General features: G+C 52.3%; 52 protein-coding genes and 1 pseudogene (1 of these 53 cut by a window edge). 30 read left to right on the top strand and 23 right to left on the bottom strand.

Annotated elements, in window-relative coordinates; all coding sequences use genetic code 11:
* The 3 genes from F459_RS0117820 to F459_RS0117810 all read right to left on the bottom strand — a co-directional run.
* Positions 1-125, bottom strand: the 5' end (the start) of a protein-coding gene (locus tag F459_RS0117820; protein WP_020614072.1) for a DUF3795 domain-containing protein. Its footprint begins 304 nt before the window's first position; the window shows 125 of its 429 coding nt (coding positions 1-125); the start codon lies at positions 123-125; the stop codon falls past the left edge of the window.
* Between the two features lie 78 nt (positions 126-203).
* Positions 204-926: an RNA polymerase sigma factor gene (locus F459_RS0117815; protein WP_020614071.1), complete on the bottom strand. Its 723-nt coding sequence runs from the start codon at positions 924-926 to the stop codon at positions 204-206.
* Between the two features lie 14 nt (positions 927-940).
* A complete protein-coding gene (locus F459_RS0117810; RefSeq protein ID WP_020614070.1) occupies positions 941-2,104 on the bottom strand; it encodes an alpha/beta hydrolase in 1,164 nt (387 codons plus the stop codon).
* A 232-nt stretch (positions 2,105-2,336) separates the two neighbouring features.
* Here F459_RS0117810 and F459_RS0117805 point away from each other — a divergent pair, with 232 nt between their 5' ends.
* The 4 genes from F459_RS0117805 (at position 2,337) to F459_RS0117790 (ending at position 5,517) form a co-directional block, all read left to right on the top strand.
* Positions 2,337-3,110 (top strand): ABC transporter permease, encoded by a 774-nt coding sequence (locus F459_RS0117805; protein WP_020614069.1) that lies wholly within the window; start codon positions 2,337-2,339, stop codon positions 3,108-3,110.
* Entirely contained in the window at positions 3,110-3,877 is a 768-nt protein-coding gene (locus F459_RS0117800) for an ABC transporter ATP-binding protein (RefSeq protein WP_020614068.1), read from the top strand. Before F459_RS0117805 ends, F459_RS0117800 begins: the two co-directional genes overlap by 1 nt.
* Positions 3,877-4,830, top strand: a complete 954-nt coding sequence (locus F459_RS0117795) for an ABC transporter substrate-binding protein (RefSeq protein ID WP_020614067.1) — start codon at positions 3,877-3,879, stop codon at positions 4,828-4,830. Before F459_RS0117800 ends, F459_RS0117795 begins: the two co-directional genes overlap by 1 nt.
* Before the next feature lie 138 nt (positions 4,831-4,968).
* Positions 4,969-5,517 carry a hypothetical protein gene (locus tag F459_RS0117790; protein ID WP_020614066.1) on the top strand — a complete coding sequence of 183 codons (549 nt, stop codon included), beginning with the start codon at positions 4,969-4,971 and terminating at the stop codon, positions 5,515-5,517.
* Here the strand turns inward: F459_RS0117790 and F459_RS0117785 are convergent.
* Positions 5,448-6,260, bottom strand: a complete 813-nt coding sequence (locus F459_RS0117785) for a Rossmann-like domain-containing protein (RefSeq protein ID WP_020614065.1) — start codon at positions 6,258-6,260, stop codon at positions 5,448-5,450. The genes F459_RS0117790 and F459_RS0117785 overlap by 70 nt on opposite strands.
* An 87-nt stretch (positions 6,261-6,347) precedes the next feature.
* Between F459_RS0117785 and F459_RS24585 the strand changes: the two genes are divergently transcribed.
* Positions 6,348-6,476 carry a hypothetical protein gene (locus F459_RS24585; RefSeq protein WP_281167893.1) on the top strand — a complete coding sequence of 43 codons (129 nt, stop codon included), beginning with the start codon at positions 6,348-6,350 and terminating at the stop codon, positions 6,474-6,476.
* A 25-nt stretch (positions 6,477-6,501) separates the two neighbouring features.
* Positions 6,502-7,866: an argininosuccinate lyase gene (argH, locus tag F459_RS0117775; RefSeq protein ID WP_020614063.1), complete on the top strand. Its 1,365-nt coding sequence runs from the start codon at positions 6,502-6,504 to the stop codon at positions 7,864-7,866.
* A gap of 25 nt (positions 7,867-7,891) precedes the next feature.
* Here the strand turns inward: argH and F459_RS0117770 are convergent, their stop codons facing one another.
* Complete coding sequence (locus F459_RS0117770; protein ID WP_020614062.1) at positions 7,892-9,562, bottom strand: Na/Pi cotransporter family protein; 1,671 nt, start codon at positions 9,560-9,562, stop codon at positions 7,892-7,894.
* A gap of 129 nt (positions 9,563-9,691) precedes the next feature.
* On the opposite strand from F459_RS0117770, the gene lysS reads away from it, so the two are divergent.
* Entirely contained in the window at positions 9,692-11,269 is a 1,578-nt protein-coding gene (gene lysS, locus F459_RS0117765; RefSeq protein WP_020614061.1) for a lysine--tRNA ligase, read from the top strand.
* Positions 11,270-11,286: 17 nt separating this feature from the next.
* On the opposite strand, the gene era is transcribed toward lysS, so the two are convergent.
* Positions 11,287-12,171: a GTPase Era gene (era, locus tag F459_RS0117760; RefSeq protein ID WP_020614060.1), complete on the bottom strand. Its 885-nt coding sequence runs from the start codon at positions 12,169-12,171 to the stop codon at positions 11,287-11,289.
* A 139-nt stretch (positions 12,172-12,310) separates the two neighbouring features.
* Here era and F459_RS0117755 point away from each other — a divergent pair, with 139 nt between their 5' ends.
* Positions 12,311-12,922, top strand: coding sequence for an ATP-dependent Clp protease proteolytic subunit (locus F459_RS0117755; protein WP_013256242.1), 612 nt, complete (start codon positions 12,311-12,313; stop codon positions 12,920-12,922).
* A 14-nt stretch (positions 12,923-12,936) separates the two neighbouring features.
* On the opposite strand, the gene F459_RS0117750 is transcribed toward F459_RS0117755, so the two are convergent.
* Positions 12,937-14,061, bottom strand: coding sequence for an N-acetyltransferase (locus F459_RS0117750; protein WP_020614059.1), 1,125 nt, complete (start codon positions 14,059-14,061; stop codon positions 12,937-12,939).
* A gap of 31 nt (positions 14,062-14,092) precedes the next feature.
* Complete coding sequence (locus tag F459_RS0117745; protein ID WP_020614058.1) at positions 14,093-16,024, bottom strand: AMP-dependent synthetase/ligase; 1,932 nt, start codon at positions 16,022-16,024, stop codon at positions 14,093-14,095.
* A 121-nt stretch (positions 16,025-16,145) separates the two neighbouring features.
* Here F459_RS0117745 and F459_RS0117740 point away from each other — a divergent pair, with 121 nt between their 5' ends.
* Complete coding sequence (locus tag F459_RS0117740; RefSeq protein ID WP_020614057.1) at positions 16,146-17,237, top strand: endonuclease/exonuclease/phosphatase family protein; 1,092 nt, start codon at positions 16,146-16,148, stop codon at positions 17,235-17,237.
* A gap of 7 nt (positions 17,238-17,244) precedes the next feature.
* Here the strand turns inward: F459_RS0117740 and rmuC are convergent, their stop codons facing one another.
* The gene (gene rmuC, locus F459_RS0117735; RefSeq protein ID WP_020614056.1) at positions 17,245-18,102 is read right to left on the bottom strand and encodes a DNA recombination protein RmuC; all 858 of its coding nucleotides are present in this window, start codon (positions 18,100-18,102) and stop codon (positions 17,245-17,247) included.
* Complete coding sequence (locus F459_RS0117730; RefSeq protein WP_020614055.1) at positions 18,092-18,751, bottom strand: redox-sensing transcriptional repressor Rex; 660 nt, start codon at positions 18,749-18,751, stop codon at positions 18,092-18,094. Before F459_RS0117730 ends, rmuC begins: the two co-directional genes overlap by 11 nt.
* 301 nt (positions 18,752-19,052) lie before the next feature.
* On the opposite strand from F459_RS0117730, the gene F459_RS0117725 reads away from it, so the two are divergent.
* The 6 genes from F459_RS0117725 to F459_RS0117700 all read left to right on the top strand — a co-directional run bounded on the left by F459_RS0117725 (position 19,053) and on the right by F459_RS0117700 (position 25,592).
* Positions 19,053-19,562: an NADH-quinone oxidoreductase subunit NuoE family protein gene (locus F459_RS0117725; protein WP_154651730.1), complete on the top strand. Its 510-nt coding sequence runs from the start codon at positions 19,053-19,055 to the stop codon at positions 19,560-19,562.
* Positions 19,562-20,113 carry an ATP-binding protein gene (locus F459_RS0117720; RefSeq protein WP_020614054.1) on the top strand — a complete coding sequence of 184 codons (552 nt, stop codon included), beginning with the start codon at positions 19,562-19,564 and terminating at the stop codon, positions 20,111-20,113. Before F459_RS0117725 ends, F459_RS0117720 begins: the two co-directional genes overlap by 1 nt.
* A gap of 14 nt (positions 20,114-20,127) precedes the next feature.
* Complete coding sequence (locus tag F459_RS0117715) at positions 20,128-20,520, top strand: (2Fe-2S) ferredoxin domain-containing protein (RefSeq protein WP_020614053.1); 393 nt, start codon at positions 20,128-20,130, stop codon at positions 20,518-20,520.
* 13 nt (positions 20,521-20,533) lie between these two features.
* Positions 20,534-22,321 carry an NADH-quinone oxidoreductase subunit NuoF gene (nuoF, locus tag F459_RS0117710; protein ID WP_020614052.1) on the top strand — a complete coding sequence of 596 codons (1,788 nt, stop codon included), beginning with the start codon at positions 20,534-20,536 and terminating at the stop codon, positions 22,319-22,321.
* 15 nt (positions 22,322-22,336) lie between these two features.
* Positions 22,337-24,088 (top strand): NADH-dependent [FeFe] hydrogenase, group A6, encoded by a 1,752-nt coding sequence (locus F459_RS0117705; RefSeq protein ID WP_020614051.1) that lies wholly within the window; start codon positions 22,337-22,339, stop codon positions 24,086-24,088.
* Positions 24,089-24,269: 181 nt separating this feature from the next.
* A complete protein-coding gene (locus F459_RS0117700; RefSeq protein ID WP_020614050.1) occupies positions 24,270-25,592 on the top strand; it encodes a PhoH family protein in 1,323 nt (440 codons plus the stop codon).
* Here F459_RS0117700 and pdxT read toward each other — a convergent pair.
* A complete protein-coding gene (pdxT, locus tag F459_RS0117695; protein ID WP_020614049.1) occupies positions 25,507-26,199 on the bottom strand; it encodes a pyridoxal 5'-phosphate synthase glutaminase subunit PdxT in 693 nt (230 codons plus the stop codon). The genes F459_RS0117700 and pdxT overlap by 86 nt on opposite strands.
* Positions 26,196-27,065, bottom strand: coding sequence for a pyridoxal 5'-phosphate synthase lyase subunit PdxS (pdxS, locus tag F459_RS0117690; protein ID WP_020614048.1), 870 nt, complete (start codon positions 27,063-27,065; stop codon positions 26,196-26,198). Before pdxS ends, pdxT begins: the two co-directional genes overlap by 4 nt.
* 146 nt (positions 27,066-27,211) lie before the next feature.
* Here pdxS and F459_RS0117685 point away from each other — a divergent pair, with 146 nt between their 5' ends.
* From F459_RS0117685 to F459_RS0117640, 9 genes are all read left to right on the top strand, one after another.
* Positions 27,212-28,504, top strand: a complete 1,293-nt coding sequence (locus F459_RS0117685; RefSeq protein WP_020614047.1) for an aminotransferase-like domain-containing protein — start codon at positions 27,212-27,214, stop codon at positions 28,502-28,504.
* Positions 28,504-29,301 (top strand): MBL fold metallo-hydrolase, encoded by a 798-nt coding sequence (locus F459_RS0117680; RefSeq protein WP_020614046.1) that lies wholly within the window; start codon positions 28,504-28,506, stop codon positions 29,299-29,301. The genes F459_RS0117685 and F459_RS0117680 overlap by 1 nt, the downstream gene beginning before the upstream one ends.
* Before the next feature lie 154 nt (positions 29,302-29,455).
* Entirely contained in the window at positions 29,456-29,725 is a 270-nt protein-coding gene (locus tag F459_RS23990; protein WP_013256226.1) for a zinc-ribbon domain-containing protein, read from the top strand.
* A 7-nt stretch (positions 29,726-29,732) separates the two neighbouring features.
* On the top strand, positions 29,733-32,021 hold the full coding sequence (locus F459_RS0117670; protein ID WP_033302019.1) for a polysaccharide deacetylase family protein: 2,289 nt from the start codon (positions 29,733-29,735) through the stop codon (positions 32,019-32,021).
* A 121-nt stretch (positions 32,022-32,142) separates the two neighbouring features.
* Positions 32,143-32,571, top strand: coding sequence for a flagellar export chaperone FliS (fliS, locus tag F459_RS0117660; RefSeq protein ID WP_020614043.1), 429 nt, complete (start codon positions 32,143-32,145; stop codon positions 32,569-32,571).
* A gap of 28 nt (positions 32,572-32,599) precedes the next feature.
* Entirely contained in the window at positions 32,600-33,052 is a 453-nt protein-coding gene (locus tag F459_RS0117655; RefSeq protein WP_020614042.1) for a hypothetical protein, read from the top strand.
* The gene (gene polA, locus F459_RS0117650; protein ID WP_020614041.1) at positions 33,049-35,784 is read left to right on the top strand and encodes a DNA polymerase I; all 2,736 of its coding nucleotides are present in this window, start codon (positions 33,049-33,051) and stop codon (positions 35,782-35,784) included. The genes F459_RS0117655 and polA overlap by 4 nt, the downstream gene beginning before the upstream one ends.
* Positions 35,784-36,371, top strand: a complete 588-nt coding sequence (coaE, locus tag F459_RS0117645) for a dephospho-CoA kinase (RefSeq protein WP_020614040.1) — start codon at positions 35,784-35,786, stop codon at positions 36,369-36,371. Before polA ends, coaE begins: the two co-directional genes overlap by 1 nt.
* Before the next feature lie 17 nt (positions 36,372-36,388).
* Positions 36,389-37,105: an SPOR domain-containing protein gene (locus F459_RS0117640; protein WP_020614039.1), complete on the top strand. Its 717-nt coding sequence runs from the start codon at positions 36,389-36,391 to the stop codon at positions 37,103-37,105.
* A 71-nt stretch (positions 37,106-37,176) separates the two neighbouring features.
* Here the strand turns inward: F459_RS0117640 and F459_RS0117635 are convergent, their stop codons facing one another.
* Entirely contained in the window at positions 37,177-38,490 is a 1,314-nt protein-coding gene (locus F459_RS0117635) for an MFS transporter (RefSeq protein ID WP_020614038.1), read from the bottom strand.
* Between the two features lie 109 nt (positions 38,491-38,599).
* Here F459_RS0117635 and F459_RS0117630 point away from each other — a divergent pair, with 109 nt between their 5' ends.
* On the top strand, positions 38,600-39,694 hold the full coding sequence (locus F459_RS0117630; RefSeq protein ID WP_020614037.1) for a KamA family radical SAM protein: 1,095 nt from the start codon (positions 38,600-38,602) through the stop codon (positions 39,692-39,694).
* 7 nt (positions 39,695-39,701) lie between these two features.
* On the opposite strand, the gene F459_RS0117625 is transcribed toward F459_RS0117630, so the two are convergent.
* Positions 39,702-40,733, bottom strand: coding sequence for an OmpA family protein (locus F459_RS0117625; protein WP_020614036.1), 1,032 nt, complete (start codon positions 40,731-40,733; stop codon positions 39,702-39,704).
* Between the two features lie 111 nt (positions 40,734-40,844).
* Between F459_RS0117625 and F459_RS0117620 the strand changes: the two genes are divergently transcribed.
* Together F459_RS0117620 and F459_RS0117615 are read left to right on the top strand one after the other, a co-directional pair.
* Positions 40,845-42,650, top strand: a complete 1,806-nt coding sequence (locus F459_RS0117620; protein ID WP_020614035.1) for a PAS domain S-box protein — start codon at positions 40,845-40,847, stop codon at positions 42,648-42,650.
* Positions 42,643-43,797: a mechanosensitive ion channel family protein gene (locus F459_RS0117615; RefSeq protein WP_020614034.1), complete on the top strand. Its 1,155-nt coding sequence runs from the start codon at positions 42,643-42,645 to the stop codon at positions 43,795-43,797. The genes F459_RS0117620 and F459_RS0117615 overlap by 8 nt, the downstream gene beginning before the upstream one ends.
* On the opposite strand, the gene F459_RS0117610 is transcribed toward F459_RS0117615, so the two are convergent.
* The 4 genes from F459_RS0117610 to F459_RS0117595 form a co-directional block, all read right to left on the bottom strand.
* Positions 43,754-44,170: an RrF2 family transcriptional regulator gene (locus F459_RS0117610; protein ID WP_026295090.1), complete on the bottom strand. Its 417-nt coding sequence runs from the start codon at positions 44,168-44,170 to the stop codon at positions 43,754-43,756. The two genes, F459_RS0117615 and F459_RS0117610, sit on opposite strands and share 44 nt — an antisense overlap.
* 47 nt (positions 44,171-44,217) lie before the next feature.
* Positions 44,218-45,471, bottom strand: coding sequence for a methyltransferase (locus F459_RS0117605; protein ID WP_020614032.1), 1,254 nt, complete (start codon positions 45,469-45,471; stop codon positions 44,218-44,220).
* Positions 45,449-46,012, bottom strand: a complete 564-nt coding sequence (gene efp, locus F459_RS0117600; RefSeq protein ID WP_020614031.1) for an elongation factor P — start codon at positions 46,010-46,012, stop codon at positions 45,449-45,451. The genes F459_RS0117605 and efp overlap by 23 nt, the downstream gene beginning before the upstream one ends.
* A gap of 61 nt (positions 46,013-46,073) precedes the next feature.
* Complete coding sequence (locus tag F459_RS0117595; protein WP_026295089.1) at positions 46,074-47,048, bottom strand: EF-P lysine aminoacylase GenX; 975 nt, start codon at positions 47,046-47,048, stop codon at positions 46,074-46,076.
* A gap of 287 nt (positions 47,049-47,335) precedes the next feature.
* Here F459_RS0117595 and F459_RS0117590 point away from each other — a divergent pair, with 287 nt between their 5' ends.
* The 3 genes from F459_RS0117590 to F459_RS0117580 are packed head-to-tail and all read left to right on the top strand — an operon-like array spanning position 47,336 to position 53,874.
* Positions 47,336-49,534, top strand: coding sequence for a Tex family protein (locus tag F459_RS0117590; protein WP_020614029.1), 2,199 nt, complete (start codon positions 47,336-47,338; stop codon positions 49,532-49,534).
* A gap of 18 nt (positions 49,535-49,552) precedes the next feature.
* Positions 49,553-52,522, top strand: a complete 2,970-nt coding sequence (locus F459_RS0117585) for an insulinase family protein (protein WP_020614028.1) — start codon at positions 49,553-49,555, stop codon at positions 52,520-52,522.
* Positions 52,519-53,874 carry an MATE family efflux transporter gene (locus F459_RS0117580; RefSeq protein WP_020614027.1) on the top strand — a complete coding sequence of 452 codons (1,356 nt, stop codon included), beginning with the start codon at positions 52,519-52,521 and terminating at the stop codon, positions 53,872-53,874. The genes F459_RS0117585 and F459_RS0117580 overlap by 4 nt, the downstream gene beginning before the upstream one ends.
* Before the next feature lie 14 nt (positions 53,875-53,888).
* Here the strand turns inward: F459_RS0117580 and gpmA are convergent, their stop codons facing one another.
* The 5 genes and pseudogenes from gpmA to F459_RS24180 all read right to left on the bottom strand — a co-directional run.
* On the bottom strand, positions 53,889-54,638 hold the full coding sequence (gene gpmA, locus F459_RS0117575) for a 2,3-diphosphoglycerate-dependent phosphoglycerate mutase (RefSeq protein ID WP_020614026.1): 750 nt from the start codon (positions 54,636-54,638) through the stop codon (positions 53,889-53,891).
* A gap of 242 nt (positions 54,639-54,880) precedes the next feature.
* Positions 54,881-56,224 carry a [Fe-Fe] hydrogenase large subunit C-terminal domain-containing protein gene (locus tag F459_RS0117570; RefSeq protein WP_020614025.1) on the bottom strand — a complete coding sequence of 448 codons (1,344 nt, stop codon included), beginning with the start codon at positions 56,222-56,224 and terminating at the stop codon, positions 54,881-54,883.
* Between the two features lie 6 nt (positions 56,225-56,230).
* Positions 56,231-56,647, bottom strand: a complete 417-nt coding sequence (locus F459_RS0117565) for an ATP-binding protein (RefSeq protein WP_020614024.1) — start codon at positions 56,645-56,647, stop codon at positions 56,231-56,233.
* Positions 56,648-56,666: 19 nt separating this feature from the next.
* Positions 56,667-57,011, bottom strand: coding sequence for a DRTGG domain-containing protein (locus tag F459_RS0117560; protein ID WP_020614023.1), 345 nt, complete (start codon positions 57,009-57,011; stop codon positions 56,667-56,669).
* A 77-nt stretch (positions 57,012-57,088) separates the two neighbouring features.
* Positions 57,089-57,340: pseudogene (locus F459_RS24180) on the bottom strand (hypothetical protein); the annotation flags it as partial.

The following is a 57,340-nucleotide window of genomic DNA, read 5'->3' as shown; positions in this document are numbered from 1 at the left end:
AGTTCGCTCGGTGTTTTTCCTGCCGCTGTGGCCATTCGTTCGAGAAACGCCGGGGTGCAGTTTTGATAAAAGAAATCACAGTTCACGCAATCCACCCCGCATGGGGCGATGAAATTCAAGTTCATATATATCTCCTTGTCGCTTTTTGACAGATCTTCAATATATATGTGATGAAGTTTATGCACCTGTGACAGGGCATTGAATCAAGTTTTCGCTGTGAACTCTTTGCCTGCAAATTTGAGCCAGTAATTTCGTCGTTCGGTAAAACTTTCCACACGCTTTATAAAAACAAATTTATTAACAAGCAGCTGCACCTTTTTATGTTCCCGTTCAAGATCCTGTGCCTGAATGGGAGCCTTCATTTTGCAGCGGCAGGTTCCTTTGGGGTTGTAGAGGAAGCAGTGTCCGTTGAGAAAGCGGTTGATCTTTCGGGAAGAGCGCGAAAAACTCTGCCTGATGCTCTCTTCCCGTTTTCCAAAAACCCTTGAGAGATCCTGATAGGAGAGCGGAGAGAGTGCCCTCATCAGATAGATCAGACGCGATTCATTGTCGAGACAGTGGATAATACCGGTAATGCAGTCGTGGCATTGCAGCTTTATCCATGCCATCCTATCCTCCGTGGCCAGCTCATCCATTTCCGTCATGCCTTTGGATTCTTGTTCGACGAAAAAGCCGGAAAGGAACCTGGTCGTGAAGCTTTTTTCATCGTCGATGAAGCGCCAGATGGTTCGCCTGGCAAGGGTGTATATCCAGGTTGAAAGCTTTGCCTCTCCCCTGAAAGAGGGAAGACTCTTGATGATCTCATACCAAATTTCCTGAGCAGCATCCTTGGCCTTGTGCTCGTCGCTGACCATACGGCGGCAAAGCGATGTGATGAGAGGTCCGTATTCTTGTATCATGCTCGAGGTCAGGAGCTCACCGCTCATACTGATACTGTATTTCAGGTTTTTCTCATCGTCCACTCCAGAATATAATCCAGAACAAGGGGAAGATTGCCGATCTGGCAATGTTGGGCTCCTCCTTCTTTGACGGTAAAGAGACGTCCTTCGACCGAAGCTGCATTGTTCAGGGCCCTCAGCTGTTTGGGATAAAGATCGACGGGGACGGCATGGTCCTCTTCTCCCGCAAGGATCAGCACGTCCTGGGTAATGAGCCTGTTAATCGGTTTGGTTGAGTAACGCATGATTGCCTCGAAATAGGCGTGGGGGCTCTTCGATCCGGTGATATGGCATCCCTGGTTGAAGACCCACGCGGCCTTGTAGTTTGTTTCCAACTTTTTCAAAAGTCGCCTGTCGAAGCTCCGGGGAAAACATAGCATAACCCGTAAAAGAGCGTAGGCCAAAATGCTGCTGTGATACGGGTCGTTCTTTTTTTTCGCCATGCAGCGTCCCCAATCGTAAAAATGGTCTAAGGCTACCACCCTGGTGATTCGCTTTTCAAAGGCTGCGGCCCGGAGGGCGAGACAGCCGCCCAGGGAAATTCCCACAACCGTGACATCGTCGAGTCCCAAATGGTCGATGATTGCCGAAACGGGATAATGCCAATCGGGCGTTAGTGTTAATTCGTAGCGATGAAGGCTCTCACCCTGGCCAGGGCCGTCGAACAGCACGATTTCGTATCCTCTGTTTGCGAGGTAGCTTGCCATGGGATAGAGTTCCTCTTTATATGAGTCGTATCCCCCGTGGATGAGTATGGTTCCCTTTGCACGACCTTCCGGCCGCAGCCGTAACAACGGCAGAAACGCAGACTCATAGGGAACCTCTATACGCTCGATATCCTGATCTTTCATGGCTTCGGAAAAAAGGTTCAGAAAGGAGTGGTAGGCATCCGCTTTTTGGGCAGTACCTGCTTCGGCAAAAAAATCAACGGCCCGATAATAGATGGCGGCATGCAACAGCCGTTTTTCATGTTCGGCTGTTTTCGCCAAGTGGAGGAAACGGCTCTGCCATGTGCCGAAGCCCTCAATATCGCCGGCGATACTTTCGATCTCCTCTTGAGATGCGAAACCCGTGGTGACCCAGCGGTTCAGCTGGAAATTGAAGCCTCCGACCTCGTCGATATAGAGCTTGTAGCCGGTTTTAAAAGAAAGTTGCTTGTATTTCATTAATCAATCCTTTTTTGTGGTATATCACTATAAGTGTAGATTCGGTCTTGTTGTGTGACAACTGTGATGCGCCTTCTTATGCCCACCTCCCTTGCAGGTACACCTCTTTTGTGGTACGGTGGCTATCGTCATAACAGGCAGGAAGGGTGATACTGACTTGCCGGTTTCTCCGATATTATCTGATCCGTAGGATTGATCCCGGGGGATTGTCTGACGGAAAAGAGGTCTTTCGATGAAAGAACATGAAACACGCTTTGGAAGGGCTGCCAAACGGCTTCTTTTGCCCGCTATGGTTCTTTGCGCCTATCTCCTTGTTAGCCTCACTGGATGGGTCAACCCTTATTTGATACCTCCTCCAGGGCAAATCGGACAGGCCTTTGTATCCATGCTGCTGGATGGAAGCCTGATGACGCATATACTGGTCTCACTTCGTCGGGTCTTCCTTGGTTTTTTTCTGGCCGTCGGCATTGCTCTCCCCCTTGCGTTGTTATGTTACTTCTTCCCGCTTCTTTCGGAATACTGCTCGGGCCTCCTTCATTTTCTCCGCAACACTCCGCCTTTGGCGATGGTCCCGCTGCTTATCCTCTGGTTTGGTATCGGTGAGGGCTCCAAGCTGGCTCTTATCGTCCTTGCCAGTTTTTTTCCAATCTTTCTCAATACCCTGAACGGATTGCAGCAGGTCGATCATCGCCTGCTGGAAATGGGAGAAACCCTTGAGCTCAGCAGAAAAGAGCAAACGCTTCACATCCTGTTTCCCGAGGCACTCCCCTCTATGTTGACCGGATTGCGGCTCGGCTTCGGTTACAGCTGGAGGGCCCTGATCGGGGCTGAGATGATAGCCGCTTCCAGTGGGCTCGGCTATCTGATCCTTGATGCCGAGCTCCTCGCCCGAACCGATAAGGTATTCATCGGTATTCTCTCCATCGGATCTCTGGGACTCCTCATGGATTATTGTTCGATGAAAGGGGTGGAGAAAGCCTTTCCCTGGATCAGGAGGCAGGTCTGATGGAAGGAGTGCTCCTGTCGAACATTTCCAAACGCTTTCAGGTGGACGGGCGGACGATAGACGCCCTGAAGCGGGTCAACCTCTCGGTCCCCAAGGGGGCTTTTGTCTCGATCGTCGGCTACAGCGGCTGCGGAAAAACGACCCTTCTCAACGTGATCATGGGGCTGCAGCACTCCGATGAAGGCAGTCTCTTCTTCGACGGTATGGATGGACGTACTGCCATGGTTTTTCAGGAACCGCGCCTGGTGGCGGCACTTTCGGTGGAGAAAAACATGGCCTTGGCACTGAAACATGAGAAAGATCCGGCCAGAAAAGAGATGATCCTCGACCATACCCTGGAAGTGCTGGGGCTCACCGCCTTCCGCAAGGCCCTGCCCTGCCAGCTGTCGGGCGGGATGGCACAGCGGGTAGCCCTCGGCAGGGCCCTTTGTCGTGAACCCGAGCTGTTGCTGATGGATGAGCCCTTTGGTGCCCTCGATGCCCTGAATAGAAAAAGGTTGCAGGAGGAACTGGTCAGGATATACCTCGATCGGGAAATCACCATCCTTTTCGTCACCCACGATGTAGCGGAAGCGGTTCTCCTGGGACGGAAGGTTTGCGTCATGGATCAGGGAGAGGTGCGACTGGAAATTCCGGTGCCGCTTCCCTATCCCCGGAATCCCGGATCGGCGGAGTTCATCTCCCTGCGGGAGAAGGTACTCGAAGCAATATTGCGGGAGGATGGATCTGTTCTTCCGCATCAAACAACTGAATCAAGGAGCGTGTAATGAAAAAACTGTATGCGATTGTTACGCTGATGGCCCTGCTTGCCACGGCCCTTTATGCCGGAGGGAGCAGTGAGGATAGTTTGAAGACGATCAATGTCTCCTATGTGAAATCCCCTTTTAATCTTCCTCTCATCCTCATGAAAGAGAAGGGGATGCTCGAAGAGGCCTTTGCGAATGAGGGAGTGAAGGTCGTCTATCACGAGATCACCTCCGGAGCAAAACAGGCAGAGGCCATGGCCGCCGATTCTCTTGATATCGGGGGAGTGATGAACACCACCTCGGTTCTGCTTGCCCGAAGCGCAGGTAACGATGTTCGTATCATCGCTGGCTTCAGCCGTCCGGTGGATGTTTTCGCCATCGTGGCCATGGACCCCGGCATCACTTCCATTGCCGATCTGAAAGGGAAAAAGGTCGGAGGACCGAAAGGCACGGTGCTTCATCAGCTCCTGGCCGCTGCTTTGGATGCAAAGGGATACGGCATGAATGATGTCGAGCTTCTTGAAATGGGGCTGCCACAGGCCTCCACAGCCATGCTTTCGGGGCAGATTGATGCAGCCCTTTTGGCGGGAAGCCTGCTTATTCAGGCCCAAAAAAGCGGGGCCCACGTCATTACCACCGCAAAGGGCTACGTCACCCCAAAGCTTGTGATCGCTGCGCGGGGAAAATTCCTCGACGAACATCCCGAAGCGGTAGAGCGATACCTGGATGTTCACCGTTCGGCAATGGCATGGATGGAGGCCAATCTCGATGAGGCCCTGGAAGTCGGCGCCCGCGAACAGGGTATCTCCGTTGAAGATGCTGCCAAGCTTTATCACTGGACCCAGTATATTACCGCGCTTACCGAAGAAGATGTGAAGACCATGGAGGATGACGTGACGTTTATGGTTGAGAACGGAATGCTGAGGGAAGCGGTGGATCCCCGAAGCTGCATCAGCGATACCGCCTTTGAGTAGTCGATTCCGGCCGGGATCTGCCCGGCCGTGCCCCCCTTCCGACAAGCGATAAAAACGCTCATGGAGGGGCTCAACCAATGCTTTGGGTGCCTTTGCCTCGATCATTACTCTGTGCTACATTTGTTTCGGAGGGTGGCGATGGTTCAGGTGCGTCCCGATGTTTTCTCGGGTATGAAGATAGGGTCTTCCCGTTTGGTTTCTTCCGTTCGCCGAAGCCTGATTTTCTTATTTCTTGTAATGATCCTCCTGTCCCCTGCGGCTCAGGAAAATCTTACCTCGGAGACCCATCGTCCCGATGCCGGTGTCGCGTTGCTGGCCCGGGGGCCATTCACGGCAAAGGGACTGCCCTTCATCTCAACCAACGTTATTTCCTATCGGGGAGGGGTCTATCTATTCGATAAGGGAGAGGTGACGATTTTTTTCCCCGACCGGGAGGTGCTTCTTTCCGATGCCTGGGCCAATGCCTCTTGTCCGATGACCGGGGCCTTACTGCACGAAGGTGATGTCGGACGGACCTATCTTCTCGATACCGCTGAAGGAGAAACCTTTTTTCTCTTTCGCGATTGTGACGAGAAGCTTGAATGTTCCTTTATGCGTACCTTTCTCACCCGTTTTGCCTATTTTTCTTCTGTGTCGAGAGATCCCGGTCGGCTTGAGCTGCCTGCCGTGGTGGATTTCGGCGGGTGAACCTGGCTGAGCACCTTTTTAGCGTGGCGATTGATGGCCGGTGTACCTTTTCCATGGCGTACGGCCGCTAATACCCCTTCCGGATTGACGACGGATATGCCTCCCAGATAGTCCACGGGTAAAAAACGAAAGGCTTCGGGCATGATCGGGGTGGTGGGCCCCAGCATGGCGCAGCGGGCACCAGAGCGAAGCCGTCCCAGGATCGATTCGGTACTCCCGTTGATGATGCTGGTACTGGTAAGGATCAGCGCTTCCGCTTCGCTCTCCATGTAGCGGAAAAAATGTTCGGCATTTCCCATGCCTTTTCCCTCGTCGATTACTTCAAGGTGGGCCCCCGCCTTTTCCATTTGGGCGACGACCGGGCCGAAGTAGCCCACCATGGCGCATCGGGTTCCTTTTGCGATACCGAGCTTTGCAAAAAGGGTTCCGTCGTCTTCGGGCAGTTCGGCCGAGGCGGGGTTGTTGACGGCGTTGATGAGGGCGATCGCGGCCGATCGTTCCACGAGTTTTTCCGAGTCGAGGAGCTTTAACAGTTCCCTGACCGGTTTACCTTCATAATCCATGGGGTCCTTGACTACGGTGCATCCCTCTTTCTTGTCCAGGTAGGAAAAAGAAACGCCGCAGCTTCCGTCGCTGGTGGTTACAGCGGTATAACCGAGTCCGATGGATATGGTGTCTATGAAAAGGCCTTCGGATCGCTCCAGCGTGGCATCTTTCAGGTTGCGATAGAGTTCTGATTGCATGGATCTATCCTATCGCCGTAATCTCCTCCCTGTCAACGTGAAGGCCGAGCGTTGACAGGGCTTCTTTCTGTGAGTATGGTTTTTGCTGTGAATTCTTTCCGCGCCAGGCAGGCGGAGGGTGCCGAAGGCAGTCCGGCAAAGCCGGACGGGAGCCGTAAGGCGGACCCCGGAGCACAGCCGGCCGGACCGCTCCTGCGGTCCGGGGCGCCCGGATGAGAAACCATCAAAGAAGGAGCTGGAAATGGCAAAGTTGTGGCAGAAGGGGTACGAGCTTGATACTCTGATCGAAGCGTTCACCGTCGGACGTGATTGGGAGCTTGACGGACGGCTTGTGGCCGCCGACTGCACGGCAAGCGCCGCCCATGCGACCATGCTCGAGTCTGTGGGGCTCCTAAAGCGGAAAGAGCTGGAGCTGTTGCTCGAAGGGCTGAAGGCTATCGTCCTGGCCGATGAGAAGGGAGAGTTTCCGATCCGGCGTGAGGATGAGGATTGCCATACCGCCATTGAGAATTTTCTGGTTGCATCCTGCGGGGATGCCGGAAAGAAGATCCACACCGGGCGGAGCAGAAACGACCAGGTACTTACGGCCCTGCGGGTTTACGGTAGAGAGGCTGCCGGTAAGGTGCTTGAGGCGGGGATTGATCTGCAGCAGGGGCTCCTAAAATGTGCCGAAGAGCATCGGGATGTTCCCATGCCGGGACGGACCCACATGCAGGTGGCCATGCCCTCTTCTGTAGGACTGTGGGCTGCGGCCTGGGCCGAGGAGATCGGCGACGATCTTGCCCTCCTTGAGTTTACCATCGCTATGTACGATCAAAGCCCCCTGGGCTCTGCGGCAAGCTACGGTGTGCCGCTGCCCCTGGACCGGGAGATGAGTGCAAGGCTCCTGGGATTTTCCAAGCTCCAGAATAATGTCTTATATGCCAACAATAGCCGGGGAAAGTTTGAATCGATGATCCTCGATGCCCTCGACCAGCTGATGCAGACCTTCAGCAAGATGAGTCAGGACCTCATCCTCTTTTCCCTTCCGGAGTTCGGCTATTTTTCTCTGCCGAAAGAGCTTTGTTCCGGATCGAGTATTATGCCGCAGAAGAAAAATCCCGACGGACTTGAACTGATGCGGGCAAAGGCCGCTTCAATGAGCGCCTGGGCCTCCCAGGTGAAGGGCATTATTCGTTCCCTTCCCAGCGGCTATAACCGCGATTTTCAGGAGACCAAGGAACCCTTTATCCTCGGCCTCGAGCTTGCCCTTCAGGCCGCCCTGGTGATGGATCGGACCATCTCCCGTCTCGAGGTAAACCGGCAGCGGCTTTTCGACGCCTTCACCCCCGAGATTTTCGCCACCGATGCGGCGCTGGAGCTGGTTGCCGGGGGTATGAGTTTTCGGGATGCCTATCGAAAGGTGGGAACGGAGCTGGATCAGGTAAGCGGCCGGGACCCGGTGGAGAGTATTCGTAACCGCACCGCCGCGGGAACTGCCGGAAATTTGCGGCTGGACTTGAGTCAGGAGGGGGTCGACGGAGCACGGGAGCGGCTGGCTTCACGGCGCGGCCGCTGGGCAGAGGCCCGTAAGGCCCTGCTGGGAATCGATTTTTCTGTCGTTTAGTATTTGTATTTAGTAACAGTAGCGCTTAGTAGACCTGGCGCAGGCTCTCGGCGACATTCAGGCAGTGATCCCCGATCCGTTCGACGTGACGAACGACATCGATATAGAGGAGCTCCGCTTTGACTTCCGCCCCGTGCTGAAGCCGCTTTGTAGCGTTCTTTTTCAGGGTGTTTCGCCGCTTGTTGATTTTCGTCTCTATCTTTTGCGCCACCTCAAGGTCTTGCCGGGAAAGGTGCGCGTTGAGGTGACTTGTTATGAATTCAAGGAATTCATGGACCAGATCTGCATAGGGGCGCAGATCTTCGACGGCCTCTTTGTCGATTTTCAGCTTCTTTTTGTATCGGCGTTCGGCAAGGACGATAAGGTTATAGCAGCCGTCGCCTATGCTTTCCAGTTCGTTGGTGATTCTCATCATGCTGTAGACATTGGCTGCGCTTACCTTGTTCATGCTGTCCAGGCTGCATGAAGAGAGAAATCGTGTTATCTCTTCCTGCATCTGATCGGTAAAATCTTCCATGCCTTTCAGTCGTTCGACTTCGCCGCCCATTTTTTTATCTGGATGATCGAAGACCTCCCAAAACCGGTCGAACATCTCGCTGACGATGCTCGTCATTTTTGCAAGCTCTTTCTTTATCGTTAGAAGGTAAAGCTCCGGCGTGTCCTGAAGGGACGCCGATATGTACTTGAGGCGATAATTTCCCGATACATTCCCCTTCTCTTCCGGAACGAGGGTTGTTACGACAAGAGCGATCTGTTTGATGAAAAAGCTGCAGATGATGGTATTGGTGATGTTGAACATGGTATGAAACATTGCAAGATGGCTCGGGATGAGATTTGCGCTGCCGGGGGCAAAGACATCTCCGGGGACCATCATATTTATCATGGCAAGGAAGGGACGGAAGAATATCATCATCCAGAAGACACCGAAAACATTGAAAAGGGTATGGGCCCGGCTTGCCCTCCGTGCGTTTACGCTTGTGCCTATGGATGCAAGATAGGCGGTGACGGTGGTTCCTATATTCTCTCCGAGGACGATGGCTGCGGCGGTTTGGAAGTCGATCCATCCTGCATATGCCATGGTAAGGGTGATGGCCATGGCGGCAGAGGAGGATTGCACCACGATGGTTAGAAGCGTGCCCACCATGACGAAGAGAAGGAAGGGACCGAGACCGCTGCCGGTAAGGTTACTCAGAAATTGAAGAATTTCGGGATGGTTTTTTATGTCCGGAACGGAATCCTTTAGAAAGGATAGACCGAGGAAGAGAATGCCGAAGCCGATGATAGCCTCTCCGACCTCTTCTTTTTCCAGTTTTTTGATGATGATAAGGGGTAGGCCGATACCGATAGCCGGCAGGGCCATTGCCGATATTTTTACCTTAAAGCCGAGGATCGCCACGATCCATCCGGTAACGGTGGTTCCTATGTTCGCACCCATAATGACACCGATGGCCTGGGTGAGCTGCAACAGCCCCGCATTTACAAAGCTGACGACCATGACGGTGGTTGCGGATGAGGACTGGATGATGGCCGTAATGGCGAATCCTGTAAAAATGGCCGCAAAACGATTGACGGTCATAAAATTAAGGATAGCCTGGAGTCGTTCTCCCGCCGCTTTCTGGATGCCGTCGCTCATGGTTCTCATTCCGAAGAGGAAAAGACCGAGGCTTCCAACTATCTGGAGGATGGTATAGATCATTGGTACTCCTGACAGAAATGTAACGAAAAAATAACAGAAACGAAAGAGAATTGGAAGGTATCTGTCCGGCACTCCGGCCTTTTGGGACCGCTTGCACGCCTTGGGGTTATCTGCCTATAATAACCTCCTATGAGTACGAATGCTTTCCACTGGGCGGATGTTACCGCCGAGAAGATTATCCGTGAGCGGGGCGATAAAGAGGTTTATACCTGTGCTTCGGGGATTACCCCCTCGGGAACGGTTCATATCGGTAATTTCAGAGAGATCATCTCGGTTGAACTGGTTGTCAGGGCGCTGAGAGAGCGGGGCAAGAAGGTTCGTTTTATCTACAGTTGGGACGATTACGATGTCTTTCGTAAGGTTCCTAAAAATATGCCGAAACCGGAACTGCTTGAGACCTATCTGCGTAAGCCGATCACCATTGTTCCCGATACCTCGGGACGCTATGCAAGCTATGCTGATGCCAACGAGAAGGAGCTCGAGGCCCTGCTTCCCGGTGTAGGGGTCGAACCTGAGTACATCTATCAGGCCTCCAGATACCGTTCTTCCTACTATGCGAAGGGGATCAGGCAGGCCCTTGAAAAGCGTGATACCATACGCGCGATTTTGAATGAGCACAGGACCAGCCCCCTTCCCGATGAGTGGTGGCCTGTTTCCGTATTTTCCACCTTTACCGACAAGGACACCACCACCGTTCTCGACTGGGACGGCGAGTGGGGCCTGCGCTATCGTTGCAATGAGACGGGTAAGGAAGAGTCCCTCGATCTTCGTACGACCGCTGCGGTGAAGTTGCCCTGGCGGGTCGACTGGCCCATGCGCTGGGCCCTGGAGGGGGTGGATTTCGAACCTGCAGGAAAGGACCACCATTCGGAAGGCGGTTCCTTCGATACCGCCCGTAAGGTTGTTGAGCAGGTCTACGGGGGGAAGGCCCCTGTTTCCTTTCAGTACGACTTTATCAGGATAAAGGGGCGGGGGGGCAAGATCTCTTCCTCCAGCGGTGAGGTCATCGCCCTTCCCGATGTCCTTGAGGTCTACCAACCCGAGATCGTGCGCTATCTCTTTGCCGGAACCAGGCCGAACACCGAGTTCGCCATCAGTTTCGACCTCGATGTGCTGAAGATTTATGAAGACTACGATAAATGCGAGCGGGTCTATTTCGGGGTCCAGGAGATCAGTGCCAAAAAGGCGGATAAGGAGAAGCGCATCTACGAGCTTTCCCAGGTATCTGCCCTTCCCGAGGTGATGCCCTATCAGGTACCCCTTCGCCACCTTTGCAATCTTCTTCAGGCCAATGAGGGGGACATAGAGGCGGTGCTCGATCTCTATCCGGACCTAAAGCCGCTCCAGCGCAAAAGGCTTGAGGTACGCTGTCGCTGTGCCTGGAATTGGATCACCACCTTCAGTCCCGAGGATTTTCGCTTCTCTCTGCGAAAGGCCGGCGATGAACTGCCGAATTTCAGCGATTTGGAGAAAAAGGCGTTGTCCCTGCTTCGCAATCAGGTCGATACCCTGGCGGATCACGACGAAAAGAGCCTTGCCGAGGCGATCTATGCCGTGGCGGAAGCAGCAGGCCTTGATGCAAAGGAGCTCTTTACCCTTTGCTACCATGTGCTCATCGGTAAGGAAAAGGGACCGCGGCTTGCCTCCTTCATCCTGACCCTAGGGAGGGATAAGGTTCTTGCCATTCTTGATCGAGTACTTTCGTAGTCGCTGCTACACAACCGCTAATTGCCGGTCATGCGTTTCAAAAGCTGATCCCGACTACGCCACTTGGGATCACTTTTGACCCGCAGGTCGAGGTGGATGCGATAGGGGAAGAGGCGGGCGATCTCAGCCTGGGATGCTTTCCGTATGGCGGCGATGCCGCTTCCGCCCTTTCCTACGACGATTCCCTTCTGGCTCTCCCTTTCGACATAAATAACGGCTCTGATCCAGAGTTTTTCACCCTTCCCGTCGCTTTCCATGTCTTCGACGGCAACGTAGACGGCATGGGGCAGTTCCTGCCGCAGCCTCCCGATTACCTGTTCTCTAATGATCTCGGTGACACGGAATTCCGGATCCTGATCGGTGTAGAACTCCTCGGGATAGAGGAGTTCTCCTTCGGGAGAGAGGTCAAAGAGGGTGTTCAGGAGCTCTTCGGTTCCCTCGCCTGTTTCGGCGGATATGGTGAAAATCGGCCGACCGGGAAACGCTGCGGCGGCTGCTTGTTCGGCAGCAAGGATAGAGGCTTCGGGAAGATCACTTTTGTTGACCGCAACCACGACTTTTTCGGCCAGGGGAGCGAGAAGCCCTGCTATCTCCCGTTCTTCCTGTCCCGCCGACCTTGTGGCATCGATGATATAGAGAACTAATTCACACTCTACCAGGGCTGCTTCGGTCGCCGTTTTTAGGTAACGATTCAGTTTCTTATCCGAGATGTGGTAGCCCGGGGTATCGGCGAACACCAACTGTCCCCGTTCTTCGGTAAGGATTCCCCTGACGGTACTCCTTGTAGTTTGGGGAGAGGCTGCCACGATGGAAATTTTTCTACCGCAAAGGCGATTGACCAGGGTCGATTTCCCCACCGAGGGGCGACCGATAAGGGTTATCCATGCTGATTTCATTGCCATGGAGTCTATCCCATGACCGGCATTTTCTCAAGGCTATGCCGGTTATGGAACGAAGCTATGGAACGAAGTGCGTTGCCTTTCGCTTTGCTTGTTGGTATACTCAAAAGATAAGCAAGCAAAGAGTAAGAGGGGAACAGATATGAGAGATTCCATCTTCCGGATCGAAGAGGAAGAGAACGATACCAATGATGCCAAAAAGGGCGGTCCCGACCCGCTGATGGAAAAGATGATGGAGACGAGAACCATCATTTTGTCCGGAGAGATCAACAAGGAGCTTGCCGAACGGGTAGTGCGCCAGTTGATCTTGCTGGAAGCTCAAAGCGATGATCCCATCAAGGTTTTTATCGACAGCCCCGGAGGCGATGCCGATGCAGGCTTTGCCATCTTTGATATGATGCGTTTCATTAAGCCCGATGTGTACACCATCGGCATGGGCTTGGTTGCCAGTGCCGCAGCCATTATTCTTTTGGCAGCCCCTGTAGAGCACCGCATCGGTCTGCCCAACAGCCATTATCTGATTCATCAGCCCCTTTCCGGGATTCGCGGTGTTGCCACCGAGATAGAGATTCATGCCCGGGAGCTTCAAAAACTGCGGATCAGGATCAACCAACTCATCAGTGAGGAGACGGGCAGGGACCTCGATAAGGTCGAAAAAGAGACCGATCGTGATTACTGGCTCAATGGAACAGAGGCCGTTGATTACGGTTTGATTTCCAGAGTGGCAAAAACCCGTGACGAACTCGGAGTGTAGAGGGCATCTCATAATTAGGTGAGAAGCTTTCTATAGATTCTCCGCGCCTTATGCTGGCGGCGTTCGAACATGCTCCAAAGCTCCTGGACCCTATGGTTGTCCTCAAGTTCTGCAGTGGTTTCTGCCCATTTGATGCCTCGTTCCATGCTGGTTTTCAGAATTTCGTAGATCAGCAGGGCGGGAATTCCCATGGATTGATATTCCGGCAGTACCCCGACAAGATAGAGGTCCAGGGTTTCCTCGTGCTTGAGCGCACGCAGGATGTGAATGAAGCCGAAAGGAAAAAGCCTGCCCTTTGCCTTTTGGAAGGCCCTGCTCATGGAGTGCATTGCCACGCCGAAACCTACCACATCGCCCTTTTCATTTTTCACAACCTTTACGTATTGGGGAAGGACGAAGGAAAAGTATTGCTGTATCAGGACTTCGATTTCTTCCTGTGCGATATCTGCTACCGATGATAGGGGCCTGTACGCTTCATTGATAATCCTGAAGACTTCATGGGCGTAGGGAAGGACCTCCTTTCTGTTTCGGAAGTTCACGAGGGTCAGTTTGCTTCGCTTTTTTATCAGTTCGTTGAGGCGGCGAAGCTTATCGGGAATTTCTTTCGGAACGGTAATACGAAACTCGATGTAGCCGGTCTTTTTTTCATAGCCCAGCTTCTGCAGATGCTCGATGTAGTAGGGAGGATTCCAGGGCCCGGCTATGGTTGGCAGCTCTTCGAAACCTTCAGCCAAAAAGCCGAGATGCTCGAGATGGTGGAAGCCCAGAGGACCGGTGAGGGCTGTTGCCCCTTTCGCTCTGGCCCAGTCGGCGGCCCTTTCAAGAAGTGCTCCGGAAACTTCGATATCGTCGATAAAGTCGAACATATGGAAGTTCGCCTCATGTTCTCCCTTTGCCTCATTGAGACGGGTGTTGATGAGGACGGTGATTCTTCCGACGGCCCTTCCATCGCGGTAGGCGATCCAGCTTTCATGGGGTGAAAATTTCAGCGACGGGTTCTTCGCGGGATCGAGCACCTTAAGCTCATCCTGCAGAAGCGGTGGGACCCAGAGGGGCTCTTTTTTAAATAGGGAGAAAGGAAAGAGGGCGTAAGCTTTTCTATCTGCAGAAGTTCTAACCGCTTTCAACTCAATATCCATAGGGACTCCTTACGTGGTGGGTCTGTTATCTTCAACGAAGGTCAAAGAGCTTTTGTAAGGTCTCTATGTTTCGTTGGTTAAAAAGGTCCTCGTCTTGGTACATTGCCTCTATCCGATCACGATAGTGGTCGGTCACCTTGTAGCGGACCATTTTCATGGTGCTGTTGATAAGGCCCTCTTTTTCGTCAAATTGCTTGCCGATGAGCTCAAAAAAAGCGGGGGCCCAGGCCGAGGGTACCTTTTTCCCTCCTCTCCCGGCTTCTTTGAAGCGGAAGAATTCCTCCCTGATGAGTTCGAGGGCCTTGTGGGCCTCCTGTACCCCTTCCCTATAAAAAAGTTGTCGGCAGTGCTCTTCGTTCAGTGTAACAAGAGCAGTGGTAAACTTCCGCTGTTCATTGTAGACCATGATGTGGTTGAAGGCGTCGCTTGCATTGCTTATCGCCTCTTCGATCTCCTCCGGGGGATATTTTTCCCCGTCGCTGCTGATCAGGAGCGCCTTTTGCCGGCCCACCACCACCAGAAATCCGTCTTCGTCATAGGCGGCAAGATCCCCGGTCCAGAGCCAACCATCCCTGAGGGCCTCTGCCGAAGCCTCGGGATTACGGTAGTATCCCTTCATGACGTTGTCGCCCTTGATGACGATTTCGCCGATCTCCCCGACCTTTGCCTCCTCGGTTTCGCTTTTCATGATCTTACAGGTTACCGAAGGCATGATGCTTCCGCTGGTGCCGTACTTGTGCTTGTGGGGAGTATTTGCACTGATGATGGGGGCGGCCTCGGTCAGACCGTAGCCTTGAAAGATGGGAACACCCAGAGCCGCGAAAAACTGTTGCTGTTTTACCTCTAAAAGGGCGCCGCCTCCGACACAGAAACCGATGCGGTTGCCGAAGATTGCCTTGACCTTGTTGAAGACCAGGGCCTTTGCCATGCGGTGTATCGGCGTGTAGCGTAACCTTGTCGACATGGATGGCTTGTGAAAGCCGTCCCCCTCAAGGGCTATCCCCGCTGTAATGCCGCTGTGAAACAGCTTTTCCACGAGGCTGCCCTGCTGAGCGATGCCGTGAATGATCTTTTTCATGAAATTCCCGGAAAGGGCCGGGACCGTAAGGAGAAAGGTCGGGTTTGTTTCGGTCAGATTCACTGGGATGTTTCGCAGTATACTCATGGATCCGCCGCGGGCATCCACAAAATGGAGGGTGATTCCCCGGGCAAGAGCGGCATAGATCGCCACGGTGTGGGCGAAGGAGTGGTCGAGGGGGAGGATCACCAGGGTTTCACATTCGGCATCGGGAAGCTTGAAATGGTTTACCGCATCGTTTGCATTGGTCCAGTAATTGAGATGGGTGAGCATGATCCCTTTGGGGTTTCCCGTGGTCCCGCTGGTATAGCAGATATTGACCGTATCATCTTCTGCGATGAGCGCTTCCGACTGCTCGACCAGTTCCGGTTCCGCTTCAAGTAGAAGCCGTCCCTCTTTGATGATGCTGCTCCAGCTTATCCATCCCGGGCCTTTGGTGATGCCCAGCCCCTCCATTCGATTATGCTCGTCGTCATCGGGATCGTCGAGGAGGATTAAGAGTGGCTTTGTCTCTACCTGCTTCCAGGTATCGAGAAGTTTTCCAAGGGTGATACGGCTGAGAACCACATACCGACACGAGGAGTGGTTCAGTCTGAAGGGAACTTCTTCGGAGAGGAGCTTAATGGAAAGGGGGACCGACACGAGGCCCGCCTTGATCATTGCGAACTCTGAAATAACCCATTCGGGGCGTCCTTCGGCGAGGAGGGCAACCCGATCGCCTCTCTTCCCCTTTTGATGTAAAAACCAGGCTGCGGCGGTCCGGGAGAGGGTATCCGCGCTGTGAAAGGATATCGGACTCCACCCTTCGTCTGTTTTGGTTGTGAGATAGGGACGGTCACCATACCGTTTTTCGGCCTGGTGTAGCAGCGTAACAATTGTTCGCATGGTGCCTCCTTCTTACGTTTCTGGTTGCATATTATAAACCAGTAATAGCCGTATCGAAAGTTTTCCCCTGAAAAAAGGAAAATTTTGAATAGTATGAACCGCTTAACGAGTCTTAACAATTATGAAAGAGGGAAAAATCACTATTTTTTCTTTCGGGTTTATCGTTTTCGCAATGGCCGTTTTTCTTTCCTCCTGTACGGGATGTTCCTGGCCCACGGAGTCCCGGCGTGATGACCGTATCTCTCTCATGAGCTGGAATGTGCAAAATGTATTCGATGCTCGGGACGACGGGACGGAATATCCGGAGTTCGATCCTGCTTCGGGCTGGGGCCTCGGGGATTACCGGGGACGACTGGCTTCGCTTTCGGAGGTGATCAGGCTGGCCGTGCCGGGAGGTGCGGATGTGGTCATGCTTATGGAGATCGAGCATGGGGGTGTTCTTGATGATCTGGCAAACGATTACTTGCAGGGGCTTGGATACGACTATTGGGCCGCTTCCCAGGGGGCTGATTCGGCGGTACAGCTTGGGATTTTGAGCCGTTTCCCTATTCGCAAGGCCCGCTCCAGGTCGATCCATCTGCCTTCTTCTCCCTCGCTTCGGCCGATCTTTGAAGTCGAGCTTGAGATGGAAGAGGGGGAGCCCCTTTTTCTCTTCGTTTGCCACTGGAAATCAAAGTCCGGTGGTGCAGAGGATACTGAGCCCCTTCGTATTGCCTCGGCCTCCTTGGTCCGAAAGCGCATACAGGAGCTTGAGGGGCGTCAGGTGATTGTCGTGGGCGACCTCAACGAGGCGTGGAATGAGTGGGACCTTGTCGGCGGTGCATACCAGACGGCCTTGCTTCCTGTTTCGGCGAAAAGGCAATCCGGGGAGCTTGAGAACAGTGGCGTATTCTTCGATGAAGCTGAGGGCTTATGGATTAGTGGAGATCGGGAAGATGCGGGAGCCGATGGTTGCGGGCTTCCTCTGTATACTCCCTGGCCAAGCTGCGATTGCAACGGAAGCTACTACTATCGGGGGGGATGGGAAGGTATCGATCATATGCTTTTTTCCGCGGCGCTGGTCGACGGTAGGGGGATCGATCTGGACTCTTTCAGCGTTGCGGCCGATGTTCCCTGGTGTGATGAGAATGGGATTCCGGTTTCCTATCGTATGCGGGATGGCTATGGTTATTCAGATCATCTTCCGATTGTGGCAACCCTTCGTTCCGAATGATCGTGTGCTACTCCTTTTCGGAGGCGTCAGTGCTGTCATCGCCAAGGCGATGACTGGTTGTCGATAGTCTTGCCAGGGCTGTACGGGAATCGTCGAAGCTGGCTTGAAGGTTTTTCAGATGCGTGGAAGAGGTTGAAAAGAGGCGCTCCAGGCGCTCGGTTTCCGACTTGATTCTTTGGATATGGGAACGAAGTTCTTTGGCTTTCTGCGGGAGGGAGAGCCCTTTCAGACCGTAGGCCACTGTCTGGAGATAGAGAAAGAGTGCCGAAGGGCCGACAGGTACCACGTGGAAGGATAGGAGTTCTTCCGAGAGCGATGGGTCTTCAACAAAACAGCGATAATAGATATGTTCCGATGGAAGATAAAGGAGGGCAAATTGAAGAGTCCCTTCCTCCGGGCGGATATATTTTTCCGAGATTTCCCGCGCGTAGGCGGTAAATACCTTTCGTTCTGCGGGCGGAATCCTCCGATCTTCTCCTGTGGTATCATCCTTCAGCAGTCCGGCAACCCGTTCCAGGGGGAATTTTGAATCGATGGGAACCAAAAAGGAGCCTGCGCGGATGACGGCATCAACCCTTCCCCCATCGGAAAAACGGTATTGTCGTTTCCATGCGGCAGCAGGAAGCCAGTTGCCAAGCAACTGTTCCAGGAGGGTTTCTCCGATCCCTCCTCTTGTTCGGGGCAACAAAAAGATGCGACCGATATCGTCCAGCCTGCGGGCCATCTCTTCCAGGCGGTTGAAGCTTTCCCGCAGTAAGGTCTGATCGACGGTTTGAGAAGGCCGTCTTCTGAAAAAAATGATAAGAAGGAGAAGAAAAAGGAGAAAAATGCCGATAAGGGCAATCGAGAGTAGATCAATCGGCACAGTTGCCGTCTTCCTCTTCCCCGGCTTCTTTCGCGTTTACCTGGTAAAATAGGTGTTCGATCTCCAACGCGATATTTACATTGTGGATGATGCAGTTGCTGTGGCACTCTTCATTGTGACACTTCAATTCTACCGGTGCAAAGTTGAGCACACCCCGGATACCGGCTTCCACCATTTGGGTAAGCACCTTCGAGGCCTCGGTGTCGGGCACGGCGATGACTCCCACCCTGATATGATGTTCCCTAATGAACTCTTCGAGTGTCTCCATTCCGTAGACCGGAATAGAAGAGGGAGGTCGTACTTCCTCGGGACGGATATCGAAGCCTGCAACAAATTCTATACCGTCGGTAGAAAAACCGCTGTACTGCATCAGTGCCGTTCCGATCCTGCCGCAACCGACGACAATGACATGCTGAGGCTGGTCTCTGCCGAGAAGATTGTCCAGCCGCTCGATGAGCATATCGATGTTGTAGCCCCCCCGCTTGTTACCCGGGAGGTTAAGGGTTGAAAAATCTTTTCGTACCAGTGCGGGGGTTACGCCGATCGCGTCTCCGAGGTTGTTTGAGAAGACTCGCTCAAAACCGAGGGCTTTTAATTTGTACAAAAGTCTTTTGTATTTGGTAAGTCTGAGAATAATATCCTTATTCATACTTTACCGTTCCCTTTGTTTTGGTTTTTAAGAAAAATTACGTGCTTTCTGTGAAACATATAACATATAATAGAAAATGTGCTATATTTCATTTTTTTGCAAGCCCTAATTGTTGTTCTTTGTTGCAAACTCGAACATTTAAAAAACGCATTTCACAAAAATTACTTAATATTACTGTTTATTATTCTTTGGTGCAATCATTTTTCAATGTTTTTTCACAATATAAATAAAAGAAGTGGTTATTATCTTGCCTTTTGTCTGATTTTTGCTCTAATATGCTCAGGGAAACTGTGTTGGGCAGATGTTAAATTTTTTTGGAGGTTCCATGTCTGTGCAGAGTGAAGTTGAGATGAAATTCTCTGATTCGTTGGTTGCCTTCATTGAGGAGTGGAAAAATAAGCCGGGAAACTTGATCATGATCCTGCATAAGGTTCAGGAAGAGTTCGGCTATATTCCTCGTGAAGCGGCAAAACGGGTTGCCTCAATGTTGGATGTCCCACTGGCAAAAATCTACGGTGTGGTCACGTTTTATCATTTCTTTAAGCTGACAAAACCCGGAAAACACAATATTCAGGTGTGTATGGGGACTGCGTGTTATCTGAAGGGGGGGGAGGACATCATTCAGGAACTCGAGAATATTCTCGGGATTGGTGTCAATCAGGTTACTCCCGACGGACAGTTTTCGCTTGAAGCTGTGCGCTGTGTCGGTTGTTGCGGCCTTGCTCCCGTGATGGTGATCGGTGATGAGGTGTTCGGAAAACTGACCAAGGAGCAACTCCCGGAGATACTGGCGAAATTTCAGGAGAGCTGATGCACGAGTCCGTCTGTGATCTTCTGCTTGATCTTGTCCAGAACTCCATCGAGGCAAAGGCATCGCTCATTGAGTTGAGCTTCGATGAGGATGAGAGACAGATAGCCGTAACACTTCGTGACAACGGCTGCGGGATGAGCAAACAGGAGCTGGAACGGGCGAAAGACCCGTTTTACTCGGACGGAACAAAACACCGACAAAGGAAAGTAGGTTTGGGTATTCCCTTCTTACTGCAAATGGTCGAACAGGTCGATGGAACGGTCGAGATTGTTTCGGAAAAAGGAAAAGGGACCTGCATCTCTTTTGTTCTTCCGAAGGATAACATTGATCTGCCTCCGATCGGGGCGTTGCCTGCTTTTCTTCTCCCTGCTCTTACCTGGAGCAGCGAGTATGAAATGGTGTTTCGACGTAGCTTGAAATCCGGTGATAATCTTCATCGGTACGAAATTACCAGGAGCGAGCTTGCGGATGCGCTTGGAGATTTCCGGAGCGCTTCTTCCCTGTCGCTTCTCCGAACCTTCCTAATAAGTCAGGAAGATGATAGAGACTAATGAGGAGGCCAGAGATGGCAAAAATGACCCTGGAAGAACTCAGGAAGTTGAGAGATTCCAAGAAAAAAGAACTCAATAAACGAGATGTTGCTGATAAAAACATACAGATCATTGTCGGAATGGGGACGTGTGGAATCGCGGCCGGTGCGAAGGAGACACTCGATGCCTTCCTTCAGGAGCTTGATGAGAAAAAGCTCACCGAAAAGGTGATGGTGACTCAAACCGGATGTATGGGGCTCTGCTATGTTGAGCCTACGGTTGAGGTAATTATGCCGGATATGCCCGACGTGATCTACGGTAAGGTTGATGCAGAGGTGGCCCGAAAGATTGTGCGTAAACACATTCAGGGTAAGGCTCTGGTCAACGATCATATCTACGACCGGCCCGCCGCCGACATTGTAGAATAGGAGGAACCGGAACATGGCATTTACAAACTATATTCTTGTCTGCGGCGGTACCGGCTGTGAATCAAGCAAATCGGACCAAATATTCAAGAACCTCATTGCGGAATGTGAGGCCCAGGGCTTAAAGGATACGGTCCAGGTCGTAAAAACCGGTTGTTTCGGTTTCTGCGAACAGGGACCAATCGTCAAGATTCTTCCTGAAGATTCTTTTTACGTGCGTGTTTCGCCCGAAGATGCAAAAGAGCTCATTTCCGAGCATATCGTCAAAGGCCGTGAGGTTAAGCGGCTGTTGTACAATAGAGACGAGAGTAAGAAACGGGCGAGGGTCGAGGATATCGAGTTCTACCAGAAGCAGTTTCGTATCGTCTTGAGAAACTGCGGTGTTATAAATCCCGAAAATATCGATGAATATATAGCCCGCGACGGCTACAAGGCGCTGGAAAGGGCCCTCTTCGATATGAAGCCCGAGGATATCATCAATGAATTGAAGGCTGCAGGGCTTAGGGGCCGTGGCGGGGCCGGTTTCCCTACCTGGATGAAATGGAACTTCACCAAACAGGCTGCCGGCGATGTCAAATACATCGTTTGTAACGCCGACGAAGGTGATCCCGGTGCGTATATGGACAGGTCGACCCTTGAGGGTGATCCCCATTCGATCATCGAAGCGATGACCATCGCAGGTATCGCCGTCGGTGCGAATCAGGGCTATATCTACATTCGGGCCGAGTATCCGCTTGCCATCAAGCGCCTTCAGATTGCCATGGAGCAGTCGAGAGGGTACGGCCTTTTGGGCAAAGATATCCTTGGCAGCGGTTTTGATTTCGATATAGAGATCAGACTTGGTGCCGGTGCCTTTGTCTGCGGTGAAGAAACCGCTCTTCTCGCCTCCATCGAGGGCGAACGAGGAATGCCGAAACCGAGGCCTCCCTTTCCTGCTACAAAGGGACTTTGGGGTTGTCCCACGGTCATCAACAACGTTGAAACCTGGGCGAATGTGCCCGTCATCATTTCCCGCGGCGGCGATTGGTTTGCCAAGATTGGAACCGAAGATTCCAAGGGAACAAAGGTGTTCGCCCTTACCGGAAAGATCAGAAACTCCGGTTTGGTAGAGGTCCCGATGGGAACCACCTTACGAGAGATTGTCTACGATATCGGCGGCGGGATCCCCGGAAACAAGGCTTTTAAGGCTGTGCAGACCGGTGGCCCCTCCGGTGGTGTTATTACCGCCGACTATCTTGATACCCCCATCGATTATTCACAGCTGCAGAAGTTGGGTTCGATCATGGGTTCCGGCGGAATGATCGTCATGGACGAAGACGACTGTATCGTCGATGTCGCCAAGTTTTATCTCGGTTTTACCGTTGAAGAGTCTTGCGGAAAGTGTGCCCCCTGCCGTGTCGGCGGGCGGACCCTCTACAACATCCTCGACCGAATCACAAAAGGCGAAGGAGAGATGGAGGATATCGAAAAACTCAAGACCATCGGGAAGGCGATGCAGAAGGCAAGTCTCTGCGGTCTCGGCCAGACCTCTCCGAACCCGGTCATGTCGACCCTCCATTATTTCGGGGACGAGTACAAGGCGCATATCAAGGATAAGCGTTGTCCCGCAGGAAAGTGTAAACCGCTGATCAGCTACCATATCCTCGCCGACAAATGTATCGGTTGCGGTGTATGTGCCAGAAAGTGTCCCGTTCATGCCATCAACGGAGAGCGGAGACAGCTTCATGAAATCGATCATGATATTTGTATCAAGTGCGGTGAATGCTACAAAGCATGTAAATTCGACGCCGTCTACGTACGGTAGCTAAGGAGGAAACCGGTGAAAACCGTCAATATACGAATCAACGGCGAATCGGTCCAGGTTCCCGAAGGAACGACCATTCTCAAGGCAGCAGAGCAGGTGAATGTAAAGATTCCCGTTCTTTGCTATCATCCCGACCTTCCCCCCTGGGCCGCCTGTGGTATTTGCGTTGTAAAGTTGGAGAACAGCCCCAAAATGGTTAGGGCCTGCGCCACCCCTGTTTCCGAAGGGATGGGCATCATTACCCATGATCCAGAACTCCATGAGATCAGACGTACCGTCATTGAATTGATTCTTTCGACTCACCCCAACGACTGCCTTAAATGCGGACGGAACGGGAATTGTGAACTTCAGAAGCTTGCAGCGGATTTCGGTATCCGGGAGCAGCCCTTTGAACAGCGGATACGTGAGATCGAACCCGACACATCGACTCCGTCGATCGTGTTCAACCCGGAAAAATGCGTAAACTGCGGCCGCTGTGCCAATGTGTGTCAGGTTATGCAGGGTGTATGGGCCCTTGAGTTTATCGGACGCGGTGAGAATGTAAGAATTGCACCCTCTGCCGATGATAGCTTGAACGACAGTCCCTGTATCAAGTGTGGTCAGTGTTCGGCCCACTGTCCGGTTGGAGCCATCTTCGAAAAGGATGAAACCGGAAAACTGCTTGCTGCCATCAGAGATCCCGAAAAGCATGTTGCCGTCCAGATTGCTCCCGCAGTTAGGGTCGCTCTTGGAGAGGCCTTCGGTATGGAACCTGGGGAGATCAGCACGGGAAAGATCTATGCTGCACTGCGCAAGCTGGGGATAGATGCGGTATTCGATACCAATTTTTCCGCCGACCTTACCATCATGGAAGAGGGAAGCGAGCTGGTTCAGCGGCTCACCAAGGGAACCGGTGCAATCCCGCAGATCACCAGCTGCTGTCCTGCATGGACGGACTTCATGGAAAAGTACTACCCGGATATGATTCCCAATTTCTCGACGGCAAAAAGCCCAATGATGATGCAGGGTGCAATCACCAAGACCTACTATGCCGAGAAAAAGAAGATCGATCCGGCAAATATCTACTCTGCCGCCATCATGCCTTGTACCGCGAAAAAATATGAGATTACCCGCTGTGAAAAGATGTACAGCTCGGGTTACCAGGATGTCGATGTTGTTCTGACTACGAGAGAACTTGCACGTCTCATCAAGGCGATGGGGATCGATTTTGCAAGCCTGAAGGACGAGAAGGCGGATAGCCCCATCGGTGCATACTCCGGTGCAGGTACCATTTTCGGTGTTACCGGAGGTGTTATGGAGGCTGCGCTACGTACCGCTCATAAGCTTATTACCGGCAAGGAGCTGGAAAAGGTTGAGGTTAATGAGGTCCGCGGTGTCGAAGGTGTGAGAAAGGGAGAGGTCGATATCGACGGCAAAAAGGTAAAGGTTGCAATTGCCCATGGTATGGCCAATGTGAGCCAGATCCTCGATGAGGTCCGGGATGCCCGTGAAAAGGGCGAAGAACCCCCTTATCATTTTATCGAGGTAATGGCGTGCCGAGGCGGTTGTATCTCCGGCGGTGGCCAGCCTTACGGTACTACCGACGAGGTCCGAAAAAAGAGAATCGCAGGGCTCTACAAGGACGATGTTAACTCTGCTGTTCGCTGTAGCCATGAAAACCCTGAGATCTCTCAGATCTACAAAGAGTTCCTTGGTGAACCTTTGGGCCACAAGAGCCACGAGTTGCTTCATACCGGCTATACGCCGAGACCGCTCTACCGCAAATAGTATCAGCTCTTTCTTTTACCCATTTGAATATAGGGGGCCGGGATTTCTCGGCTCCCTTTTCTATGTGCGGGCATAGTATCACCAGGATTCGGAACACTAACAAACACTACCAATTTCTCATTGGACATTTTGCCGGTACCACTACTACAATGGAGGAAGAAAGCATCCCAAGGAGGACTTCATGGCAGGAGATGACAGAAACAGCAATGATCGTAAGGTCTTCATTATCGATACCAACGTCTTCATCCACAAGTATGATGCGATCCTGAGTTTCCGAGACAGCGAAATCGTCGTACCCCTCTGGGTTCTCGAAGAATTGGACAAGCTCAAAACCTACAGCGACGAACGAGGCCGGAACGCCAGGCATGCAATCCGATTCCTCGATTCAATCACCAAGCATGGAGATCCGACTAGCGGTTCCAAGATGGAGAACGGGTCGATTTTGCGGGTGGCCCTTCACTATGATGACGATATCGAAATAGGTCTGGATCGAAGCAGACCCGACAACAAGATTATTCTTACGGCGCTGACTATCCAGAACAGGGACGGCAGAATGGTGTTTTTCGTCTCGAAGGATATAAATGCCAGGGTCAAGGCCTCCGCCCTCGGGCTGAAGGCCGTCGACTATGAAAAGCAAAAGGTCAATTTCGCCGAACTCTATTCCGGCTATCGGGGAGCTAATATCGGCTCTGACAGCTATCAGCTTTTTTCCCAGGAGGAATTTCTCAACTGGAAAGATACCCTCAACCCAAACGAATTTGTCGTTCTGGAAGATAAGGAGCATGACGAACCCCTTTTAGGTCGCTACAACGGCCGGGACGGGGGGCTCGATCTGGTGGACGAATTGCCCGGCGCGATCAGCGGAATCCATCCCCTTAATATGGAACAGAGAATGGCCCTTGAGTTACTTCTCGACGATACGGTAAAACTCGTAACCCTTGTGGGAAAAGCGGGAACCGGAAAGACCCTGCTTGCCATTGCCGCAGGGTTGAAAAAGGTTTTTGATGATTCCGCCTACGGCAGGATGCTGATAAGTCGTCCCATCGTTCCCCTCGGCAAGGATATCGGCTATCTTCCCGGAGCAAAGGAAGAGAAACTCTCCCACTGGATGCAGCCTCTCTTCGATAACCTCGAGTTTATTCTTTCGGTCCATAAACGCCCCAATCTCAAAAGTGTCGATGCCATCATCTCAAGCAACATGGTGGAGATCGAGGCCATCACCTATATTCGGGGGAGAAGCCTTCCGAACCAGTTCATCATCATTGATGAGGCCCAGAACCTTTCTCCCCACGAGATAAAGACCATCGTCAGCAGGGCAGGGGAGGGCACCAAGGTCGTTTTGACCGGTGATCCCTATCAGATCGACAGCCCCTACCTTGATGCAAGTTCCAACGGACTGACTTATCTTGTCGAGGCCTTCAAGGGACAGCGTATCTACGGGCAGGTTCTTCTGGAGCACACCGAACGAAGTCCCCTTGCCGAGCTTGCCGCCGAGTTGCTTTAATATCCCGCGGCAGGGGCTCTCCGGCGACCCAGGCGTGGAAGCTCATTACGTCGCTAAGTTCCGGATGAAAGGCGGTGGCAAGGATGTTCTCCTGGCTGCCGCCGATAAAACCGACGGGTTCGCCGTTTTCTAGTGTTGCTATGGCCTTCACCTCCCTGCTCTTGGATGCTGCGAATCGGGGGGCCCGTATGAAAGGCATCATCGCCCCTTCTGTGGGGAGAAATTCCGGGGAGAAGACCAGGTTATCACCGCTGGCCAGCTGCCTGCCGTAGTCGTTCCTTCGTACCTGGAACTCCAATAGTGATGCACCTTTTCCCGCCTCTCCGTCGACATTTGTCGCCAGGACAATCGCTCCCGCACAAATCCCCCAGATCCTGTGCCCGTTTTGCGCAAAGGCTCTCATTGGATCGATCATCCCGTAACGGTGGAGGAAGCGATTTATAACGGTGCTTTCACCACCCGGGATGATCAGTGCATCAATCCTCTCGAGTTCTTTGGGAAGGCGTACCAGCCTATACTCGGCACCAACCTGGGCAAGGGGGGCTATGTGCTCCTGTACGGCTCCCTGAAAGGTGAGGATGCCGACAACAGGTCTATTTTTACTCATCTTCCCGCCATAACCGTCTGGAGCGTGGCTATCTCAAGCCCCTTCATGGCGGCCCCCAAGCCGGATGAGATGTCAGCCAGGCGTTTCGGGTCCTGGTAGTGAATAACCGCTTCCACAATCGCCGCCGCCATCTTTTCCGGATGCTCGCTGGTAAAGATACCGGAGCCGACAAAGACACCATCGCAGCCCAGCTCCATCATGAGGGCTGCATCAGCCGGAGTTGCAACCCCGCCGGCTGCAAAGTTGACTAGCGGAACTCTTTTCAATGTGGCTGTCTGTTCTACAAGTTCTATGGGTACCCGGTATTCGGCAGCTTTCCGCTTACGGCCTTCCTCGTCGAGCCCCTGCAGGCCGGCGATCTCGCCTGCAATCGTTCTGGTGTGGCGAACCGCTTCGACGATGTTGCCGGTACCCGCTTCGCCCTTGGTTCTGATCATGCTTGCCCCTTCATTGATACGCCGAAGTGCCTCGCCAAGGTTTCTGGCACCGCAGACAAAGGGAACCTTGAAAAGCTTCTTGTCTATGTGGCGTTCTTCATCGGCGGGCGTCAGTACCTCGCTTTCGTCGATAAAGTCTATCTCCAGCGCCTCCAGGATACGTGCCTCGGTGATGTGCCCTATCCTGCATTTTGCCATCACCGGGATGCTCACCGCTCCCATGATCGAACGGATCATGGCCGGATCGCTCATCCGTGCCACGCCCCCTATCTTTCTGATATCGGAAGGCACCCGTTCAAGTGCCATGACCGCACAAGCTCCGGCATCTTCGGCGATTTTTGCCTGATCGGGGGTCGTTACATCCATGATGACGCCGTTCTTGAACATTTCGGCGAAACCCTTGTTGATCTTTTCTCGTGACCTGTCCATCTTTGCCTCCTTCTCGTGGACAACATGCTTCGGAGCCGGTAGACTAAAGAACGGGCTCCGGGGCGGACGATTATGTACCGTCTCTAATACATTCTTTTCTCTTGTAGTACAATCATATCATTGTGCTATTTTGTCAAGAGGTGTTTATGTCTCTTATCGAAACTATGGTTCAATCATTGCGGCAGGCCATCGAGGAGGGGCGCTATGCTCCCGGGGATCAGCTCCCTTCTATTCGCGAGTCTGCCGAGAGATGGGGGTGCAACAAGTTGACGGCCAAAAAGGCATATGATCGCCTCAAGGCCGAAGGGTATATAGAAAACAGTGTCGGCAGGGGCTCCTTTGTCAAATACCCCCGCCGAATCGAATCCGAACGCGGGCTCTTTCCCTTTCAGGTTGCGTCCATCGGCGAGGACCTTTTTCCTCTGGATGCTGTCAGGACATTGACGGGCGAGCTTTTTGCGGAGGTCGGTGTGTCGCTATTTGCCGCAGCCCCGCCTGGTGGAAACTCCCGCTGTCTCGACGCCCTCTCTTCCTTTTACCGCACACCGCGGGATAGGACGGTGGTTATCTCCGGTGCCCAGCAGGGGCTTGATCTTGCCGGCAAGCTCTTTTCCGGCTCGCTTTCGGATGTGGTTCTCTTTGAAGATCCCACCTACTCAGGGGCCGTCAACCTTTTCAGGCCGAAACGCTTTGTTCCCCTCCTTGAGGATGGTCCCGATCTCGATCTTCTGGAGAAGCATGCCAGGGAGGGAATCGAGGCGTTTTATACAATGCCGCAAATCCATAACCCGACGGGAATCAGTTATACCCCGGAAGTTATGAAGCGGATTACCGAACTTGCTTCCACATACGGGTTCCTCATCATTGAAGACGACTATCTTTCCGAATTCCTGCCTTCGTTTTTTGATGATCCACCTATGCGTTTTCTCGATTTGATTCCCGAGCGGACCATCTACATAAAAAGCTTGTCCAAGGTGACTGCACCTGGAATTCGAATCGGCATTCTTGTTGCTCCGGGGGCACTGAGGGAAGACCTTTTGTTCAGTAAATTTACCGCGGATATCGGAACAAGCAGTTTTATGCAGCATCTGGTCGCCGCTCTCGTTGAATCGGGAACACTAAAAGAGAGTATCCTGATCAACCGAAAGATTTGTGAAGACCGGAGGAGACACCTTGAAATACTTCTGGCCCGTTACCCCTTCCTTTCCTTCACCGCCGGCCGTCTGGGATACAACATCTGGGTCACCAGTACCATAGATCCCTCGCTTCCCTCGGCTCCCTGGGCCGGGGGCGAGAATTTTTCGTTTGATCCTGCTTCCCGTTACCGGTTTCGACTCTCCTTCATGGGAATGTCTGAAGAGCGCTTTGTAGCCGGACTCAAATATCTTGGCGGCGTTTTCGACGCCTTGGGCAACGACGGGCCGAAGGGAATTTTCTGATGAAGCAATCATCATGTACCGTTACCATCCTTGGATCCGGGACCAGCCACGGCGTGCCGGTCATCGCTTGTATCTGTCCTGTCTGCCGTTCAAAAAATCCGAAAAACCATCGCAGCCGGGCCAGTGCTCTGGTCCGCGGGGCGGAAGACGAGGTTATTCTCTTTGATACCGCTCCCGAGTTTCGCCTCCAGGCACTGCGGGAGGGAATTTCCCACATTGATGCGGTTTTCTATACCCATGCCCATGCGGACCATCTTCACGGCTTGGACGATCTGCGTCCTTTAAGCTTCAACGGCCCCATCCCCCTGTATGGGTCGGCCGAAACCATGGACGAGATACGTCGCCGCTTTTCCTATATCTTTTCCTCAGGCCAGGAGGGGGGCGGCAAACCCAAGGTTCTGCTCAAGCCCATTGGGCCGGGAGATCATATCACCATCGGCTCCCTTGAAGTGATTCCCATACCGCTGCTCCACGGCTACCTTCCCGTATTCGGTTACAGAATCGGCCCCTTTGCCTATCTTACGGACTGCAGCACCATCCCGGAATCTAGTTATGAACTGCTTGCGGGAATCCGTTACGTGGTTATCGACGCCCTCAGACCGGAACCCCATCCCACCCATTTTTCCTTCGGCCAGGCCCTTGAGGCGGTACGGAAGATCGGGGCCGAAAAGGCGTGGTTCACCCATCTTACCCATGATGTCGATCATGAGGATATTCGAAGGATGCTCCCGACCGGGGTGGAACCGGCCTGGGACGGGCTCTCATTCCGGGTGGATATACACAATGGATTCGGCTGAGTGCAGGCCTGGTATTATCCGGCAGCGCCTTCACCGATGTGTTCAGGATAAATATACGAAACTCATTTCGTTATTTTTCTCTGGCTCAAACAATGACCATTCCTCTTCCCTTCTTGAGTTGCATCCGTCCATGGGTAAGGGTATACTGTAGGTAATGGAACCGGTATCTTTCTGCCCTCATTGCGGGCATGTTCTGGAACGTGGGGAGCGGATCTGTCCGGGGTGCGGCATCGAAATTGTTGATCCGCCCCGGTTTGAATCGCTCAGCTTCGAGGAGGTTGTGGAGAACTCCTTTCTGCGCCTTGAGAAGGTGGCACTCCGCGGCTATGAGCGTCGATTGGAGGTGGCCCGCTTGCGACTTGAAGAACTTGATCGGGAATTGGAACAAATTATTGAACTGGCGATTCCTTCATGCCGACAATAATATCGATATGAGAAGAACGGTACTGTTTCTGCTGATAATGGGGTTTTGTGCCTCTTCCCTGACTGCGGAAGTCGATTTTTCAGGACTTCGTCTTTCCAAGGATGATCAATTGCTCTTTTCCGCTCGTACCGAAAGCCCTGTGTATGGTTCTTTCGATACCTTGCTTGCAAGTGATCTTTCCACGGGAACGATCAGTCAGCTCTCGTTTTTTCCCGAGCAGGTTGCCTTGCTCGACAGGGGGGAGCGGATACAGATTCGTAACCGCTTTGGGGTGTTTCGAAGCGGGGCGGGGCTGAAAGGACTTGAAACGGTGGGGGCCTTTCCCAGTTTCGGTTCCGGGGCCGATATCGAAAGCGGTAAGCTTTTGCAGATATCCTCTTCTCCCGACGGTCGGTTTCTTGTCTACCTTGAGCCGACAGGTGATGCTTACGCGGATCTCTATCTCTATGAAGTGGAAAGTGAGGAACTCTTTCAGGTCTCTTCATCGGTGGAGATTAGTTATAATGATCCCCCGGCGCTCTGGGCGGGAAATTCCGAATTCTTCGTCTACCAGAAGGGTGGAGATGTCTACTATTTTTCCATGGAGCAAAAGGCCGGTGACCGGGTTATCGACGAATCGTATCGGAAGATCGGCCCCGGTGGTATCTCCAGTGTGGTGTGGTCGAAGCAGAACGAGCTTTTTTATATCAGAAGAAATCTTGTCTACCGTATCCTTGGTTCGGAATTCTTTGCCAGATCGATTTACGGGGGGATGCTTGATATCGGAACCATCGTGGGAAAGGTTCCCTTTGTCTTTGATCCGAATTTCGATGCCTTTGTGGTGAGTCCGGACGGAAACAAGCTCCTTTATAATCGGGGAGGCCGCAGCCTTTTCCTCTATTATCTTCAGGCCGATGATTATCTGGCTGAAGGCGGCATCAAATCCTTGCCCTATCTTTTGCTTCCCCGCAATACAAGAGTGAAGCAGATCCTCTGGTCTTCCGGCAATATCATTACGGTGTTGACCGGTAGTTTTGAAGACGGCGGTAAGAAGAGCGGTCTTTTTCGGATCGATCTTACCGTTGAGAGTGACGCCCTCAGCTTTCAGCAGATACCGGGCAGCGGTGTTTCCGATATAGAGCTTTCTCCCAACGAGGAGCTTGTCGCGGTGGTGCGAGGTGACGGGGTCGATCTGAAGGCGTATGATAGCTGGAAAAGCGTTTCTGCCTTTACCCATCCCGATCCGATGCATGTATTATGGCCCAGCGATAAGGAGCTGCTTATTGCCGGTAAACGGTATACCGAGTTGGTCGGCCTTGATAAAGGAGAGCGCCGCATTATCGCCCTGAGTCAGGCGGGGGAATACGGTTTTACCGAAGCCGGGGAGGAAGAGAATATTGTAGGAGGTCGTTCTTTTCGCCTTACCGGTTCGGATGATTTCACTGCTTGGGAAGAACTGAAAGAACAATCTGCCTTGGTCGACCCCTCCACCGCGGGAACGGCATTTAGGGTTTATATCGAATCGGTGAACGGCAGCAGCTATCGCAACATTGTCATGGTGCGGAGCGTCGCCGGCTACGGAACGAAACGGCTCTTTCCGGAACCTGAAAAACGTTATGTTCCCTTTCCCGATGTCGATGAGCCCCTTGTCGGCGAAAGCTTTACTCACGGATCGCGTATCAGACGTCGGGAGGTCGCCCTTATTTTCAATGCCATCGATAGTCCCGAAGGGCTAACCGAGGTGTTGCAGGTCCTCGACGACTATGCCCTTCGTGCGACCTTCTTTGTCAACGGAGAGTTTATTCGCCGCAATCCGGGTGCGGTAAAAGAGCTGGCTTCCTCCCGCCACGAGATCGGTAGTCTGTTTTACGTCTATTTCAACATGACTGATGCACGGTTCAAGGTCGATGTCGACTTTATCAAACGGGGACTTGCCCGCAACGAGGATGATTTTTTCGACGCCACGGGGAAGGAACTCTCGCTTTTGTGGCATGCACCCTACTACTTTGTCAGCACCAATATCATTTCGGCCGGAAAGGCTATGAACTACCGCTATGTGGGAAGGGATGTCGATCCTCTGGATTGGGTACCTGAAACTGAATGTGACGGAGATAGCTTTTATCTTGCAAGCAGGGATATTGTCGAACGAATCATGCAGCTGAAGCAGCCAGGATCGATCATCCCCATCCGTCTTGGAGAGCTCGAAGAAGGCCGGGGCGATTACCTGTTTCAGTATCTTGATCTTTTGATAAACGGACTCATTCGGGAAGGATATTCCATCGTTCCCGTTACCACCTTGATGGAGCACGCCAGATGACATATAGTATGGCCGTGCAGGTCTTGGGAAAAGTTATAGACAGATCTCATTTTTTCCTTAAGCTTTTCGGATCCTCTGACGATATGTGTAAAGAGAACCCGAAACGGGAGGGGAGGAAAGCGTGAACCGGTATAATGGAGTAAACGCCTACAAAACGACAAGCATCAAAACCGCCGGCGGTGGAAAGCTGATCATCATGCTCTATGATGAGGCAATCAAACAGCTGGAATACGCGGTTAAACTTCTCGGAGCGGAAAGTAAAAAATACGATGCAATCAATGCAGCGATTCTCCGAGCCCAGGATATGGTAACCGAATTGATGGTTTCCCTTGATTTTGATCAGGGCGGTGAGATAGCAACGGGGCTTTTTAGCCTCTACACCTTTTTCAATCGTCAGATGATGGAAGCAAACCTTGAGAAAAACAGCGATAAGCTGTCGGTGGTTAAAAACCAGCTGTCCGAACTTCGGGAAGCGTGGGACCAAATCATCTCGGGGAAGGCCTCCAAGTCGGAAGGCAGTGCCTCCGGCGGAATCAATATCGCAGGCTAGCACAATCACATACAAGAGGGAGGGAAGTATGGCTCGTTCCCTTACCGGAGACAGAAACGCTATCTACAGGCGGTTGCGTATACATCTTGCAGCTCGCCGCAAGGCCATGGCGCACTACAGGGAGTTGCTTAACCTCATGAATCGCAGCATCAATACAAACGGGTTCGGCGATAGCATGAACCAATATCTTAAGATGGAGCAGGAGCTCCTGGATCGTTTAAACGGACTTCAAGGGGTCATCGTACCGTTGCGAAGATCCTTGGAGCCTGATCAGGGGCAAAAGGATACTATTTCCGCTTTCGATGCCGAATTTATCAGGGAGAAGGATGTCGTTTTTGACCTTCAATCCACGCTCAGGCAGTCGATGGAAACGGAAATGAAGGTGCTTTCCCGCAGAATTGCTTCTCTCCATGCCATGCCGTTCAGACCTCCTGCGTTTCCCCGGGTAGACGAACCGAGTCGCTTCGACATGACCGGATGAAAAGATCGGAAGAAACAACCACACTCTATCTGCTTGACGGCTATAGTATTATTTACCGTTCCTATTTTGCCTTCATGGGAAGGCATCTCAGTGCTCCCGACGGGACGAATGTCTCGGCCCTTTTCGGATTTTTCCGGACCCTTTTTTCAATCCTTGATGAATACCGTCCCGGCGCACTCGCCGTCGTGCTCGACTCGAGGGTTCCGACCTTTCGGCATGAGATGTATCCCGAGTATAAGGCGAATAGGGAAAAGGCCCCCGAGGAATTACACGCCCAGGTCCCGATGATCGAGGAAATCCTCGGTGCCATGGGAATGACCGTCTTGCGAAAAGATGGTGTAGAGGCCGACGATATCATCGCCACCATGGCCGAGCGGTGCAGAAAAAAGGATTGTCCCTGTGTCATTGTGACCGGCGACAAGGATCTTTTGCAGCTTCTCGGGGGAGAGATCCGTATGCTGCGTCCCGAAAAGGGGGGCTATCAGCTCATCGGCAGGGACGATGTCTTCGATCAGTGGGGGGTCGAGGCTGATCAGATCGTCGATTATCTTTCCCTCACCGGCGATCAGGCCGATAATGTTCCCGGGGTCAAGGGGATCGGCCCCAAGACCGCCTCCAAGCTTTTAACGAAATTCGGTGATCTCGACGGGGTGTATGAAAACCTCAATGCATGCAGCACGGGAGAGCGGACAAAGCTCGAGGCCTCCCGGGAGGATGCCTTTCTCAGCCGCTCCCTTATCATCCTGAAAAAAGATGTTTCCCTTCCGCCTGAGGCTCCTACTCCGGTGGGTGAACTTAACCGTGAGGCCGCTGTCCCCCTGCTTTTACGCTACGGTGCCAAGAGCCTTGCCGAGCAGGCGAAAGGGGCTAAGATAAGTGAAAAGCAGCTTTCCCGGCAGCGTGAAAAACGTGCCGAGGCTTCCGCCGTTTCCGATGAGCTTCTCGGAGAGGGGCGTTATGAGCAGATTGATGATCTCGAAGGTCTTGACCGATGGATCGAAAAGGCTCTCACCGCTGGTGCTTGTGCGCTTGATATAGAAACCGACAGCCTGGATGCCATGCTGGCCAATCCTGTCGGCTTTTCACTGGCCGTTAGCCCGAAACAGGCTGCCTATTTGCCCCTTATTGCGGAGGGCCAGCGGAAATTCGACGATGATGCCGTGCGTGAGCGCCTTGTGCGCCTCACCTCAAGCCCTTCGGTCCGCATTATCGGACATAATTTCAAGTACGATTACAAGGTCCTGCGTCGCTGGGGAGTGGTTACGAAGAACCTTGCCTTCGATACCATGGTCGCCGCATGGCTGCTCGATACCACAGCCAACAGCTATGGTATGGATCCCCTTGCCGCTTCACTCTTAGGCTATAAGACCATCTCATTTAAGGATGTGGTGCCGAAGGACGGACTGTTCCAGGACATCTCCGCGGAGACTGCAACCCGCTATGCGGCCGAGGATGCCGACATCACCTTTCGCTTCTATGAACTTTTTCGTCGCCAGCTGAAGGAGCGGGGTCTCGAAAAGCTTTTTTTCGAGCTTGAGATGCCCCTTGTACCCATCCTTGCGGAGATGGAATGTGCCGGCATTACCCTGCTTTCCGACCGCCTGGAGGCCTATGGCCGGGAGCTTGAAAAGGATCTTGGAACGATCGAGGATGATATCTGGCAGGCCTGCGGTCACAGTTTCAATATCAACTCGACAAAGCAGCTTCAGCAGGTTCTCTTCGAGGAGCGGAAGCTCACCCCGATAAAGAAAACCAAAACCGGCTATTCGACCGATATCTCCGTGCTGGAGGAGCTTGCCAGGGAAGACGTTGTTCCTTTGCTGGTCCTTCGTCACCGCAGCCTGGCAAAACTCAAATCCACCTATGTCGACGCCCTGCCCAAACTGGTCAACCCGGAAACTGGCAGGATCCATACCCAGCTGATCCAGACCGGGACCGCTACCGGGCGTCTTTCCAGTAAGGATCCCAATCTCCAGAATATCCCCATCCGGGATGAGGAGGGGCGAAGGATTCGTTCTGCCTTTGTCCCTGCCGAAGGACACCTCTTCATATCCGCAGACTACAGTCAGATCGAGCTGGTGGTCCTTGCCCATTTGTCCGAGGATCCCGAGCTTTCCCAGGCATTTCGCAGCGGAGGGGATGTTCACCGGCGTACGGCTTCCCTTATTTTCGATGTGTCGGAAGCGGATGTCAGCTCCGAGCAGCGTCGGATTGCCAAGACCATTAATTTCGGTGTGATGTACGGCATGTCCGCCTTTCGGCTGAGCCGTGAATTGGGAATATCCCGAAGCAGGGCCGATTCCTTTATCTCCGCCTATTTTCGCCGTTATTTCAGGATCCAGAGCTTCATGAGAAAGGTGGTGCAGGAGACAGAGCAGAGCGGGGTGAGCAAAACCCTTCTCGGCAGAGAGCGTTCCATCCCCGCCATCAACAGTAGAAACAAGACGGAGAAGGCGGGGGCCGAGCGCATTGCCGTCAACACGCCGATTCAGGGCACTGCCGCCGATATCGTGAAGCTGGCCATGCTTGCCGTTAGTAAGCGAATGGCCTCTGAGGGATTGAAAAGCAAGATGGTCCTGCAGATTCATGATGAGCTGCTGTTCGAGGTTCCCTTTGATGAGGCCGACCGTATGGAAAGGCTGCTGAAAGAGGAGATGGAGTCGGCGGTGAAGCTTTCGGTTCCCTTGACGGTAAGTATTGAGCGGGGGGGAAGCTGGGGAGATCTCCATTGATGGTCCTTGGTCTCACCGGTCGCTACTGCGCTGGAAAGGATCTTGTTGCCTCCCTGCTTGCCGAAAGGGGTTGGATTGTCATCGATGTAGATGATCTTGGTCACGGCGCCCTTGCGGCCAGGGCCGCGGATGTTGTTGCGGCCTTTGGTTCTGATGTCGGGGATGGAAAGGACGGCATCGATCGACGTCGTCTGGGCGCGCGGGTTTTCGGTGATGATGAGGCCCTGGCCCGACTGGAGGCTATCGTGCACCCCGAAATGGTACGTGAGGTCCGGCGGCGGATCGACGACGTCGGGATTGGGGGGAAGGTGATCGTCAATGCTGCCATTCTTGAAAAGATGGGTTTGGATAAGCTCTGCGACGCGATCCTGTTTGTTTCCGCTCCGATGCCGCTCCGTTTCTTTCGGGCCCTGCGGCGGGATGCCCTCCCCCCGCAGCGAATTCTTCAACGCTTTTCCGCTCAAAAAAGTATTGATGCTAAACGACTGAGAAAAGATGTCGATACTTATACTATATACAATGTCGGTTCGATACGGCATTTGCGGAAAAAAGTCCTTCGAATCGAGGCGAATTTGTTGAAGGGATGAAGCAGGCAGGAATAACGATGGAACAAAAGAAGATAGTGTGGATACTTTTTTCGGTGACGCTCTTTCTCCTGGTGTTGGTGGGGACCGGATTTATCTGGTTTTTCCCGAAGGGGAATGATGTTCCCGTTGCCGCAGGCGACGGTTCCGCCGAAGCGGCCTCTTCGGCGGCTGGCCCGATAAAGGATCCGATTGAATGGGTACGAAGTGATGACTCCGAGTATCCTGGTTTGGAAGAGGCGCCTCCTGAGGCCTCCGGCGATGAGAAGGCCGGAGACGGCAGTGATGAGTTTGTCATTGTGTATGGGGAAAAGGACTCATCGACAGTTTCTGTTGATGCCGGGACGGGCAAAAGCCCCGAACCAGTACTTACTCCCGCTCCCAAAAGGCAGAGTGAATCGGTTTCTACTCCTCCTTCCACTGCCCCTCGAAGTGAGCCGCCCCGGACACCGACACCGGTTCGGCGTACCGTATCGGTCTTGGAGTATTGGATCCAGGCGGGATCTTTCCAAAGCAGAAGCGGGGCCGAGGAAGCGAACAAGCTTCTTGCAGATAAGGGGTTTACCGGGCGTCTTACCACAAAGGAGGTCGACGGCAGAGAGTATTATCGTCTCCGCCTAGGCCCCTATGCCGGGAAGGAAGAAGCGGAAAAATTTCTGCGCTGGGTTAAGGATGTGGAACCTTTTAAGGAAAGCTACATCAGCCAGGTCCGGGTCACAAAAACCGTCACCGAATAGCATGATATCATGCATCATACCGGTAAATGGGGCTGCCAGGCAAAAGGCAGCCCTTTTTCGTGTATGGACGGCTACTCTTCCGCCTCACCTTTTCGTACCAGCCCCATTACAAGAAAAGCGGCAAACATGCAGCAGGAAGCGGTAAGAAACATGCTGCGATCTCCAAAGAGGTCCCTCATCGCACCGGAAAATCCCGGTGCGATGATACCGGCGGATTGCGAGAAAAAATAATAGAGCCCGGTGTATATTCCCATGGTTCCGTATGACGCCATCTGCCAGAGCATCGGAAAGCTGTTGGTAACCACCGTGACCCAAAATATGCCGAAAAGAAAAAGCAGCAGCCAGAAACTAAGTACCAGCGGCATGCCTGTTAAGCCGAGGATTCCGGATGCCACGGGATGATGAAAGAAAAGTAATACCGTAACGAGGGTGAGGGAGAAGAGGGATCCCCGTATTGCTCGTTTCCTGCCTATTCGATGAGCCAGAATCCCCGAGGGAATGGCGAAGATAGCATAGGCGATTCCCACCATCCCGGCAGAAAGGGCCGCCGTCCCCGGCTTCAGGCCGAGGAATTCACGGGAATAGATGCCGATCCAGGGAAGCACCCCCTGGTAACCGATAAACCAGAGCAGAAGGCTGACAAGGATGAAAAGGGCACTCTTATCTTGTGCCCCGATGATCATGTGCAAGCTTTTCCATATCGGGACTTTCTCTTCCTGCTCGTGTTCCTGGGCAACCTGCTTTTCCTTGACAAAAAGGAAAAGCAGAAGGACCGCAAGGAGAACCAAAAGGGCGGAAAGCAGAAAGGGAAGGGTTCCTATGTAGCTCCCTGCTCCGCCTGGCCGTATCGTTGCTCCGAACAAGGGAAGTGTAACGTTCAGATCGTAGAGCTTTGCCAGTCCAACGGTGCCGACGATGGCCGCAATTCCCCCCATGGTATTAATAACACCGTTCGCCTCCGAGCGATATTCACCGGGAATCATATCCGGCATAAGGGCCACCACCGGCCCCCTGGCGGCTTGTTTGAAAAGGTTGAGGAAAAAGATGGCCAGAATCAGCGCCACCAAACTGGTAAGAGCGGAGTAGGGGAGGAGGCCGAAAAAGAGCGCCGTTGCAGGAAGCGTGACGATGATATATGGCATTCTTCTTCCAATAGGGGTCCGCGTTCTATCCGAGAGGGCCGAAACAATAGGGATAAGCAAGAGAGCGAAAAGGTTGTCGAGTCCCATGACGGTGCCGACGATGCTGTCCATGGAGATAAAGTTGGATAGGAACATTGGAACATAGGTATCGTACAGCGGATCCATAAGTCCCATGGTAAAGAAACCAAGGCCGATCAAAAAGGTTATACCGTAGTACTGTCTCATTCCCTCTTTTTTCTTCATCATCGCTCCTTGCCTTTTTGGTGTATTATGGAATGGATAGAGCTTAGTCTGCCCTCCTCCTTGCGTCAATCACTTCCCGATGAGGACAGTTCCATGGTACAAAGGAAACATGGAGAGCTGGCAACGGGAACTGAAAGAGCGGGTAACGAATCTGGATGAGCTGGAGAGGTTCCTTCATCTTGAGGATGAGGAACGGGCCTGGTTTGACTCCGAAGAGGAGCGGCGCCTTCCCTTTGCCCTGACACGACACTATCTGTCCCTTATGGGCGATGATCCGGCATCACCCCTGCGTCGGCAGGCTATTCCCAGGAAAGAGGAGTTCCGCTTTCTTTCCTATGAGTCTGCCGATCCCCTTTGTGAACAGGAGTATAGCCCGCTTCCCCGTTTGATCCATCGTTACGAAGACAGGGCCCTTTTTTTGGCCTCCGATCGCTGTGCCCTCTATTGTCGACACTGCTTTCGTCGCCATTTTACCGGTGGCGCTGGTCAGGGAGACCGTGAGGTAAAGAATCGAAAGGACCGGCGTTCGCTTTTTGAGGCGGCCCAGGATGCCGCCTGTTATCTTGAAAAACGGCCGGAGATCCGGGAACTCCTTCTCTCCGGTGGTGATCCCCTGATGCTTCCCGATGGAACCCTTTTTCGGCTTATCGATCTTTTTCGTAAGCACAGGCCCGATCTCATCCTTCGTATCGGTACGAGGATGCCGGCGGTGCTTCCCTCACGGATAACGCCTGTGTTGGCCCGGGAATTTGGTCGCAGGGCACCGCTTTTCGTCGTGTGCCAGTTTAACCATCCCGATGAAATCTCTCCTCCGGCTGTCGAGGCCCTTGCGAGGCTTGCGGATTCAGGAATCCCGATTCTCAATCAGTCGGTTTTGCTGCGTGGGGTGAATGATGACCGTGAAACCCTGAAGGCCCTGAGCGGGGTTTTGCTTGCCGCCAGGGTTATTCCCTACTACCTGTTTCAGGGGGACCTTGCGGCCGGCACATCGCATCTCCGGGCCCCGATCCTCAAAGGCGTGTCGATTATGCGCTCATTGCGGCAGTGCATGTCGGGGCTCGCCACACCGGTCTATGCCGTTGACCTGCCCGGCGGCGGAGGAAAGGTTTCTATTCCCCTTGATCCGGTTCTCCGGGTGGAGGAGAGAGAGGCATTGCTTCCCGGTCCTGACAATAGACTCTGGCCCTATCCCGTCGAGGATTAAGCTTCGGCTATTGCCGCTCTTCTTTCCCTTTCGCCGAAATTTCAACCCGTCGGTTCAGCTCCTGTTTGTCAGGGTCCCGGGTGGCGGGCCTTTCGCCGGCAAACCATTGCGAGGAAACTTCTTGCGCGGGGATCCCGATCGTTTCGAGAAAGGCGGCACTCTTTTCGGCACGTTCCCGCGAGAGCTCTATCCTCCCCTTTTCGGTGCCAAGCAGAGCGCAGTGACCTTCGATACTCACGACATCGATACTGTTCCACTCCCTGAGTTGCCGGCCGAAGACGCGGAGCTGGGTTTGGGCCTCGGCGGTGAGCTTCGAATCGTTGGGATGAAAATAAATGACGAGTCTTTGTTCGACGGACCGAAGTGCGGAAGCCGTTACCGGGGCCGTTGGCTCCTGCTCGGCTATCTTTCTTTGCTCCTGAGGCTGCTCCTGCGGGGGCGAAGTAGGGGGGGGGGATGAAGCTTGAGGCGATGGTTTTGCAGGGCTTTGCTGTGTTTCGATAGTCTCTGAAGATTCTTGCGTCATCTTCCCCGTTGCCGCCGGAGAGGATTTCTCGCTGTGTCTGCTTTCTTCTGCAGAAACGGATGCCGTTACCGTACGGTCCTTATTCTTCCGGGTGGTACACGTTCGGGGAATAAGCAATACCGCAGCAGCCGCAAGCAGCAGGAACACCGGAATCAGCAGAAGCATCGGTCGTTTCCGCCTGATAAAGCGGCTTAGGTCGACGCGTTCTGCGGCATACTCTTTCCCGTCCACCTTGAGCCGAATAGTGAGCAGGCTATCGCCGTCGTACAGGCAGGTGAGAAAGAAGCGGGGGGGGCCTGCCGGCTTCGGCCGAAGATGGGTCAAATCAAACTGTTTCAGAAGCTGCTTCGTGGACCCTTCGCACAGAAAGATGGTGACGAGTGCTCTCCTCTGATTGTCGACCATCGTTGTCAACTGCAGGGTATGAGACTGCTTACCATCCTTTAAATCCATACAGCGGGTAAGCGTGGTGTTTTCTATTTCAATTGCGATATAGGCGATTTCTTTCTTCATGGCTTCTTTTATTCTCGCAGGCTGCTATCGATCTGGCAAGCCCTTTTCCCCTGCCGCGTCGTTTCCCGGAACTATTTGACCCGTCAGGCACGAAGGTGTATAACTGTTGGAGTGGATACGGTACTGCTGAGCATAATTGAAGAAGTTTCCGACGGAATCCTCATCATTGACGAGAAGAGTGAACTTCTTTTTTTTAACGATGTTTTTTCGAGAATGTTTGGCCTTCGTGCCGACGAAATTCTTTCGGGGCATCATTCGTTTCTTAAGAATATCGGTTTGGAACATCCTGAAGAGACCTCTTTTAGTGTTCATCTTTCGGGTACAGGATTTCGGTTCGACGAACCTACGCGCGGTTTCAGTGTTAAAAGTACACGCCTTACCACGGACAACGGCTTTTATTTTTTGATTATCCTGAGAGAACTGGTCGACGGCAGCAACAATCAAGCGGTGGAGCAGGAGTATGAGCAACTCTTTCGAACGATCGGTGATGCAATGTTTACCGCACGCATGAACGGCCGGGTCGAAACCTCAAATCCCGCTTTTGCCGAGCTTCTTGAGTACCACGAAGAAGACGCACCTTCCGATTTGCGCGAGGTGTACGTTTACCAGGATGAACTTGAGGATAAGCAGCGCAGATTGCTTGAGGCTGGGACGGTTTTTAATCTGGAGACTCACCTCTATAACAACAATCGTGCAATCAAACGGGTACTTGATACCAGCTGGATCATCAAGGACCAGTCGGGAAACGTGACCGGCTATGCCACTCAATGGAAAGATGTCACCTATCTTCGGAATCTTGAATCCAGGCTCAAGATATCGGAACGAAATTTTACCATTCTCTTTGATACCATCCTTTCCGGAATCATCATTTTTGACCCCGAAGGAACCATTCTTAATCTCAATACCGCCGCAGAACGAACCTACGGCTACCATTGGGAAGAGATGGTCGGCCAACATTACGACGATTTGCTTAGGGTCGATCGGGGCAACGACGCCTTTGCAAAGCTGGTTGCCCTGATTCAGTATAATGAAGGGAGTTATGTTGAGAGCGAGGTGAAACGTCGTCGGAAAGATGGAGCGGTCATCTACACCTATGCAAGTTTCACTTCCATTGTAGATTCGACGGGAACCGTTATCGCCTATTCCATGGCCGAAAAAGATTTGACCGAGCGTGTTCATCTGGAGCAGAAACTAAGGGATTCCCTTCATGAGCTCAAAGACACCCAGTCGGCAGCCATCATCGGCTTTGCCAAGCTTACCGAATACCGAGACAAAGATACCGGTGCTCATCTTGAGCGTATTCGCGAATTTACGAGAATCATGGCCCAAACCCTTCGAAGACTGCCCAAATATGCGGCCTATATAACCGACGACTATCTTGAAGATCTTTCGCTTTCTTCCATTCTTCACGATGTCGGGAAGGTGGGAATTTCCGATTCCATCCTGCTGAAACCCGGACGCTTTAACCCGGATGAGTATGAACAGATTAAGGCTCATTCCAGGCTTGGAGGCGAGGCTTTGGAGGTTGTTGATAAACAGCTTACAAAGACCAGTTTTCTCACCATGGGTAAAGAGATTGCCTACTATCATCATGAACGCTGGGATGGCAGTGGCTATCCGGAGGGACTTAGTGGGGAGGGTATCCCTCTTTCGGCAAGAATTGTTTCCATCGCCGATGTCTACGATGCTCTTACCAGCAAACGTCCCTACAAAGAGGCCTATAGCCACGAAAAGGCCGTGGAGATTATCGCAGGGGAACGCGGCAAACAATTTGATCCGGAGATCGTGGATGCCTTTATGGAGAACCACCAGGTTTTCGCTCGTATAAAGCGTTTTTTCGAATTTGAAGAAAACCCCGAAACCATGTATGATCTCCTTGAAGGAAAACATAAACAGAAGGAAGTTGATCTTGCCTGACCTGCTTATCGCTTTTTTCAATAAGCCCCTTGCCCTTGGCGCCATATCGTTTCCCTTTACCCCATTGCACCTTCTGCTCGCCTTTGTCCTTCCCCTTGTCTGTGCATTTGTTATCTACCGCCTCTTGCTACGCGGCGGAAGGAAACTTCTTTTCACACTGAAGATACAAGACGAGATGAAAGAAAAGATTGGTCACTGGTACCGTCTGATCCTGCGTCTTATCTACCTTTTTCTCATTATCGGCCTTATCAGCAGGCTTTTTGGTGCCAAGCTCTTCGAATACTGGCGACTTTTCTACAGTGCACTAAATCAACCGCTGATCAAGTCGGGAGACACCAGCATCAGCTTTGTTACCATCATCCTTACGATCCCTGTGTTCTATCTTGCCAGCTGGGCGGGAAGAATTTCGAAAGGAATGATGAATCAATCCTTCCTGCGCCGCATCGGTATTGATGAAGCAAAACAGTTCTCTCTTGCAAATCTATTGCGCTACTCGGTCATGTTTATCGTTTTGCTGATTGGCCTTTCGGTCATCGGTATTAACCTGTCGGCCCTGACCGTCATCTTCGGTGTGCTCGGTCTCGGCCTTGGTTTCGGCCTGCAAAATGTAGTTGCCAATTTTTTTGCCGGTGTTGTGATCATCATCACCAGACCGATAAAAGAGGGGGATTTCATTATCGTAGAGGGAAACGAGGGATCGGTCGTTCAGATTCGTATTATCTCTACGGTCATCAGCACACTCATGAACGAGACTATTATTGTTCCCAATAGTCAACTGGTTTCCAATACCGTCTATAACAATACCTATGACGACAAGAGTGTTTTAATACGGAACGATATTGGTGTTTCCTATCGTTCGGATGTGGAACGGGTCGTTGAGATGCTCGAATCGGCCACAATCCCCTGTCCTTTTCGAAGAAAGGATAAAGCTCCTGCCGTCAGGCTGAAGGAGTTCGGGAGTTCAAGTATCAATTTTGCCGTCTTTACCTGGATAAGAGACGTACACGATAAATATGCCGCCCATCACTGGATCAATATGGAGATTTGGAAGGCATGTAAAACCAAGGGAATAGAGATCCCCTTTCCTCAACTGGACCTTCACCTTAAAGATGGGGATAACGATTTGCCATCACATCGGCAATCGTGATGGCACCAAAATAGGATCGTAGCATTTCGTAGGTATGTTCCCAAAGACCATGGACCAGACAGCGTTCTTCTCTGTCGCAGTGTTCACCATCCTGAGTACAGGGGGAGAGAAAGAAACCCTCTTCCACAGCATCGAATATTTCCATGAGGGTGAGTCCGTCAACCTCTTTCACGAGCCGAAAACCGCCACCTGGCCCCCTCGTTGAATTAATGATACCACTTTTCCTAAGCCGAAAGAAAATCTGTTCAAGAAATTCCGGAGAAATCCCTTCCTGTGCGGCGAGAATGCGTATAGGAATAGGGCGGTGCTCTTCTGCTTGTGCCAGCCGAAGAACCGCCCGGATTGCGTAGCGGCCTTTGGTTGTTATCCTCATGTATACGAATATAGCATGAAATGTACAAAAACAATAGATAATGGCTATCAATTCTTCGAGAAAAGCAAAAGGCGATACCCTTTGTATTTTTTCGTATGAATAAGGGAGAACCCCTGGGCCCCATCTGCTATTCGGCCTATAAGAGCACTCTTGCCGAGAAATAGGACGAGGCCTGTTGGCAACAACTGTTGATCGGCCCAGAGCCAAGACTCTTTGCAAATATCACTGCCGGGAACATAGTCGATATCCATGATGGCCAGAGACGCCTTTGTTTCTTCATTCGCTGTGTCCAAGATTGGAGAGGCATCGTGCTCGATGATATGCGGTATCCCGGCTTTCTGCAGGTTCCTGCCGCTTGTCAAAAGCTGTAATCGGTCTCTTGAGGCAAGCCGAATGGGGAGGGACAGCTTTCGTTCCTGTTTTTTTGCTTCTGCTGCAAGAATAAGTGGAATATGTCCCTGGCCAGGATTTCGTATAAGTGTTGTTCCCTGCTCGGGAACCAGACACGTAACGACTTTGGCTACTTCCGAGGCGAACAACATGTGGTGAAATGCCAAGGTGTCGAACCCCGGGAGATCGTAAACGCTTTCCAATCGGTAGCCTTTGCCTTTGAAGATTCCCCGGAGGTAGGGAGAAAGAGAAAAGGAGGGGCTATGCTGCTTTGGGGCTTCCGCGGACAGAGAGGCAAGAAAAGCACAGTGATTTGCCGTGGTTTCAGTAACCTTGACGTTCCAGCCTGCCTCTATGGCGAAAGCGAGTGCCTGTTCCTTGAGGGGGCGTACCACTACCACAGCCAGCTCTCCCTTCTCTGTCGCTGAAGCGGCGGCAAGAAAAAAGAACTCTTTCAGCACCGGAATACCGGCCTTTGCCGGCCAGTTCGACACGATGAGATCGAATTGGCGTCCTTCCTGGCCTTCGAAGGCCAGAGCCCCTGCAAATCTCAAATTTGGAGACTCTTCGGTCCCTTTGGACAACAGCCCGTTTCGCCGGGCGGCGGCCTGTGAAAATGCAACGGCAAGGGCGTCGCGATCCTGCAGCGTGGCGTCAATTTCCGGATGCCGCTTTTTGATGCTAAGCCCGATGACTCCTGCTCCGCAGCCAATGTCGATAAGCGATCGCTTCCCCTCTGCAACTTTATTTTGCGCAATAAGTTTTAAGAGGAGGGAGGAGCCGGCATCTATTGTATAGCTGCTGAACAAGCCGTGGCTGAGAAAAAAGGAGAGGCCGCATCCGTTATAGCGGAACGCGACCTCCTTGTGTGAGTAAAATCGTAACAGGTTACTGGTTGACCCGTTCGACATACTCTTTCGTTTCCGTATTGATCATGATCCGTTCGCCCTGCTTAATGAAAATCGGAACCTTAACCTGAAGTCCCGTCTCAACAGTTACCATCTTCGTTGCTCCGGTGACGGTATCACCCTTTACCGCTTCCTGGGCCTCTGTTACCTCGTAGACCACCTTAAAGGGAATCTTGATATCCAGGGGCTTGTCTTCCCAAAAGACGATGTTGTAGGTTTCGCCGTCCTTCATCAGAAGCTTGTAATCCTCGAAGCCCTGCATGGGTACTTCGAACTGGTCATAGGTTTCCAGATCCATGAAATGATAGGCATCATTATCGGCATAGAGATACTGACAATCCTTATCGGAAACAACGATATCCTCCACCGAATCCTGTGTCTTGTAGGTCTCTCTCAGAACCTGCCCTGTGGAGGGGCTTTTTAGCTTGAGTCGTACAAAGGCCGATCCCTTTCCGGGATTGACGAATTCCCGCTCGACAACGACATAGGGTGTCCCCTTGATCAGCAGTGCGGTTCCTTTATCGATTGATCCAGCTTTTATCATCTATCTTTACCTCGATGTTAATGAGTTTCATGCTGACGGCCTTAAGGCCAATATATTCAGTTTAGCGAAGCATATCAGAAAAAGGAAACAAAATCACCCCCTCTATGGTGGCTGCTCCTGAAAAAAGCATGGCCAGACGATCCATTCCCAGGGCCACCCCACTGCACTTCGGAAAGTTTTGAAAGATTTGTGGATACCCCGGATCAATATCCGGCACCACACGGCTCGATTGCGCTTTCTGGGCGGATTGGCTGTGAAAGAAACTTTTCACCCGCTTTTGCGAACGCTCTTCGGCATAACAGTTGGCCAGCTCTGTTCCCTTGACGTACAATTCCCAGCGGTCGAGCCAGCCTGTTCCCGGAATCCTTTCGGCAAGGGCCTCGACCGCCGCAGGGTAGCGTTCCAGGACGAGGGGGCGATCGGCCGGAAGTTCCGGCTCAACCTGCGTGAGGAAGATGCGGTGAAAGAGCTCTTCCCAGCTTTCTTGTTTGTCTCTGAGATCGATACCCGCGGCTTGTGCCTGTTTTCTCAGGCCGGAAAGGCTGAGCCCTTTCTCGAGATCGATACCTGCAAAACGGTCGAAAGCCTCCGCCATGGTCATCCTACGAAAAGGGGGGCTCAGGTATTCACCGTCTCTGTGGAGCGTTTCGCCCAAACAGGAAAAGAGTTCTTCGGTCATGGCAATATTTTCTTCGCTGCTTCCCGGAACCGTATACCACTCCAGCATGGAAAATTCAGGATTGTGGTAACTGCTCATCTGCTCATCATTTCGAAAACTCTTACAGATTTGGAAAATACTTCCCGATCCCTCGGCAATGAGCCGCTTCATGTGAAGTTCGGGGCTCGGCAGGAGGTAGAGTTCCCGTTCCCCGAACCTGTCGCTGAAAAATCGGGTGGCGAAAAGTTCGATATGGGCCTCGGGAATGACTGTCGGAGAAAGCTGCGGGGTTTCAACTTCAAGAAAGCCTTTCGATTCGAAAAAATTCCGTATGGCCCTGTTGAGACGGGACCGAAAGAGGATCATCTCTCTTTGCATGGGCTGATTCTATCCTATTGGGGGGGGATGTGATAGGTGTCTACTGTTCCGAATCCTGGTGGTTAAAGGGCCACAATTCGTTTCCTCGCAGTCAATTGAAAGCAAAACTATGGAAAAAAATCGGTGCCGACATAAAAATAAGGATTTTACCGGCAAAAGGGTATGGATACCACCAGGATTCGGAACACTACAAAATTACTTTATACAGATCGGCTCTTCCCTGTTTTCTCCCCAGAGGCTATGCTACTCTCCTATTGTCGCTGGATTGTGTCTTAAGGAGGAGGCAGATGGACGATGCGTTGATACGGGCCGTGACTCTCGAAACAGGGCTGCCGGAGCGAGGAGTTCGGGCCGTTATTGAACTCTCGGCTTCGGGAGCGACGGTTCCTTTCATTGCCCGTTATCGCAAAGAGGCAACGGGCGAACTTGATGAGGAGGAGATCAGAGGGATACTCGAGGCAAAGGAAAAGACAGCGGCGCTCTGGAAACGGCGGGAGTCTATTCTTGACAGTTTGAAAGAGCGCGATCTTTTAAGCGCCGACTTGGAGAAGGCTCTTTGCCAGGCAACGACCCTTTCCGAGCTTGAGGATCTCTACCTTCCTTTCCGTCCCAAACGGAAGACTCGAGCCTCAACGGCCAGGGAAGCCGGGCTTGAACCTCTTGCGGAGCTTCTTGTTTCCGGACGCTGTGATGATGTAGATGCTGCTGCCGCCGATTTTATTGATCCGGATAAGGGTATTACGAGTGTCGGGGATGCTCTCGGAGGTGCCCGGGATATCATTGCCGAGACTATCTCGGAGTCGGCGGCGGTGAGGGCTTGCCTTCGTGAGCTTTTTGCTCGAAAGGCCATGTTTTCTGCTATCTCCGTGAAGAAGAGGTGCGAGGAAGATCCGAAAGGTTCTGCACGGTTTCGTGACTATTTCGACTGGAACGAAGCTGTGAAGGGCGTTGCCGGACACAGGGTCCTTGCTGTTCGCCGTGGCGCAGCCTTGGGCTTTTTACGTTGGCACCTCCTGCCTTCCGAAGAGGAGGCCCTTCTTTCTGTTAAGCATCTTTCCATGCGGGTAGGGGGCGTCCCATCTTCCCTTGAAGCCTCGGAAGGGCCTCATACCCCGTTGCACGGAGAGGCTGCAAAACAGGTTTCTTCGGCGGCCGAGGATGCCTACTCCAGACTTTTGGCCCCTTCTATGGAAACCGAATTAAAATCAGTTTTGGTGGCCCGGGCCGAAGAGGAGTCGATCCTTCGTTTCGGAGAAAATCTGCGGGAGCTTTTGCTCCAGCCTCCTCTTGGTCCCCGGTCCGTTTTGGCCCTTGATCCCGGCCTTCGAACGGGATGTAAGCTTGCGGTGATCTCCGCAGGAGGAGAGCTCTTGGAGCATGATGTCATCTACCCCTTACCACCTCAGAATCAAAAGGCGGGGGCTGCCCGCAGAGTTCTTGAGTTGATTGCGCAGTACGATATCGAGGCCGTGGCTGTGGGCAACGGGACCGGCGGCCGTGAGAGCGTCGACTTTCTGAAGGAGGCCGGGCTTCCGGCTTCCGTTAGCGTGGTGAGTGTGGATGAGAGCGGTGCATCGGTTTACAGCGCCTCGCCCCTTGCAAGGGAAGAATTTCCTGACCAGGATGTCACGGTCCGGGGAGCAGTCTCCATCGGACGGCGCTTGCAGGATCCCCTCGCCGAATTGGTGAAGATCGATCCCAAATCGATCGGGGTCGGCCAGTATCAGCACGATGTCGATCAGAAGGCACTGAAAAAGGCCCTGGATCAAACCGTAGAGAGCTGTGTAAATAACGTCGGAGTCGAGCTGAACAGCGCTTCGGTACGGCTATTATCCTATGTCAGTGGGATCGGAGAAAAGCTTGCATCCTCTCTCATCGCCTTCCGCAACGGCAACGGTCCCTTTCAAAGTCGCAGTCAGCTGCTTTCGGTCCCGGGTCTCGGCCCGAAGGCATACGAGCAGGCCGCCGGCTTCCTTCGAATTCGGGGAGCGAATAATCCTTTGGACGCATCTGCCGTTCACCCCGAGCGTTACGCCTTGGTTGAAAAGATGGCCGCCACTGTCGGAGTCTCCGTTGGCGATTTGATTGGTGACGACAATAAGGCACGATCGACTATCGACCTTACTTCCTATATGGATGAACATACCGGGATGGCCACTCTGCGTGATATCATGGCCGAGCTCGAAAAGCCTGGCCGGGATCCGAGAAGCCCCTTTGAGCTTTTCTCGTTTGACGAAGGCGTTAGAAGCCCCGAGGACCTTCGGGAGGGGATGGTTCTTCCCGGTATTGTTACCAACATTACCTCCTTCGGCGCCTTTGTCGATATTGGCGTTCATCAGGATGGTCTTGTTCATATCAGCCATCTCGCCGATCATTTTGTAAAGGATCCTGCGGAAGTAGTCCGGCTCAAGCAGCAGGTACAGGTCAAGGTTATTTCCGTCGATCTTGAGAGGCGTAGGATCGGATTGTCCATGAAAAGAGAATAGGCTTATACTGGAGGAGCAATGAAAACATTACATGTAGGCGACACATTACACGGTTTTACTCTTATTGGTGTGGATGATCAAAGCGAGTACCGAGGAACCGGTTACCGGTTTTGCCATGATGCCACAGGTCTCGATCTTTACCACCTCAACTGCGACGACAGTGAGAATCTCTTTTCTTTTGCCTTTAAAACGCCTCCTTTTGACGATACCGGAGTTCCTCATATCATAGAACACTCTGTGCTTTCCGGGTCGGCACGCTATCCTGTGAAGGACCCCTTTCTCGCCCTTATGCGGGGAAGCATGAACACCTTTCTCAATGCCATGACCTATCCCGATAAGACGGTCTATCCTGCGGCCTCTCCTGTGGCCAAAGATTATTTCAATTTGATGGCTGTCTATGGTGATGCGGTCTTTTTTCCCACCCTGTCGGAGGATGTTTTTCGTCAGGAAGGCCATCGCCTCGAGGCCGACGAAGAAGGGCGCTACGGGGTAACCGGCATTGTTTTCAACGAGATGAAAGGTGCCTATTCGAATCACGATTCTATTGTCGGGGAGTGGTCCTACCGATCCCTTTTCCCCGATACCCCCTACCACTACGATTCCGGAGGAGATCCCTTATCGATTCCCAAGCTGAGTTACGAAGCCTTTCGCGATTTTCATCGCCGGGCCTATCACCCTTCCAATTGTCGGATTTTTCTCTACGGCGATATCGATACAGAGCAGCAGCTCGAGTTCCTTCAGGATCGTTTTCTTTCCCGGTTTACCATGGGGAAGAAGGCATCTGATATTCCGATGCAGCCCCGCTGGAACGGTCCCCGACGGTTTTCCTTTACCAGTCCGGCTGACGGAGATGAAAATACAAACAGGTCTTCTGTTGTTCTGAGTTGGATTGTCGGCGAGATATCGAAGCCCGACGAGGTACTGGCTCTTGAGGTTCTCTCGGAGATTCTGATCGGGCATGTGGGGTCCCCCCTTTACAAGGCCATGGTCGATTCCCGGCTTGGAGAAGATATCTCCCCTGTTAGCGGTCTTGAAACGGATCTTAAAGAGTTGATTTTCGCCGTTGGCCTGCGGGGCATCGATCCCCGGCAAACCGGGGCGCTGGAAGATCTTGTAACGAAGTGTTTCCAAAACTTTGTCGACCAGGGATTATCCCGGGAAGCGGTCGAAGGGGCTATGACGCGGGTGGAGTTTCGGCAGCGGGAAATAAAGGGTGGCTATCCCTTCGGCCTGCGTCTCATGGGGAAGCTTTTCAGGGGGTGGTTACACGGCGAAGATCCGGGAACCTCCCTTGCCTTTGCTGTGCCTATGAAGCGCTTGAAGGAGCGGGTTGCTGCGGATCCTCATTTTTTTGAAGATCTACTCCGCGATCGATTTCTGAGTAATAACCATCGCGCGACCGTCATAGTGACCCCCGATGCCGAGCATGAGACAAAGATTGAACAAGAGCTCGACGAGCTTGCTCATACCTTGGTGGAAGGTAAAAATCAAGATGGCCTTGCCGCCATCGAAGAGAAGAATCGTCGTCTTCGCGCCTTCCAGGATAAACCCGATTCCTCCGAGGCCCTGGCCACCATTCCCACCCTTTCCATGCAGGATGTGCCTGCCGAGGTAGATAGGATCGAGACCTCTGACGGTCTTCTCGAAGGAGTCCGATGTTTTTCCCATAACTTTTTCACCAATGGGATTCTCTATGCCGATTTTGTCTTTGATCTCGCCGGGCTCAGCCGTGAGGAACTGCTTTATCTGCCCCTGCTGACCCGACTGCTCCTTCATACAGCACTTCCCGATATGAGCTACGATCAGGTCGCTCACCGCCTTTTCAAGGATACCGGCGGATTCTATTCCTTTCTTGAGTCGAGCCCTGTAATCGGTGAGGCCGGAGTCTATCGCAACTACCTGGTGTTTCGTCTCAAGGCGCTGGAAGAGAATGGCCGTCTTGCTCTGAATCTTGCCGTTTCCATTCTATTGCAGGGAGTCCTTACCGATACGCAGCGGCTAAAAGATGTTTTGCTGGAAATGCGCAACGATGTCGTCTCTGATATCGTTCCTTCCGGAAACAGCGTAGCCACCATGCGGGCCGCCGCAGGCTTTTCACCTTCGCTTGCAACAAACGAGTTGTGGCGTGGTGTTGAGCAACTTCTCTTTCTCGACGGGCTCGTGAAAAAAGGAGAGGCGGGATTCCCCGGGGCACTATCATTCATGGAACGTCTCCGCAGTTCACTGTTGGTGAAAAACCGCCTTTTGTGCAATATAACCGCTGACGGGGCCTTTCTACCCGAGGCGGAGGCGCTGATGAGGGAGGCCTTGGGGGCCTTTCCTCAGGGAGATGCTGCTGCTTTCACTTCTCCCCACCTTTCTCTGGCAAGCCTTATGGGAGAAGCCTCGTCGTGTTGTGAAGAGGCCCTTATCGTTCCCGCTTCTGTTAACTTTGTGGCCTTGGTATTTCCTGCGGCGACAATCGATTCGGCAGCCCATAGCCATCAGCTTATTCTTGCCCAGCTGCTGAAAACGACCTTTCTTTGGGAGAGGATCAGAATGAGAGGTGGAGCATACGGTGCCGGAGCCTTTGCCAACGGTATTGAGGGCATTTTCGGTCTCTCCAGTTATCGAGACCCCCATATCCTTTCAACCGTTGATGCCTTTCGCGAGGGACTCCGCATCGTTGCCGAAGAAGGGGTGGATCAGGCCGAGCTTGAAAAGGCAATCATCACCCTCGTCGGTAAAGAGACCCGCCCCCAATCTCCAGGCGAGAAAAGCATGATTGGCTTCCGACGTATTCTCTACGGTTTGACTGACAGACTAAGGCAGAGCAAACGCGATACCATGCGTGCCTCTACCGTCGAGGCTGTTTCTCTTGCGGCAGCCTCTCTTCTCTCGGCCCTTGATTCTTCGCATTTGGTTGTACTCGGCGGTGATGCCGCGGTAAGCAAGGCCGAGGATCGGTTTACCGGTCTTGGAACACGGCGCACAAGGCTTCCTGGATGAACAGCAGCGACCGTATTCTCAACGGCGGAATAAGCAGACTCTTTGTCCGACTCTCCTTTCCCGCCATTGTGAGTTTACTCTCTCTCGGTTTGTATCAATTCGTCGACGGCATCTTTGTGGGGCAGTGGGTCGGACCCGCTGCCTTAGGAGCAGTCGGCGTTGTCTATCCTTTTTCTCTAATCAACAACGGGATATTCAGTCTCATCGGTGTCGGGGCCGCTTCCATGCTCAGCAGAGCAATCGGTCGAAAGGACCAGAAGACGATCGATGCCCTTTTCGGCAATCTGCTGCTTGCCAATCTGATTCTTTCAGGCGCGATGATCCTTTTCGGTCTCCTGGCGGCCGAATCGATTGTTGCCTTTCTCGGTGCGACCGGAGAGATACATCGTCTTGGGGTTATATACCTCAGAATCCTGGTACTTGGCTCCTTTTTTTTCAATTTCGCTTCCAGTGCCAATATTCTCATCCGTGCCGAGGGACGGATGAGGCAGGCCATGCGAATCATGCTTTCTGGTACCATCCTTAATATCATCCTCGACGCGCTTTTTTTGGGAGTTTTCGGCTGGGGGATCGCGGGTGCTGCGAGCGCAACCGTGATTAGCCAGGGAGTGATGTGCTGCGTTAGTTTTTTCTATTTTGGCAAAGCAAACGGGGCCATTACGTTAAGGAAAAGCCATATCGCTTTCACCGGGCATCTATTTGAGATGCTTCGAGTCGGTTTTTCCGGTATGGCCCTGCCGATCATGACGGTCATCCAGATCGTTTTCGTTCTAAAAAGTGTTGCCTCGTATGGAACGGAGCAGGAGCTGATCATCATCGGGGCGGTTATTAAGATTCTCAACTTCATTTTTGTGCCGATTTGGGGAATTTGCCAAGGTTTCCAACCATTAGCCGGTATGAATTACGGAGCCGGCACATACAAAAGACTTGCCAGGGCCTTCGCTCTTTTTTCCTTCTATTCTACGATTATCACCCTTGTGATATGGCTGCTTATTCAGCTATTTCCGCGGGTTCCTCTGGGCTGGTTCATCATCGATTCCGATGTTCTTGAAGCCGGAGTTTCTGTTATTCGCCTCTATTTGTGTGATTTCCCTGTTTACGGCTATATGCTTTTGGTGATCACCTTTTTTCAGGCCATAGGACGAAGCATTCCCGCTGCTTTCCTGGTTGTGAGCAGAATGAGTCTCTTTTTTATTCCCGTTATCCTTCTTCTTCCCAGAGTTCTCGGCCTTGCCGGGGTTTGGCTTGCAACTCCGGTTTCCGACATCTTCGTTGTTGTTATCGGCACCATCCTATTCGGACTGGAACTTCGACGACAACGTCGCCTGGAGGCCCAGGGAGAAAAGCGTTAAACGGCGCAAAGTGATTATTTTTTGCCCTGATTTGCCACTGCAGCCATTTTGGCCTGAATAGCCTCTTGGTCTCCCAGATAGTAGTGACGGATTGGTGCTAAGTCCTTATCCAGCTCGTAGACCAACGGAACTCCGGTTGGAATGTTGAGTCTTGTGATCTCTTCATTCGAAATACCGTCAAGGTATTTTACCAATGCTCGCAGACTATTGCCATGGGCCGCTATCAAGAGTCGCTTTCCCGCCTTCAGTTCGGGGGCAATCACCTTTTCCCAGTAGGGTACGACCCTCTCTATGGTGATTTTGAGGCTTTCGGTTAAGGGTATCTGTTCTTCCGAGAGGCCCCGATATTTAGGATCCCTTCCCGGGTAGTATTCGCTCTCTTTTGTCAATTCGGGAGGTGGGGTGTCATAACTGCGTCGCCAGATCAGAACCTGTTCTTCTCCATACTTTTTTGCCGTCTCCGATTTGTTCAGCCCCTGTAATCCCCCGTAGTGGCGCTCATTCAGTTCCCATGCCCGAACGACGGGAACCCACATGAGATCCATCTCTTCGAGGACGATCCAGAGGGTCTTGATGGCACGCTTCAGAACGGAGGTGTAGGCCTTATCGAAGACAAAGCCTTCCTCGCGCAATAACCTGCCACCCGCTTGTGCCTCCTCTCTTCCCTTTTCCGATAAGGGTACATCGACCCAACCGGTAAACCTGTTTTCTTTATTCCATTGGCTTTCACCATGACGGATAAGGACTAATTGAAGGGGTCCCATAGATACCTCCTTTCTGGGCTTATGCTATTCTATACAAACATAGGCATGCAGGAGAAGAAAGTCCAATCGCAAAGAGAAAGTAGTGTTCGGAATCGTGGTGGTTAGGAATATCTAAATTTTTTCCTTGCCGCCAATTACAAGAATATAGATACATAAGATCAAGCAATCCTGAAAACTTAAGGATTTTTCCGGGAAAGACAGCATGCAACCACCAGGATTCCGAACACTATACAAAGAGAAGCCTACTCCACCTTCTCTCTTCCCCAGATCTTTTTCAAGGTTGAAAGATTTTTTTTGACCATAGTGGGATCAAGGTTTTCCTGACGTCTCTGAAGAAAGACACAACGCTGAGGACTTGCCTTTCCCTGAGCCACGTCACGGGCAAAGGCTTCACAGTTAGGTGAACCGCAGAGACCACAGTCGACCATGGGCAGTGCTTCTAAAATGTGGGTGGCGGTATCCATGATTTCCATGGCCTTAGCCACGTCATCGTCAAGTTTCATGATGGAGCGGGGTTCTACGGTTTCCAGCTTGATAGTATCACGCAAAAAATCGGCTATTTCTTCCGAGATGGCTTCCCCGCAATAATCCGATACGGGCGAAAGTTGTTCGGCACGATGGCGGAGCCGCTCCGCAGTGAGGAACCGGTTTCCCGAGCCGAGGATCCCTCCGGCGCAGCCTTCATCGCAGGCTCTTAGTTCAAGAAAATCTATCCCGGAGATCTCTTCGTTTTCCAACTTTTCCAGAAACGCCATGACATTATGAATACCGTCGACTGCCAGGGTTCTTCCCGGGATTTGCTGGGCCTCTCCAGTGGTCAGGCTCCAGAGTACTGCAGCAGAAGAAAGCCTCCTTGGTGGCGGTACGGTGCAATCCTTCCGATTTTTCTGCTTTACAAGATTTCTGTGGATAAGGTTATAGAGGAAATCCATATTGATGACACCGTCAAAGGCACTTCGGGGTTCTCCGATTGGTCTCTTTATCGCCGCAATCTTGGCAGCACAAGGAGTGACGTAGAAAATGCCTATCTCATGAGGATTTGCCCCTTCTTCTGTCAGTTTTTTTCTGATGTACGCGGCGGTAATATCGAGTGGCGGCTTGAGAAGATTTATCTGCCCAACCAAGGATGGAAATCGGACCTGAATGAGGCGAATGATGGCCGGACAGAAACTGCTGATAACCGGTTTTTGCCCGGCATAGGTGGAAAAGCGGCCAGAAATCTTATAAAGCAGATCAATACCCGTTTCCGCTTCATACACATCGGTAAAGCCCATGTCGATGAGGATACTGAAGATCTGCTGTTCGGGGATTTCTTCGGAGAATTGCCCGATCATTACCGAAGGTACCACTGCAATACGGTGTGAATAGGTATAAATTTGGTCGAAGTCATCCTGCTCGATCACAATGGCATCTACGGGGCAGACCGACATACAATTACCGCAGTCGACGCAGCGATTCGGATCAACGTGGGCCTTACCCCCAAATACCCTGATCGCTTCGGTAGGGCAGGTGAGCATACAGTGGGTACAACCGATGCATTTTGCCTCAACAATCTTGAGGGCATGATGGAAAGAACTCTTTTGCATCTTTCTCTATGTCCCGAAATTGATGGTGAACTCAACCTCGGTGGGGCATCCTGAGGCACTTCGTACGTCGAGACTGTCACAGTTATTTTTGATGTTTGGTAATCCCATTCCTGCTCCGTAGCCCATCTCCCGGACTTCATCGCTCGCCGTTGAGTAACCCTCACTCATTGCCAGTTCAATATCCGGAATTCCTGGTCCCTGGTCGGCAACGAGTACATGGATCTTATCCTTAAAAATATCTGCGGTGAGTGTCCCGCCAAACGAGTGGGCTACGACGTTTACTTCTGCCTCAAAGAGTGCCACCACCGCTCGCTTCATAGCACTGGTCGGAATATTGAGCTGTTTCATTTTTTTTTTCAAATCGCTGGAAGCGTAGCCCGCCTTGGTAAAATCGCCTGCGACGAGTTCGTACTGAAATTGCATAACTCAAGCTGCCTCCCGATTAGTAGACCGCAGGCAGACCATGCCCGAAAAGGATACCGCTGGCTCGGAACATAGAGAAGCGAGTTGTAATGAGACAGATACCTGTTTCCGATGCCAGTTCTATCATTTTTGCCGTTGGCTGTTTGTCGCGAACAAACAGAATTTGGGCAATATCGGCCATTTCTGCCGTCCTGATCGCTTGAATATTGGTTAGGCCGGTGATAAGCAGCATATTGTCGGTCAAAAGCGTAAGTACATCACTCATTAGGTCCGAGGAAAAGGCCGATTCGATCTCTCTGCCGAGGTCCCCGCATTCGCAAAGCACTTTCCCCTCAACCAAATCGATTATTTCTGTAAGTTTCATTGTCCTTATCATATCAGAGAAAGTGAGGAAAGGGGAATGTTTTTCTACTGTTCGGAATCGTGGTGATTCCTTTACCCTTAAGCCCATGCATAAGAAGGCAGATAGTCAATCATCCACCGTAAAGCCGTAGGAATACACCTGACCCACAGCTCCCTTCCACTCCGATTCATGGGCTGGTTCCGTAGGAAAAACCTCCGCCTGGTATACAGACTCCTCAGCTCGGATGCTATCCGATTCCCCTCTATACCAGCCACTATCCCATGTGTCAGTCCCCGCTTCTCATCCTTCCCTCCAATCCGATAGGGCTTCATAAAGTTGTGATAATACCG

The sequence above is a fragment of the Sediminispirochaeta bajacaliforniensis DSM 16054 genome (assembly GCF_000378205.1).
Classification (GTDB): domain Bacteria; phylum Spirochaetota; class Spirochaetia; order DSM-16054; family Sediminispirochaetaceae; genus Sediminispirochaeta; species Sediminispirochaeta bajacaliforniensis.
This window is presented reverse-complemented; position numbering and strand designations above follow the sequence as displayed.

What these genes read in the sequence shown, in the direction of transcription:
- F459_RS0117755 (WP_013256242.1), top strand. Translation starts at nt 12,311, where the DNA reads ATGAGAGATTCCATCTTCCGGATCGAAGAGGAAGAGAACGATACCAAT.
- F459_RS0117815 (WP_020614071.1), bottom strand. Translation starts at nt 926, where the DNA reads ATGAGCGGTGAGCTCCTGACCTCGAGCATGATACAAGAATACGGACCT.
- gpmA (WP_020614026.1), bottom strand. Translation starts at nt 54,638, where the DNA reads ATGGGACCCCTTCAATTAGTCCTTATCCGTCATGGTGAAAGCCAATGG.
- F459_RS0117565 (WP_020614024.1), bottom strand. Translation starts at nt 56,647, where the DNA reads ATGCAATTTCAGTACGAACTCGTCGCAGGCGATTTTACCAAGGCGGGC.
- F459_RS0117605 (WP_020614032.1), bottom strand. Translation starts at nt 45,471, where the DNA reads ATGTCGAACGGGTCAACCAGTAACCTGTTACGATTTTACTCACACAAG.
- F459_RS0117800 (WP_020614068.1), top strand. Translation starts at nt 3,110, where the DNA reads ATGGAAGGAGTGCTCCTGTCGAACATTTCCAAACGCTTTCAGGTGGAC.
- F459_RS0117585 (WP_020614028.1), top strand. Translation starts at nt 49,553, where the DNA reads ATGAAAACATTACATGTAGGCGACACATTACACGGTTTTACTCTTATT.
- F459_RS0117590 (WP_020614029.1), top strand. Translation starts at nt 47,336, where the DNA reads ATGGACGATGCGTTGATACGGGCCGTGACTCTCGAAACAGGGCTGCCG.
- F459_RS0117570 (WP_020614025.1), bottom strand. Translation starts at nt 56,224, where the DNA reads ATGCAAAAGAGTTCTTTCCATCATGCCCTCAAGATTGTTGAGGCAAAA.
- F459_RS0117720 (WP_020614054.1), top strand. Translation starts at nt 19,562, where the DNA reads ATGCACGAGTCCGTCTGTGATCTTCTGCTTGATCTTGTCCAGAACTCC.
- lysS (WP_020614061.1), top strand. Translation starts at nt 9,692, where the DNA reads ATGAGTACGAATGCTTTCCACTGGGCGGATGTTACCGCCGAGAAGATT.
- F459_RS0117810 (WP_020614070.1), bottom strand. Translation starts at nt 2,104, where the DNA reads ATGAAATACAAGCAACTTTCTTTTAAAACCGGCTACAAGCTCTATATC.
- F459_RS23990 (WP_013256226.1), top strand. Translation starts at nt 29,456, where the DNA reads ATGGAACCGGTATCTTTCTGCCCTCATTGCGGGCATGTTCTGGAACGT.
- F459_RS0117790 (WP_020614066.1), top strand. Translation starts at nt 4,969, where the DNA reads ATGGTTCAGGTGCGTCCCGATGTTTTCTCGGGTATGAAGATAGGGTCT.
- F459_RS0117560 (WP_020614023.1), bottom strand. Translation starts at nt 57,011, where the DNA reads ATGAAACTTACAGAAATAATCGATTTGGTTGAGGGGAAAGTGCTTTGC.
- F459_RS0117630 (WP_020614037.1), top strand. Translation starts at nt 38,600, where the DNA reads ATGGAGAGCTGGCAACGGGAACTGAAAGAGCGGGTAACGAATCTGGAT.
- F459_RS0117580 (WP_020614027.1), top strand. Translation starts at nt 52,519, where the DNA reads ATGAACAGCAGCGACCGTATTCTCAACGGCGGAATAAGCAGACTCTTT.
- F459_RS0117610 (WP_026295090.1), bottom strand. Translation starts at nt 44,170, where the DNA reads ATGAGGATAACAACCAAAGGCCGCTACGCAATCCGGGCGGTTCTTCGG.
- argH (WP_020614063.1), top strand. Translation starts at nt 6,502, where the DNA reads ATGGCAAAGTTGTGGCAGAAGGGGTACGAGCTTGATACTCTGATCGAA.
- F459_RS0117795 (WP_020614067.1), top strand. Translation starts at nt 3,877, where the DNA reads ATGAAAAAACTGTATGCGATTGTTACGCTGATGGCCCTGCTTGCCACG.
- F459_RS0117670 (WP_033302019.1), top strand. Translation starts at nt 29,733, where the DNA reads ATGAGAAGAACGGTACTGTTTCTGCTGATAATGGGGTTTTGTGCCTCT.
- F459_RS0117625 (WP_020614036.1), bottom strand. Translation starts at nt 40,733, where the DNA reads ATGAAGAAAGAAATCGCCTATATCGCAATTGAAATAGAAAACACCACG.
- coaE (WP_020614040.1), top strand. Translation starts at nt 35,784, where the DNA reads ATGGTCCTTGGTCTCACCGGTCGCTACTGCGCTGGAAAGGATCTTGTT.
- polA (WP_020614041.1), top strand. Translation starts at nt 33,049, where the DNA reads ATGAAAAGATCGGAAGAAACAACCACACTCTATCTGCTTGACGGCTAT.
- F459_RS0117730 (WP_020614055.1), bottom strand. Translation starts at nt 18,751, where the DNA reads ATGAATAAGGATATTATTCTCAGACTTACCAAATACAAAAGACTTTTG.
- pdxS (WP_020614048.1), bottom strand. Translation starts at nt 27,065, where the DNA reads ATGGACAGGTCACGAGAAAAGATCAACAAGGGTTTCGCCGAAATGTTC.
- F459_RS0117745 (WP_020614058.1), bottom strand. Translation starts at nt 16,024, where the DNA reads ATGCGAACAATTGTTACGCTGCTACACCAGGCCGAAAAACGGTATGGT.
- F459_RS0117700 (WP_020614050.1), top strand. Translation starts at nt 24,270, where the DNA reads ATGGCAGGAGATGACAGAAACAGCAATGATCGTAAGGTCTTCATTATC.
- F459_RS0117635 (WP_020614038.1), bottom strand. Translation starts at nt 38,490, where the DNA reads ATGAAGAAAAAAGAGGGAATGAGACAGTACTACGGTATAACCTTTTTG.
- F459_RS0117715 (WP_020614053.1), top strand. Translation starts at nt 20,128, where the DNA reads ATGGCAAAAATGACCCTGGAAGAACTCAGGAAGTTGAGAGATTCCAAG.
- F459_RS0117680 (WP_020614046.1), top strand. Translation starts at nt 28,504, where the DNA reads ATGAAGCAATCATCATGTACCGTTACCATCCTTGGATCCGGGACCAGC.
- F459_RS0117685 (WP_020614047.1), top strand. Translation starts at nt 27,212, where the DNA reads ATGTCTCTTATCGAAACTATGGTTCAATCATTGCGGCAGGCCATCGAG.
- efp (WP_020614031.1), bottom strand. Translation starts at nt 46,012, where the DNA reads ATGATAAAAGCTGGATCAATCGATAAAGGAACCGCACTGCTGATCAAG.
- pdxT (WP_020614049.1), bottom strand. Translation starts at nt 26,199, where the DNA reads ATGAGTAAAAATAGACCTGTTGTCGGCATCCTCACCTTTCAGGGAGCC.
- F459_RS0117655 (WP_020614042.1), top strand. Translation starts at nt 32,600, where the DNA reads ATGGCTCGTTCCCTTACCGGAGACAGAAACGCTATCTACAGGCGGTTG.
- F459_RS0117725 (WP_154651730.1), top strand. Translation starts at nt 19,053, where the DNA reads ATGTTAAATTTTTTTGGAGGTTCCATGTCTGTGCAGAGTGAAGTTGAG.
- F459_RS0117785 (WP_020614065.1), bottom strand. Translation starts at nt 6,260, where the DNA reads ATGCAATCAGAACTCTATCGCAACCTGAAAGATGCCACGCTGGAGCGA.
- F459_RS0117595 (WP_026295089.1), bottom strand. Translation starts at nt 47,048, where the DNA reads ATGCAAAGAGAGATGATCCTCTTTCGGTCCCGTCTCAACAGGGCCATA.
- era (WP_020614060.1), bottom strand. Translation starts at nt 12,171, where the DNA reads ATGGCAATGAAATCAGCATGGATAACCCTTATCGGTCGCCCCTCGGTG.
- F459_RS0117770 (WP_020614062.1), bottom strand. Translation starts at nt 9,562, where the DNA reads ATGATCTATACCATCCTCCAGATAGTTGGAAGCCTCGGTCTTTTCCTC.
- F459_RS0117805 (WP_020614069.1), top strand. Translation starts at nt 2,337, where the DNA reads ATGAAAGAACATGAAACACGCTTTGGAAGGGCTGCCAAACGGCTTCTT.
- F459_RS0117740 (WP_020614057.1), top strand. Translation starts at nt 16,146, where the DNA reads ATGAAAGAGGGAAAAATCACTATTTTTTCTTTCGGGTTTATCGTTTTC.
- nuoF (WP_020614052.1), top strand. Translation starts at nt 20,534, where the DNA reads ATGGCATTTACAAACTATATTCTTGTCTGCGGCGGTACCGGCTGTGAA.
- F459_RS0117750 (WP_020614059.1), bottom strand. Translation starts at nt 14,061, where the DNA reads ATGGATATTGAGTTGAAAGCGGTTAGAACTTCTGCAGATAGAAAAGCT.
- F459_RS0117640 (WP_020614039.1), top strand. Translation starts at nt 36,389, where the DNA reads ATGGAACAAAAGAAGATAGTGTGGATACTTTTTTCGGTGACGCTCTTT.